The organism is Enterobacter quasiroggenkampii (assembly GCF_043972695.1).
Classification (GTDB): Bacteria; Pseudomonadota; Gammaproteobacteria; order Enterobacterales; family Enterobacteriaceae; genus Enterobacter; species Enterobacter quasiroggenkampii.
On record NZ_CP143745.1, the window covers coordinates 399,632 to 457,302 of the forward strand.

General features: G+C 55.8%; 45 protein-coding genes, 6 tRNA genes, 3 rRNA genes and 1 riboswitch (2 of these 55 running past the window's edge). Of the genes, 13 read left to right on the forward strand and 41 right to left on the reverse strand.

What is annotated here, in order from left to right:
* The 15 genes from V1572_RS01985 to trxA all read right to left on the reverse strand — a co-directional run.
* Positions 1-45 (reverse strand) — tRNA-His (locus V1572_RS01985); it reaches 31 nt to the left of the window's first position.
* Positions 46-112: 67 nt separating this feature from the next.
* Positions 113-189: transfer RNA gene (locus tag V1572_RS01990), tRNA-Arg, on the reverse strand.
* A 102-nt stretch (positions 190-291) separates the two neighbouring features.
* Positions 292-1,677, reverse strand: a complete 1,386-nt coding sequence (gene thrP, locus V1572_RS01995; protein ID WP_045330294.1) for a bifunctional threonine/serine APC transporter ThrP — start codon at positions 1,675-1,677, stop codon at positions 292-294.
* A 197-nt stretch (positions 1,678-1,874) separates the two neighbouring features.
* Positions 1,875-2,615, reverse strand: coding sequence for a lipopolysaccharide N-acetylmannosaminouronosyltransferase (gene wecG / locus V1572_RS02000; protein ID WP_343666890.1), 741 nt, complete (start codon positions 2,613-2,615; stop codon positions 1,875-1,877).
* A 12-nt stretch (positions 2,616-2,627) separates the two neighbouring features.
* Positions 2,628-3,980 (reverse strand): ECA oligosaccharide polymerase, encoded by a 1,353-nt coding sequence (wzyE, locus tag V1572_RS02005; protein WP_048226907.1) that lies wholly within the window; start codon positions 3,978-3,980, stop codon positions 2,628-2,630.
* Complete coding sequence (locus V1572_RS02010; protein ID WP_063622984.1) at positions 3,977-5,056, reverse strand: TDP-N-acetylfucosamine:lipid II N-acetylfucosaminyltransferase; 1,080 nt, start codon at positions 5,054-5,056, stop codon at positions 3,977-3,979. The genes wzyE and V1572_RS02010 overlap by 4 nt, the downstream gene beginning before the upstream one ends.
* Positions 5,053-6,303 carry a lipid III flippase WzxE gene (gene wzxE / locus V1572_RS02015; protein WP_167215625.1) on the reverse strand — a complete coding sequence of 417 codons (1,251 nt, stop codon included), beginning with the start codon at positions 6,301-6,303 and terminating at the stop codon, positions 5,053-5,055. The genes V1572_RS02010 and wzxE overlap by 4 nt, the downstream gene beginning before the upstream one ends.
* Position 6,304: 1 nt before the next feature.
* Complete coding sequence (gene rffA, locus V1572_RS02020) at positions 6,305-7,435, reverse strand: dTDP-4-amino-4,6-dideoxygalactose transaminase (RefSeq protein ID WP_262797387.1); 1,131 nt, start codon at positions 7,433-7,435, stop codon at positions 6,305-6,307.
* A 4-nt stretch (positions 7,436-7,439) separates the two neighbouring features.
* Positions 7,440-8,117 carry a dTDP-4-amino-4,6-dideoxy-D-galactose acyltransferase gene (rffC, locus tag V1572_RS02025; protein ID WP_126535097.1) on the reverse strand — a complete coding sequence of 226 codons (678 nt, stop codon included), beginning with the start codon at positions 8,115-8,117 and terminating at the stop codon, positions 7,440-7,442.
* A complete protein-coding gene (gene wecC / locus V1572_RS02030) occupies positions 8,114-9,376 on the reverse strand; it encodes a UDP-N-acetyl-D-mannosamine dehydrogenase (RefSeq protein WP_048226917.1) in 1,263 nt (420 codons plus the stop codon). Before wecC ends, rffC begins: the two co-directional genes overlap by 4 nt.
* The gene (wecB, locus tag V1572_RS02035) at positions 9,373-10,503 is read right to left on the reverse strand and encodes a non-hydrolyzing UDP-N-acetylglucosamine 2-epimerase (protein ID WP_262797383.1); all 1,131 of its coding nucleotides are present in this window, start codon (positions 10,501-10,503) and stop codon (positions 9,373-9,375) included. The genes wecC and wecB overlap by 4 nt, the downstream gene beginning before the upstream one ends.
* 56 nt (positions 10,504-10,559) lie before the next feature.
* A complete protein-coding gene (gene wzzE, locus V1572_RS02040; RefSeq protein WP_045909242.1) occupies positions 10,560-11,606 on the reverse strand; it encodes an ECA polysaccharide chain length modulation protein in 1,047 nt (348 codons plus the stop codon).
* 13 nt (positions 11,607-11,619) lie between these two features.
* Positions 11,620-12,723, reverse strand: a complete 1,104-nt coding sequence (wecA, locus tag V1572_RS02045) for a UDP-N-acetylglucosamine--undecaprenyl-phosphate N-acetylglucosaminephosphotransferase (RefSeq protein WP_045909243.1) — start codon at positions 12,721-12,723, stop codon at positions 11,620-11,622.
* A gap of 238 nt (positions 12,724-12,961) precedes the next feature.
* Positions 12,962-14,221, reverse strand: a complete 1,260-nt coding sequence (rho, locus tag V1572_RS02050) for a transcription termination factor Rho (protein ID WP_008501566.1) — start codon at positions 14,219-14,221, stop codon at positions 12,962-12,964.
* A gap of 345 nt (positions 14,222-14,566) precedes the next feature.
* Positions 14,567-14,896 carry a thioredoxin TrxA gene (gene trxA / locus V1572_RS02055; RefSeq protein WP_006179218.1) on the reverse strand — a complete coding sequence of 110 codons (330 nt, stop codon included), beginning with the start codon at positions 14,894-14,896 and terminating at the stop codon, positions 14,567-14,569.
* 144 nt (positions 14,897-15,040) lie between these two features.
* On the opposite strand from trxA, the gene rhlB reads away from it, so the two are divergent.
* A complete protein-coding gene (gene rhlB, locus V1572_RS02060) occupies positions 15,041-16,309 on the forward strand; it encodes an ATP-dependent RNA helicase RhlB (protein ID WP_395299662.1) in 1,269 nt (422 codons plus the stop codon).
* 6 nt (positions 16,310-16,315) lie between these two features.
* Positions 16,316-17,800, forward strand: coding sequence for a guanosine-5'-triphosphate,3'-diphosphate diphosphatase (gene gppA / locus V1572_RS02065; RefSeq protein WP_032654053.1), 1,485 nt, complete (start codon positions 16,316-16,318; stop codon positions 17,798-17,800).
* A 51-nt stretch (positions 17,801-17,851) separates the two neighbouring features.
* Here gppA and rep read toward each other — a convergent pair whose 3' ends face one another.
* Positions 17,852-19,876, reverse strand: coding sequence for a DNA helicase Rep (rep, locus tag V1572_RS02070; RefSeq protein WP_008501569.1), 2,025 nt, complete (start codon positions 19,874-19,876; stop codon positions 17,852-17,854).
* 85 nt (positions 19,877-19,961) lie between these two features.
* On the opposite strand from rep, the gene ppiC reads away from it, so the two are divergent.
* Positions 19,962-20,243, forward strand: coding sequence for a peptidylprolyl isomerase PpiC (ppiC, locus tag V1572_RS02075; protein ID WP_008501570.1), 282 nt, complete (start codon positions 19,962-19,964; stop codon positions 20,241-20,243).
* An 86-nt stretch (positions 20,244-20,329) separates the two neighbouring features.
* On the opposite strand, the gene ilvC is transcribed toward ppiC, so the two are convergent.
* Positions 20,330-21,805 (reverse strand): ketol-acid reductoisomerase, encoded by a 1,476-nt coding sequence (gene ilvC / locus V1572_RS02080; protein WP_008501571.1) that lies wholly within the window; start codon positions 21,803-21,805, stop codon positions 20,330-20,332.
* Positions 21,806-21,957: 152 nt separating this feature from the next.
* On the opposite strand from ilvC, the gene ilvY reads away from it, so the two are divergent.
* Positions 21,958-22,848, forward strand: coding sequence for an HTH-type transcriptional activator IlvY (gene ilvY / locus V1572_RS02085; RefSeq protein WP_277718185.1), 891 nt, complete (start codon positions 21,958-21,960; stop codon positions 22,846-22,848).
* 45 nt (positions 22,849-22,893) lie between these two features.
* Here the strand turns inward: ilvY and ilvA are convergent, their stop codons facing one another.
* The 7 genes from ilvA to ilvL form a co-directional block, all read right to left on the reverse strand.
* A complete protein-coding gene (gene ilvA / locus V1572_RS02090) occupies positions 22,894-24,438 on the reverse strand; it encodes a threonine ammonia-lyase, biosynthetic (RefSeq protein WP_045909247.1) in 1,545 nt (514 codons plus the stop codon).
* Positions 24,439-24,440: 2 nt separating this feature from the next.
* Entirely contained in the window at positions 24,441-26,291 is a 1,851-nt protein-coding gene (ilvD, locus tag V1572_RS02095) for a dihydroxy-acid dehydratase (RefSeq protein WP_045909248.1), read from the reverse strand.
* Positions 26,292-26,351: 60 nt separating this feature from the next.
* Positions 26,352-27,281: a branched-chain-amino-acid transaminase gene (ilvE, locus tag V1572_RS02100; RefSeq protein WP_023309654.1), complete on the reverse strand. Its 930-nt coding sequence runs from the start codon at positions 27,279-27,281 to the stop codon at positions 26,352-26,354.
* A gap of 18 nt (positions 27,282-27,299) precedes the next feature.
* Positions 27,300-27,563 (reverse strand): acetolactate synthase 2 small subunit, encoded by a 264-nt coding sequence (gene ilvM, locus V1572_RS02105; protein WP_006179206.1) that lies wholly within the window; start codon positions 27,561-27,563, stop codon positions 27,300-27,302.
* Positions 27,560-29,206: an acetolactate synthase 2 catalytic subunit gene (gene ilvG / locus V1572_RS02110; RefSeq protein WP_262805978.1), complete on the reverse strand. Its 1,647-nt coding sequence runs from the start codon at positions 29,204-29,206 to the stop codon at positions 27,560-27,562. Before ilvG ends, ilvM begins: the two co-directional genes overlap by 4 nt.
* Before the next feature lie 2 nt (positions 29,207-29,208).
* On the reverse strand, positions 29,209-29,259 hold the full coding sequence (ilvX, locus tag V1572_RS02115) for a peptide IlvX (protein WP_166792073.1): 51 nt from the start codon (positions 29,257-29,259) through the stop codon (positions 29,209-29,211).
* Positions 29,260-29,345: 86 nt separating this feature from the next.
* Entirely contained in the window at positions 29,346-29,444 is a 99-nt protein-coding gene (gene ilvL / locus V1572_RS02120; protein WP_001311244.1) for an ilv operon leader peptide, read from the reverse strand.
* Positions 29,445-29,784: 340 nt separating this feature from the next.
* Here ilvL and V1572_RS02125 point away from each other — a divergent pair, with 340 nt between their 5' ends.
* Positions 29,785-31,305: a YifB family Mg chelatase-like AAA ATPase gene (locus V1572_RS02125; RefSeq protein WP_262802648.1), complete on the forward strand. Its 1,521-nt coding sequence runs from the start codon at positions 29,785-29,787 to the stop codon at positions 31,303-31,305.
* Positions 31,306-31,335: 30 nt separating this feature from the next.
* Here the strand turns inward: V1572_RS02125 and V1572_RS02130 are convergent, their stop codons facing one another.
* On the reverse strand, positions 31,336-31,674 hold the full coding sequence (locus V1572_RS02130) for a DUF413 domain-containing protein (protein WP_008501577.1): 339 nt from the start codon (positions 31,672-31,674) through the stop codon (positions 31,336-31,338).
* A 118-nt stretch (positions 31,675-31,792) separates the two neighbouring features.
* On the opposite strand from V1572_RS02130, the gene hdfR reads away from it, so the two are divergent.
* Positions 31,793-32,614 carry an HTH-type transcriptional regulator HdfR gene (hdfR, locus tag V1572_RS02135; protein WP_032675646.1) on the forward strand — a complete coding sequence of 274 codons (822 nt, stop codon included), beginning with the start codon at positions 31,793-31,795 and terminating at the stop codon, positions 32,612-32,614.
* A 99-nt stretch (positions 32,615-32,713) separates the two neighbouring features.
* On the opposite strand, the gene V1572_RS02140 is transcribed toward hdfR, so the two are convergent.
* The 9 genes from V1572_RS02140 to btuB form a co-directional block, all read right to left on the reverse strand.
* Positions 32,714-32,789: transfer RNA gene (locus V1572_RS02140), tRNA-Trp, on the reverse strand.
* 53 nt (positions 32,790-32,842) lie between these two features.
* A tRNA-Asp gene (locus V1572_RS02145) sits at positions 32,843-32,919 on the reverse strand.
* A 56-nt stretch (positions 32,920-32,975) separates the two neighbouring features.
* Positions 32,976-33,091, reverse strand: a 5S ribosomal RNA gene (gene rrf, locus V1572_RS02150).
* A 70-nt stretch (positions 33,092-33,161) separates the two neighbouring features.
* A 23S ribosomal RNA gene (locus tag V1572_RS02155) occupies positions 33,162-36,065 on the reverse strand.
* Positions 36,066-36,236: 171 nt separating this feature from the next.
* A tRNA-Ala gene (locus V1572_RS02160) sits at positions 36,237-36,312 on the reverse strand.
* Between the two features lie 43 nt (positions 36,313-36,355).
* A tRNA-Ile gene (locus V1572_RS02165) sits at positions 36,356-36,432 on the reverse strand.
* 70 nt (positions 36,433-36,502) lie between these two features.
* Positions 36,503-38,044: ribosomal RNA gene (locus V1572_RS02170) — 16S ribosomal RNA — on the reverse strand.
* Together the 16S, 23S and 5S rRNA genes with 4 tRNA genes alongside form the textbook arrangement of a ribosomal RNA operon.
* Before the next feature lie 383 nt (positions 38,045-38,427).
* Entirely contained in the window at positions 38,428-39,279 is an 852-nt protein-coding gene (murI, locus tag V1572_RS02175) for a glutamate racemase (RefSeq protein WP_048028420.1), read from the reverse strand.
* Entirely contained in the window at positions 39,224-41,071 is a 1,848-nt protein-coding gene (btuB, locus tag V1572_RS02180; RefSeq protein ID WP_395299663.1) for a TonB-dependent vitamin B12 receptor BtuB, read from the reverse strand. Before btuB ends, murI begins: the two co-directional genes overlap by 56 nt.
* 65 nt (positions 41,072-41,136) lie before the next feature.
* Positions 41,137-41,313: riboswitch (cobalamin riboswitch) on the reverse strand.
* A 104-nt stretch (positions 41,314-41,417) separates the two neighbouring features.
* Here btuB and trmA point away from each other — a divergent pair.
* Entirely contained in the window at positions 41,418-42,518 is a 1,101-nt protein-coding gene (trmA, locus tag V1572_RS02185) for a tRNA (uridine(54)-C5)-methyltransferase TrmA (protein WP_023333837.1), read from the forward strand.
* Positions 42,519-42,606: 88 nt separating this feature from the next.
* Here the strand turns inward: trmA and V1572_RS02190 are convergent, their stop codons facing one another.
* Together V1572_RS02190 and fabR are read right to left on the reverse strand one after the other, a co-directional pair.
* The gene (locus V1572_RS02190; protein ID WP_008501783.1) at positions 42,607-42,966 is read right to left on the reverse strand and encodes a YijD family membrane protein; all 360 of its coding nucleotides are present in this window, start codon (positions 42,964-42,966) and stop codon (positions 42,607-42,609) included.
* 9 nt (positions 42,967-42,975) lie between these two features.
* The gene (fabR, locus tag V1572_RS02195; protein ID WP_008501784.1) at positions 42,976-43,614 is read right to left on the reverse strand and encodes an HTH-type transcriptional repressor FabR; all 639 of its coding nucleotides are present in this window, start codon (positions 43,612-43,614) and stop codon (positions 42,976-42,978) included.
* Between the two features lie 196 nt (positions 43,615-43,810).
* On the opposite strand from fabR, the gene sthA reads away from it, so the two are divergent.
* The gene (sthA, locus tag V1572_RS02200) at positions 43,811-45,211 is read left to right on the forward strand and encodes a Si-specific NAD(P)(+) transhydrogenase (protein ID WP_008501785.1); all 1,401 of its coding nucleotides are present in this window, start codon (positions 43,811-43,813) and stop codon (positions 45,209-45,211) included.
* On the opposite strand, the gene oxyR is transcribed toward sthA, so the two are convergent.
* The 4 genes from oxyR to argC all read right to left on the reverse strand — a co-directional run bounded on the left by oxyR (position 45,185) and on the right by argC (position 49,644).
* A complete protein-coding gene (gene oxyR / locus V1572_RS02205; RefSeq protein WP_044597477.1) occupies positions 45,185-46,111 on the reverse strand; it encodes a DNA-binding transcriptional regulator OxyR in 927 nt (308 codons plus the stop codon). The genes sthA and oxyR overlap by 27 nt on opposite strands.
* A 294-nt stretch (positions 46,112-46,405) precedes the next feature.
* A complete protein-coding gene (argH, locus tag V1572_RS02210; RefSeq protein WP_395299664.1) occupies positions 46,406-47,779 on the reverse strand; it encodes an argininosuccinate lyase in 1,374 nt (457 codons plus the stop codon).
* Positions 47,780-47,856: 77 nt separating this feature from the next.
* Positions 47,857-48,633, reverse strand: a complete 777-nt coding sequence (argB, locus tag V1572_RS02215; RefSeq protein WP_086374972.1) for an acetylglutamate kinase — start codon at positions 48,631-48,633, stop codon at positions 47,857-47,859.
* Positions 48,634-48,639: 6 nt separating this feature from the next.
* Positions 48,640-49,644, reverse strand: coding sequence for an N-acetyl-gamma-glutamyl-phosphate reductase (argC, locus tag V1572_RS02220; RefSeq protein ID WP_395299665.1), 1,005 nt, complete (start codon positions 49,642-49,644; stop codon positions 48,640-48,642).
* A gap of 88 nt (positions 49,645-49,732) precedes the next feature.
* On the opposite strand from argC, the gene argE reads away from it, so the two are divergent.
* The 5 genes from argE to V1572_RS02245 all read left to right on the forward strand — a co-directional run bounded on the left by argE (position 49,733) and on the right by V1572_RS02245 (position 56,575).
* Positions 49,733-50,884 (forward strand): acetylornithine deacetylase, encoded by a 1,152-nt coding sequence (argE, locus tag V1572_RS02225; protein ID WP_196353157.1) that lies wholly within the window; start codon positions 49,733-49,735, stop codon positions 50,882-50,884.
* 273 nt (positions 50,885-51,157) lie between these two features.
* Positions 51,158-53,809 carry a phosphoenolpyruvate carboxylase gene (gene ppc / locus V1572_RS02230; RefSeq protein ID WP_045909126.1) on the forward strand — a complete coding sequence of 884 codons (2,652 nt, stop codon included), beginning with the start codon at positions 51,158-51,160 and terminating at the stop codon, positions 53,807-53,809.
* A 94-nt stretch (positions 53,810-53,903) separates the two neighbouring features.
* Positions 53,904-54,668 carry a helix-turn-helix transcriptional regulator gene (locus V1572_RS02235; RefSeq protein ID WP_262823553.1) on the forward strand — a complete coding sequence of 255 codons (765 nt, stop codon included), beginning with the start codon at positions 53,904-53,906 and terminating at the stop codon, positions 54,666-54,668.
* 128 nt (positions 54,669-54,796) lie between these two features.
* Positions 54,797-55,459 carry a fructose-6-phosphate aldolase gene (gene fsa / locus V1572_RS02240; protein WP_395299666.1) on the forward strand — a complete coding sequence of 221 codons (663 nt, stop codon included), beginning with the start codon at positions 54,797-54,799 and terminating at the stop codon, positions 55,457-55,459.
* Between the two features lie 12 nt (positions 55,460-55,471).
* Positions 55,472-56,575, forward strand: coding sequence for a glycerol dehydrogenase (locus V1572_RS02245; protein ID WP_262811233.1), 1,104 nt, complete (start codon positions 55,472-55,474; stop codon positions 56,573-56,575).
* Positions 56,576-56,667: 92 nt separating this feature from the next.
* Here the strand turns inward: V1572_RS02245 and katG are convergent, their stop codons facing one another.
* A protein-coding gene (katG, locus tag V1572_RS02250; RefSeq protein WP_395299667.1) for a catalase/peroxidase HPI crosses the window boundary here: on the reverse strand, positions 56,668-57,671 show its 3' end. 1,177 nt of this gene lie beyond the right edge of the window; only the last 1,004 of its 2,181 coding nucleotides appear in the window; the start codon falls outside the window, past its right edge — the gene reads right to left on this strand; its stop codon occupies positions 56,668-56,670.

Below are 57,671 nucleotides of genomic sequence, written 5' to 3' on the forward strand. Positions count from 1 at the left end.
AACTGGAATCACAATCCAGGGCTCTACCAACTGAGCTATAGCCACCACTGTATTCTTTCACGCGGTACTGACTACTTCTCAGACCACCGCAGCTCTAGCGCCGGGACTAAAATGGCGCGCCCGACAGGATTCGAACCTGAGACCTCTGCCTCCGGAGGGCAGCGCTCTATCCAGCTGAGCTACGGGCGCTTAGCGCCGTTGCGGGGCTGGATATTACGTACCTCCGTCCCCGCTGTCTAGTGCTTTTTTGAAAAAAATGCGCGTTTGGTTATGGTTTGCACATTTTGCCGCTTATTCCTCCACTTTCTGCGTGGTGGCACGGCGACCCAGGCCAAAAAGCTTATAGGCAGCCGTCACGGCGGCCAGGAAGATCACCCCGACAAACAGCGACATGCGGGTATCTTCATTAAAGTACATTCCGATTAATACGCAAATCAGGAACGCCATCGTCAAATAGTTCGCATAGGGGAACAGAATTGAACGGAACGGATGGCTTTCAATCGCCTTTTTATGCGCATGACGGAAACGCAGCTGGCTGATGAGGATAACAAACCACGGCACCATGCCCGGAAGGACGCTGGCGCTGTAGACGTAAACGAACACCCGCTGCGGATTAGGAATGATGTAATTCAGGCAAGATCCAATCAGCAGGATTGCAATGGAGACCGCCACGCCCGCCACCGGCACCCCGGCACGTGAAACTTTACTCATTGCCGCAGGCAGTTGGTTATTCTTCGAGAGCGCATAGAGCATACGCCCACAGCTGTACATCCCGCTGTTACAGCCTGACAGCGCGGCCGTCAGGACCACAAAGTTGATGATGCCCGCCGCCGCCGTGATACCAATTTTGGCGAAGGTTAAAACAAACGGGCTGCCCGTCGAGCCTATTTCGTTCCACGGGAAGATGGTCACGATAACGAAGATAGCGCCCACATAGAAAATCAGGATGCGCCAAAGCACTTTGCCCACCGCGCTACGCAGCGTGACCTGTGGATTTTTCGCTTCACCGGCGGTAATACCGATCAGCTCTACGCCCTGGTACGACGCCACAACGATACACAGCGCCGTCAGGAAGCCCTTCCAGCCGCCGGCGAAGAAGCCGCCGTTTTCGGTCAGATTGCCGAAGCCAATCGCGTGTCCGCCGTTGCCAAAGCCGAAGAAAATCACGCCCAGGCCGACGACAATCATTACGATAATCGTGGTGACTTTAATCATCGCGAACCAGAACTCAATTTCACCGTACAGGCGCACGGCAGCCAGGTTTGCCAGCGCCACCAGCCCCACGGCAATGAGCGCGGGTATCCACTGGACCATGTCCGGGAACCAGAACTGGACGTAGACCCCTATCGCGGTGATCTCTGAGATGCCCACCGCCATCCACATAAACCAGTATGACCAGGCCGTCAGGTAGCCGAAGAACGGGCTCATATAACGATGCGCGTAAACGGCGAAAGAGCCGGTTACCGGCTCCAGGAAGAGCATTTCGCCCATGGAACGCATGATGAAGAAAACAAACAGCCCGGCGATAATGTACGCCAGTAATACGGAAGGGCCTGCCCACTTGAGCGTGCTTGCGGAGCCCATAAACAGGCCCACGCCGATAGTGCCGCCCAGCGCTATCAGTTCAATATGACGAGCTTCCAGCCCACGCTGCAGCTCCGGTTTTTTCTCTGCCATAGATCCTCGATTGTGTTTGCTGTTTCCCGGCTTAAGACCGGATATTGTTTTTTAGGGGGACTAAAATACGGTGCGAATGGTTTCTTAAAATCTGCCAAATGGCAAACGATGCATTAAAAAAATGAATGCATTGCACAGATTATCAGCAGTTTTGCAGGCGAGTTGCAGCGCGAATAGCATATCGCGCTACATTTTGATTACATTTTTCCGGTGTAATGCCAGACGAGGTAGCGAAGCAGACGGATCTGTCGTTTAATGCGTGTCGGTTGCGATAGCAGACGATACAGCCACTCCAGCCCAAGATATTGCCAGACCGTTGGCGCACGCTTAACGTGGCCGGTAAAGACGTCGTACGTACCCCCTACGCCCATGTAGAGGGCATCCGGGCAGACCAGGCGGCAGTCACGCATCAGGATCTCCTGGCGCGGGGACCCCATCGCCACGGTGACAATCTTTGCCCCACTGTCACGAACGCGCTCAAACAGCGTCTGCCGACCTTCCGGTTTGAAGTAACCATCCTGGCTGCCGACAATATTAACATTCCATTGACGACGCAGTTTCTCCTCCGTCTGGGCCAGTATCTCCGGCTTTCCGCCAATCAGGAACACGGGCGTACCCTGCGCGCCTGCGCGGGCCATAAGCTGCTCCCAGAGATCGGCCCCCGCGACACGGGAAACATTAGCGTCAGGATACTTTTTACGGATAGAGCGGACCACGCTGATCCCGTCCGCGTATTTAAATTCGGCCGCTTCAATCAGGCTTTTGACTTCCGCGTTATCCTCAACCGCCAGCATTTTTTCCGCGTTGATGGCCACCAGCGTACCGGATTTCATCTGGCCGTCGGCGAACAGAAAGTCCAGCGCGTGCTGCATGTCGCGCCAGCCAATAAGCTGCAGGCCACGTAGCGCATAGCGCGGTGCAGAAATTCTATCAGTCATTACTATCCTTACTCAGACTTGCGACAGCGTTGTGCTGCCCTGCCGCTCGCGCTTGTGCACAAGCCCGGCGCTGTCAAACAGCCAGTACAACAGTTTGGCCAGTAACAGGCAGACGCCGAAAACAACCATGAAGAACACTACGCGCGAAACGAACGAGTCCAGCCCTTCGCGCGCCAGAACGATCATATTGAAAATGGCACCAAAGCAGAAACTGTGCAAAATGGCCGCTTTATAGCGGTTGGTCTCTTCGTTGCCACGCACGTAAAGCCAGTCGAACCACTTGATAATCAGCCCCACGGCAACCGCCCCGGGCAGAATGAACCACGCCCCGCCCATCACCACCAGGGAACCGATCAGCGTGGGTGAAATTGCCAGACCGGAATGGTTGTTCAGCACTTCCCAGGTAAAATAGTTCGCGGTATTGAGCACCACACCAGGGCGATCCGGCCATAGCCAGGAAGGGATAAAGACGTAGAAGTCGCGAACAATCGGCGCCAGCCCCTGGAAATCAATCTTGTCGTAGTTTTGCAGCAGTAATGCCAGGTTTTCCCACGGCGAGAACGTATCGCGCGTGAGGTAGAGGAACGTATAAAACGCCTCATCACCCGCCACGTTCATTCCGTACCGCTTCAGCGCCAGCCAGAACATCCCCACAATGCCAAACACGCCTGCCGCAACCAGCATCCACAGCGAGATCCAGCCGCGGATGATGCCGATAAACAGGAAGATGGCGAAGGCGATGATAATGTTCGCGCGCGTGCCGCCCACAATCATGTAGGTCAGGATGCCAAACGCGACGGTACTGACCAGGAAGAACAGCCACGCTTTGCTGTCCTGGCGCAGGAAGAAGATCACCAGCATCGCCGGGATGAAGAAGTAGAAGAAACGCTTAAGCGCCACGCCCGAAACCTCGGCCGAAAAAATCTGGCTGTAGGAGTGGAGCTTAAACAGCAGGAAGCCGTTATGCATGAAGAAGATGCCGACGCTGACCAGGGCGATGGTCATCAGCATCACCCATGTCAGGTGGGTTTCCACCCTATTCATGTTAAAGAGCGCCCGACGCGGGGCAGCTGTCTGCGCTGAACGCAGACGCGTTTTATAGGTGACGTAGTAGACCGCATAGAAGCAGGTCGCCGCCAGAAGCGCCTGGAGCAGAATATCCGGCGGCGCGACGCTCACGTCAAAACGGAAGACCAGAATGCTGGTGAGCGGGAAGCCGAAAAAGAACGTCAGCAGGAACAGTAACGAGAAGAAGACGTTAAAGTTGAAGCGCACCCGGCGGAATTCAAACCAGGTGAGCGTGGCGATAAACAGGGCGCTCAGAAGCCAGACAACCAGTAAGCCGCTGAATTGCAACTGACTCATGCTTTGTCTCCTGAAGCGATACGCAGCGCGCGGTGCCACGGCGTGAGGTAATTCGGGCTGAAAAAATCGATGCTGTTTTTATCCACCAGCGTGAGCTGACGTTGAGCTTCACGTACCACCTCGACGTTCAGCGTGTCTGAGGTAAACAGCACCGGAATATGCTGCTCGGCCATGTCCTGCCAGAACGGGTTGTCGCGGTTGAGCACGCACGGTACCCCCGCCTGAATCAGCAGACACAGTGTGCCAATTCCCTGCTGTCGGGCAAAGATGAAATAGCCGAGATCGCATTTTCTCAGCAGTGCGAGATATTCCTCAAATTCCAGCTTATCGCTGAGGATGTGCAGATTTTCTGCGCTAAACAGCGCCAGTCCCTGCTGGCGAACCTCGTCAATGTAGGCGTTATTGTTGGCGGGATAGCCCATCGGCACCACCACGTTCACCGTGTCGCCAAACTGCTGATGCACCGCCCTGAGCGCCGCGACATGTTCGTTACTGCGATCGCCGGAATTCCCCACCAGGATCGTCAGCTTGCCTTCACGCACCGCGTCATTGGCCATGGCGTTCAGCGCCGGATCCATGCGGGTGGGGAAATAAAGCAACTCGCCGCGCACGTTGGGGTGCTGTTTAGCAAAATAGTTGAGATCGCCGCGGGTAGCAAAAACGCAGCCCACGCGCCCCTGCGCCATGCGGCGCAATGGATAGAAAAGACGGAATTTCCAGCCGCGGGAGACTTCATAAAGATCGGCTCCCCAGATATGCCAGCTGCACTGGGAGGGTTTAATCCCTCCGCTGAGAAGCGCCAGCCACAGGCCGGTGTTAAACTGCCCGTGGAAGAAGAATCGTTGCTCGCGGTCGGCTTTCGCCCTGGCAACGACCGCCTTTGCCAGCGTTGCCTTATCTGGCCAGAAGCGAATCGTCAGCGCCGGAAATGCCTCGCTCAGGCCCTTATCCTGACCTGCAACCATAAACTCACGCGCATCAGGATCCCCCGATGCCAGCTCGTCGTTGAAGAACCGCAAAACGGTCTGGTTATGGTGTGGGATATCCGATCCCAGGATGTGAATCAGTGCAGTCATGCGCGTTTACGCCACAATAAAAATACACCGCAACAGGCGGCGAAATAAACGATATAGGTTGCCATGTAGGCCTGAGCCGCCCCCAGCGCGCCGTGCGCGGGTATCAGCCAGTGCGAGAACGAGGTCAGTAATGCAAACTGGCTAATTTCCGCCAGGATATACAGCCGCAGGGAGGCTTTTGCTATCACCAGATAGCCGAAAACGTAAGCCCCCACTTTCAGTACATCACCCACCAGTTGCCAGGCAAAGAGATCGCGCATGGCGATGAACTTCGCCGAAAACAGCAGCCAGATGGCGACATCGCGCAATAGCCAGACGGTAAAGCTGGCAGCCGCAACCGCCGGCAATACAAAGCGCAGCGACCGGAAAATCTCACGCGTAATATCCTGTCTGGAGGTCAAACGCGATAAGGTTGGCAGCAAATAAACGCTAAAGGAAGCCGTAATAAACTGGAGATAGGCGTCGGAAATACTGCTCACGCCCTGCCAGATCCCCACTTCATCCCAGCTATAATGCGCCGCCAGCAGGTTACGCATCATCACGTAGGCCACCGGCAGCGTGACGGAGGTGATGAGCGCCATTAGGGTAAATTTACCCAGCTGGCTGGCAAGCAGCGTGTCCCATTGCGGTTTGAGGTAGCTCAGGGGGATGACGCCCCGACGCATCAGCATAAAAGCCGCAGGCACAACCACCAGCGCCGGAACCAGCGCCAGCCCCAGCAGTGCGCCTTCGTAGCCCCCCAGGCGATAGCAGAAATAATAGGCAATCACGCCGATAACGCTGCCCAGGATTAACGCAATCGCGTTTCCGGCCGCATCACGAAACCCTTTCATCAGCGCCAGCAGCAGGTTAGCCCAGGCAATCCCCATCTGAACCAATGCGACCAGACGCACCAGCCCCTGATAGTGGGTGTGACCGAATAATCCCTGGCTGATGGGCGCCGCCGCCAGCAGAAAGATAATCGCCATCAGGGTCGAAAAACCCGTGACCATCGCCGAGGAGGTGCCCACGACCCTGCGAAGCTGGGCCGCATCATCATGATACTGCGCAACGTATTTGGTCACGCCGTTGAAGATACCGGCACCGGCCAGCACCCCAAGGACGGTGACAAGCTGGCGGAAATTACCCGCCAGCCCCACGCCAGAGGGGCCAAATGAGACAGCCAGCAGCTTGACGACCAGCAGCCCGGCGCCAATTTTTACAAGCGTGGACGCGGCGGTCCACACCGATGCTTTTGCCAGAGACATATCAGCCGAAATAGCTCAGAAGGGTATTAATCACCGTACGCTGGTTAACTGGCGCGAGGTTGTAGAACAGTGGCAGACGAAGCAACCGCTCACTTTCTTTGGTGGTGTAACGGTCCTCACCCGCGAACGTTCCAAACGCTTCGCCCGCCGGGCTGGAGTGCAGCGGAATATAGTGGAACACCGCCAAAATTTCGGCTTCTTTCAGCCAGGCGATAAGCTCGCTCCGGTCGTCGTTATCGCGCAGCTTGATGTAGAACATGTGCGCGTTGTGGACGCAATCTGCCGGGATAGTCGGCAGCTCAATACGCCCGGCTTTGGCCAGAGGCTCAAGCGCATCGTAATAGGTTTGCCACAGGGAGAGGCGCTGCAGGTTGATGCGATCCGCGGCTTCCAGCTGCGCCCACAGGTACGCGGCCTGCAGATCCGCCATCAGATAGCTGGAGCCAATATCGCGCCAGGTGTATTTGTCGACCTGGCCGCGGAAGAACTGGCTGCGGTTGGTGCCTTTTTCGCGGATCACCTCCGCACGCTCCACGAGCGCCCGGTCGTTAATCAGCGTCGCGCCACCTTCTCCGCCTGCCGTGTAGTTTTTGGTTTCGTGGAAGCTAAAGCAGCCGATATGGCCGATGGTGCCCAGCGCGCGTCCCTTGTAGGTCGACATCACGCCCTGGGCGGCATCTTCCACCACGAACAGGTTATGTTTTTTGGCGATGGCCATGATGGTGTCCATTTCACAGGCCACGCCCGCGTAGTGAACCGGCACGATCGCGCGCGTTTTGTCGGTGATCGCCGCTTCAATCAGCGTCTCATCAATGTTCATGGTATCCGGGCGGATATCCACAAAGACGATTTTCGCCCCGCGCAGGACAAACGCGTTCGCCGTGGAAACGAAGGTGTAGCTCGGCATGATCACTTCATCGCCGGGCTGGATATCCAGCAGCAGCGCCGCCATTTCCAGCGATGCCGTACAGGACGGGGTCAGCAGCACTTTGGCGCTGCGAAAACGCTGTTCCATCCACTGCTGACAGCGACGGGTAAAACCGCCGTCACCGCAGAGTTTGCCGCTGCCCATGGCAGACTGCATATAGTCGAGTTCCGTTCCGACGACGGGTGGTGCGTTAAATGGAATCATCTTGTCACCTGTATAACCAGTAGGCGGTGGCGTCGATGTTGGCACCACTCGCAATATAACGTTTAAGCGCGGCGGTGTTGCCCACCTGGGTCGCCACCCGCAGCGTCTCAACCTGCTGCTGCTGCGCCCAGTGCAGCGCCGCCTGCATGAGCTTCTCACCCATGCCACGCCCGGCTAATAAGCCAATACGCGCCTCGCGCGCGTTGAGCTTGCGAAGCGAGACGAACCCCTGGAGTTGACCGTCCCCTGCGCGGAAAACCAGGCAGACGTGGTCGAAGGTGCCTTTAACCGCATTCTCTATCCACTGGGCATAGAAACGTCCGCTATCGTCAGGAGCATACCAGGGCGTACGAAAGCGACTCTGCGCAAACGCCTGAGCCGCCATCTGACGCAGCACGGGAATATCCTGCTCGGTTGCCATTTCCGCACCGGGCGCATCGTGCCGGGTGAGGGTTATGGAAAGGTCTGCCTCACCTTCAACCAGCTGAAAGCCGCGTTGCTGGAGCGCGTCAAGCAGGTCGGTACGGTCCGCCGGGATCTTCGCCTGAATCCGTTGCCAGGCGTTCAAATCTGATTCAGCCAGTACCGGCGCATCATCGCGCAGGCGCACAATGGCCGACGGCAGGCCGAAAAAGGCACTCTCCCACTGCAGGGGCTCAAGTACCCCGTTCAGGCTGTTCAACGCCAGACGCCTTTGGTATCAACCACATACTGCTGACGCACCGCATCACCAGGCGTCGCTTTAAACGCTTTATGATCCACCAGCAGCACCAGTACGTCCGCCGTCGCCAGCGCCTCATCCAGCGCTGTCAGCGTGCAATGCCCCGCCAGTTTTGCCGGCAGTTCATGAATATTCGGCTCAACCACCAGCGTTTCACCCTTGTGCCATTCGGCAATCATCTGAGCAATTTCCATCGCCGGGCTTTCACGCAGGTCGTCAATATTCGGTTTGAAGGCCAGACCAAAGCAGGCAATTTTCAGCTCGCTGGCGCGCTTACCGCTCTCTGCCAGACAATCCGCTACCGTGGTTTTGACCTGATTGAGCACCCAGTGAGGTTTGCTGTCATTGACTTCACGCGCGGTGCGAATCAGGCGCGCCTGCGCTGGGTTCTGCGCCACAATAAACCACGGATCGACGGCGATACAGTGTCCACCCACACCCGGGCCTGGCTGGAGAATGTTGACGCGCGGATGGCGATTCGCCAGGCTAATCAACTCCCAAACGTTAATTCCTTGATCGGCGCAGATCAGCGACAGTTCGTTCGCAAAGGCGATATTGACGTCGCGGAAGCTGTTTTCCGTCAGCTTACACATCTCGGCGGTGCGGGAGTTGGTCACCACGCATTCGCCTTCCAGGAAAATCTTGTACAGCGCGCTGGCGCGTTCGGAACAGACGGGCGTCATACCGCCAATGACGCGGTCGTTTTTAATCAGTTCGACCATGACCTGGCCCGGGAGTACGCGCTCCGGGCAGTAGGCGATATTGATATCTGCCTGCTCCCCCGCCTGTTGCGGGAAGCTTAAATCAGGGCGCGCATCGGCCAGCCACTGCGCCATCTGCTCGGTAGCGCCGACGGGAGAGGTCGATTCCAGAATCACCAGCGCCCCTTTCTTCAGCACAGGGGCAATGGACTTCGCCGCCGCCTCGACGTAGACCATGTCGGGCTCATGGTCGCCTTTAAAGGGCGTTGGAACGGCAATCAGGTAGGCATCCGCTTCAACGGGCGTCGTGCTGGCACGCAGGAAGCCGCCCTCCACCGCCTCTTTCACTACACGATCCAGATCGGGCTCGACAATATGAATTTCGCCACGGTTAATGGTTTCCACCGCGCGGGCGTTGATATCCACACCGACAACCTGTTTCTGACGAGAGGCAAACGCCGCCGCGGTGGGCAAGCCAATGTAGCCAAGACCAATGACAGAGATGGTAGTAAAACTCATAGCGATACCCGATTGTTTTTAAGTGCATGCAAAATACGGCCACAAGCCTGCCCGTCTCCATACGGATTATGGGCCCGGCTCATCGCCTGATACGTTTCATCGTCATGCAGAAGGCGCGAGACCTCTTCGACGATGAGCTGCGCGTTGGTGCCAACCAGACGCACCGTCCCGGCTTTCACCGCTTCCGGACGTTCGGTGGTTTCACGCATCACCAGCACCGGCTTGCCAAGAGAAGGCGCTTCTTCCTGAATGCCGCCGGAATCGGTAAGGATCAGCCAGGCATGGTTCATCAGCCAGACAAACGGCAGGTAGTCCTGCGGTTCAATCAAAAGGACATTTTCCACATGACCCAGGATGCGGTTAACCGGTTCGCTGACGTTAGGATTGAGATGGACCGGATAGACAATCTGCACATCGTCGTTCTGCGCGGCGATTTCAGCCAGCGCGTGACAGATTTGCTCAAAGCCCCGGCCAAAGCTTTCGCGTCGGTGGCCCGTCACCAGTATGGTTTTTTTACCGTTGTGCAGGAAGGGATAGCGGGCAGCGAGTTCTTTCTTAAGATCGTCGTTTGCGAGGACGCGGTCACGTACCCAAATTAACGCATCGATGACCGTATTGCCGGTCACAAAGATTTTGTTATCAGCGATATTTTCACGCAGCAGGTTCTGACGCGAGTTTTCCGTTGGCGCAAAGTGGTACATCGCCAGGTGGCCCGTTAGCGTGCGGTTGGCTTCCTCCGGCCACGGCGAATACAGATTGCCGGTACGCAGACCCGCCTCGACATGCCCCACGGGAATACGTTGATAAAACGCGGCCAGGCTGGTCGCCACGGTCGTGGTGGTATCTCCGTGTACCAGCACCACGTCAGGCTTGAATGACTCCAGGATCGGCTTGAGATCTTGCAGTATGCGACAGGTTATCTCCGTCAAGCCTTGCCCCGGTTTCATAATATTAAGGTCGTAATCCGGGACGATGGAAAAGAGCGTTAAAACCTGATCGAGCATCTCACGGTGCTGGGCCGTGACGCAGACTTTCGCTTCAATATCAGGATCGCTGGCCAGGGCATGAACCAGAGGTGCCATCTTAATGGCCTCCGGCCTGGTGCCAAATACGGTTAGTACTTTCACATCGATTCTCTTCGATTAGGCGATGAAGGCCGCAGCCTTCATCGTAGACGGCATTCTTAGTTTGTGCGACGACGCGTTAACGCCACGCCAGCGCCCGCCAGTGCACCGACAATCCCCCACATGATCATCAGGAATGCACGACGCGGACTGTCGCGTTTTACAGGTTCTTCAGGCGTTCGCAAATAACGATAGGTCTGAAAACGCGGGTCCAGAGAGGGACCGACATTAAGCGTATTGAGCATCGCGCGATTTTGATCGTAATCGAGGTCAACATCAGGACCGACGGCCTGGAGATTTTCCAGGCGTGCCTGCAGCATAGGGCGACCAAGAAGGAACATTTCAGAGTCAGGCAGTTCATCAGCCGGCACGTCCGTCTCACTACGAGAAATATTGTGCTGTTCCGCAATTTTCAGCGCCTGCTCAATGTTGTGTACACGGCGAGTAAAAATCGCTTTAGCCACCTCTTCCTGACGTTTCACCTGGGCTTTCATCTGGATGGTACGGGCCGCCCAGGCGCCTTTAAGCTCTTCGTTAAGATGGCTTGCGGCACGCTGGCTGGCAAACGCGACGTATTGACGCAGCAGGTTGTTGGCATCCGGCGCGGTTTCTGCAATCAGCTTGACGCTGTCATTCACGTTACGCAGCGCGTCGCCCGGCATAAACTGAATATTGTTAATCAGATCGTCCAGCAGGGCGGCATCGGCTTTGGTGTTATCAACCCGACGCTGCTTGTAGTAATCCGTCTGGGACCAGAAGTCGCGACGCGTATCCCACGAAGCCAGTTGCATCACAAACTCTTTGTAGGCCTCATCCATAACGGAAACCTGATCTGGCGTGGCAAGGTTGGCTTTGATATCCAGGTTTCGCAGGAATTGCTGCTGGGAATAGTATCCCCCAAGCATGTTAACCGTTGGTTTGTCCGTGATTGCCGTGGCGCTCCATTCCTGTTTTGCAAAGAACGTATAGGCCAGCGCTAACAGTGCAAATCCCAGCGCGATCCCCGCAATCCAAAGTTTGCCTGCCCATAACACGCGAAACAAACCCCGAATATCCAGTTCATTCTCTGTTACCACTGATTTCGCTCCCGCCAACGGTTGAGTCATCATAGTCCCGGTTTTACTTAGTTAATGTTGTGTTTTTGCCACTGTTACGACGCATCCTGCGTTTAATACGTTTAATGAACCGCGCCACTTTCCATGCGCGCTTAATGCAGTAGCCGTACAGGAAAAATGCTAGCAAGAATAATACCAACATGACCCATTCTGGCACAAAATGAGCATACTCCGCGGCAACACCCACTCCCGCAAGGATAGCAGCCGCTACGGTTATCAAAACAAATGCCTGTCTGGAGGTGAATCCAGCTCGCATGATCAAATGATGAATATGCTGTCGGTCGGCTGAGAAGGGACTCATCCCTTTGCGCAAGCGGCGATACATTATCGCAACCATATCCATTAACGGGATAGCGATAATCCACAACGCGGTAACAGGGCTGATAGGATGGACTTGTCCCTGAGTCGTTTCCAGTAAAATCCAGATGACGGTAAACCCAATGAGTGTACTGCCCGCATCACCCATAAAGACTTTATAGCGGCGCCCCAGCGCACCGAGGTTTAACAGGATATAAGGCAGGATGGCGGCAATCATGGCGAAGCACCACATAGCAAGACTATATTGTCCGTCAAACCACAAAATAAAACCGATCGCGGCAAATGAGACGCAGGAGAGTCCCCCCAGCAAGCCATCAATACCATCGACCATGTTGAATGCGTTTATAGCCACCCATACGGCGAAAAGCGTCAGAAAATAGCCGAACGGGCCGAGCACCATCTCCCACGAGCCAAAAATATAGCCCAGGCTACTCAAGTAGAGTTTTGCTGAGACCATCATGGCAATGCCAACTGCCGCCTGCACAAAGGCGCGAATTTTAACGCTGATGTCATAACGATCGTCAAGCGCGCCGACGATAACCAGTACCGTTGAACACATCAGGTATAATTTGACATGTGGGACATAGTAGTTAGCAATTGCGAAGGCATAGCAAATACCCGCAAATACTGAGATACCACCCACCAGGGGGATCATACCCTGATGACGTTTCCGGAAGTTGGGTTTATCCACTAACCCCACGTATTTCGCCACCTTACGCGCAATAAACAGAAAACAGGTGGTGAATAAAAAAATACTGGTTAGATCAGTAAACGTATCGAATAGGTTCACAATGGATTCTCAACAAATGTTAGTCTCGGAAGTATAACCATGAAGGCTCATAGCCCGAAGGTAAAAGTAAACCTCTTGTGACCTCATTTGTATATTATTCAAGCTATTAATGTTTTTACTCTACGAATCGTCTTATTGTTACACCTACACGTCAAAATTGGGAGTAGGTGGTACTAGCGTATAGTCCATAAAAGAAAAACGCCACGTAAAAACGTGGCGTTCGCTGGCTTTATTTGCGTTACGAGCGTTTCATCATGTCGAAGAAATCGTCGTTGGTTTTGGTCATCGCCAGTTTGTTAATGAGGAACTCCATCGCGTCGATTTCACCCATTGGATGGATGATTTTGCGCAGGATCCACATTTTCTGCAGCTCTTCCTGAGTGGTGAGCAGCTCTTCTTTACGGGTACCGGAACGGTTGTAGTCGATAGCCGGGAAGACGCGTTTTTCAGCGATCTTACGAGAGAGGTGCAGTTCCATGTTGCCTGTACCTTTAAACTCTTCGTAAATCACTTCGTCCATTTTGGAACCGGTATCGATCAGCGCCGTCGCGATGATGGTCAGGCTGCCGCCCTCTTCCACGTTACGTGCAGCACCGAAGAAGCGTTTCGGACGATGCAGGGCGTTAGCATCCACACCACCGGTCAGCACTTTACCAGACGCTGGCACCACGGTGTTGTAGGCACGCGCGAGACGGGTGATGGAGTCGAGCAGGATGATCACGTCTTTCTTGTGCTCAACCAGGCGTTTTGCCTTCTCGATAACCATTTCCGCAACCTGAACGTGGCGAGATGCTGGCTCATCGAAGGTTGAAGCAACCACTTCACCTTTAACCAGACGCTGCATCTCGGTCACTTCTTCCGGACGTTCGTCAATCAGCAGCACCATCAGCACACAGTCTGGGTGGTTATAGGCGATGCTCTGCGCGATGTTCTGCAGCAGCATGGTTTTACCCGCTTTTGGCGGCGCCACAATCAGACCACGCTGGCCGCGACCAATAGGTGATGCCAGATCCAGAACACGCGCGGTTAAGTCTTCGGTCGAACCGTTACCACGTTCCATACGCAGGCGAGAGTTCGCGTGCAGCGGCGTTAAGTTCTCAAAGAGGATCTTATTACGCGAGTTTTCAGGTTTGTCGAAGTTAACTTCATTGACTTTCAACAGCGCAAAGTAGCGTTCACCCTCTTTAGGAGGACGAATCTTACCTGAAATGGTGTCACCAGTGCGGAGGTTGAAACGGCGGATTTGGCTGGGGGATACGTAGATGTCGTCAGGGCCGGCGAGGTAGGAGCTGTCTGCAGAGCGGAGGAAACCAAATCCGTCTTGCAATATCTCCAGCACACCGTCGCCAAAGATATCTTCGCCACTCTTAGCGTGCTGCTTCAGGATGGCGAAAATGATGTCCTGCTTGCGCATACGAGCCTGGTTTTCCAGCCCCATATTTTCGCCGAGAGTGATCAGCTCAGAAACCGGCGTATTCTTTAATTCGGTAAGATTCATAATGGTGTGGGTTCTTAAACTCGGGGTGATTCTCGAACTTAATGTTGTGAATGGTATGGCAGGGTCATCCATGCCTGTTTAGCGGCCATCAACTCATGTCTGTTCGCTGTCTGGTCACAGGGAAAGAACGCAGAACTGAAACGACAAGACGGATTGAGTGACAAGCCCGGAATTTAGCCACTTCACGCACTGGATATGTCAACAGCGGGAAGTATCGGGTAAAACAAGATTCAAACAACAAGATATGTTTAAAACGAAGTCATAGCTAACTTAGCACGACTTCAGCCGGGCGTCCAGAGTTCCAGATCATTTAGCCGGGAGCTCTGAACGCGCAGCGGAGAAACCTTACGCCAGGTTAGCGTCCAGGAACTCTTTCAGTTGACCTTTAGACAGCGCGCCCACTTTGGTCGCCGCCACTTCGCCGTTTTTGAACAGCAGCAGGGTCGGAATGCCACGGATACCGTATTTTGGTGCGGTGCCCGGGTTCTGGTCGATGTTCAGCTTGGCAACGGTCAGTTTGCCCTGATATTCGTCGGCGATCTCATCCAGAATCGGGGCGATCATTTTGCAAGGACCACACCATTCAGCCCAGAAATCGACGAGGATCAGCCCGTCAGCCTTAAGTACGTCCGTGTCAAAACTGTCGTCAGTCAGGTGAATAATTTTATCGCTCATATATAACTCCACAGGAATAAGCCTGGTACGTTGGTTTTGTCTCCACCAACGACGTGTTGATGTCGCATTAACCAACTAAAGGTTGACTTTATTTCACCGGATACGCTTTCGTAAAGCAATAGTAAGCTGATATTCTACCACACTATGAGCAAAACACATTTAACAGAACAGAAGTTTTCCGACTTCGCGCTGCACCCGAAGGTGATTGAAGCCCTTGAAAATAAAGGGTTTCATAACTGCACGCCCATTCAGGCCCTCGCGCTGCCGCTGACGCTGGCCGGTCGCGATGTTGCCGGGCAGGCGCAAACCGGTACCGGCAAAACGATGGCGTTTTTAACGTCAACGTTTCATTATTTACTTTCTCACCCAGCGATTGCAGACCGCAAAGTTAACCAGCCGCGCGCGCTAATTATGGCCCCGACGCGAGAACTGGCGGTACAGATCCACGCAGACGCTGAACCCCTGGCGCAGGCTACCGGCCTGAAGCTGGGCCTGGCCTATGGCGGCGACGGCTACGATAAACAGCTGAAAGTACTGGAAAGCGGTGTGGATATCCTGATCGGTACCACCGGCCGTCTTATCGATTACGCCAAACAGAACCACATTAACCTCGGTGCCATCCAGGTTGTGGTGCTCGATGAAGCTGACCGTATGTACGATCTGGGCTTCATTAAAGACATCCGCTGGCTGTTCCGTCGTATGCCTCCGGCTACCCAGCGCCTGAATATGCTGTTCTCTGCAACCCTCTCCTACCGTGTGCGCGAACTGGCGTTCGAACAGATGAATAACGCCGAGTACGTGGAAGTGGAACCGGAGCAGAAAACGGGTCACCGCATTAAAGAAGAGCTCTTCTATCCTTCGAATGAAGAGAAGATGCGCCTGCTGCAAACGCTGATTGAAGAAGAGTGGCCAGATCGCGCCATTATCTTCGCGAACACCAAACACCGCTGTGAAGACATCTGGGGCCATCTGGCTGCAGACGGCCACCGTGTTGGCCTGTTAACCGGCGATGTCGTGCAGAAAAAACGCCTGCGAATTCTTGAAGAGTTCACCCGTGGCGATCTCGATATTCTGGTCGCCACCGACGTGGCTGCACGTGGTTTACACATTCCAGCCGTAACGCACGTCTTTAACTACGATCTGCCAGACGACTGTGAAGACTACGTACACCGTATCGGTCGTACCGGTCGTGCGGGCGCAAGCGGTCATTCAATTAGCCTTGCGTGTGAAGAGTATGCGCTGAATCTTCCGGCCATTGAGACCTACATCGGTCACTCTATTCCGCAGAGCAAATACAATCCGGAAGCGCTGTTAAGCGAACTGCCGCCGCCTAAGCGGCTAACCCGCCCACGCTCCGGCAATGGACCGCGTCGTTCAGGCGGCGCACCGCGTAATCGTCGTCGTTCAGGTTAAGAAAATATGCTCAGCTCCACCTCGCTTTATGCAGCAATCGATCTCGGTTCGAATAGTTTTCATATGCTGGTTGTGCGCGAGGTGGCAGGAAGCATACAAACGCTGACGCGCATTAAGCGCAAGGTCCGCCTCGCGGCGGGCCTGAGCAGCGACAATCACCTCTCACCTGAAGCCATGGAACGTGGCTGGCAGTGTCTGCGACTCTTTGCCGAGCGTCTGCAGGATATCCCGCATGCCCAAATCACCGTCGTCGCCACCGCGACACTCCGCCTGGCGGTTAACGCCGTGGATTTTATTGCCAGAGCGCAGGAAATTCTCGGTTGCCCGGTTCAGGTTATCAGCGGTGAAGAAGAAGCTCGCCTGATTTATCAGGGGGTTGCACATACCACAGGGGGTGACGATCGCCGCCTGGTGGTGGATATCGGCGGTGCCAGTACCGAGCTGGTGACCGGCACCGGCGCGCAGGCAACCTCGCTGTTCAGCCTGTCGATGGGCTGCGTGACCTGGCTTGAGCGCTACTTTACCGATCGTAATCTGGGTAAAGAGAACTTCGACGAGGCAGAAAATGCGGCGCGCGAGGTGTTACGTCCGGTGATGGACGAGCTGCGCTATCACGGCTGGAAAGTCTGCGTGGGTGCGTCGGGCACCGTTCAGGCCCTGCAGGAAATCATGATGGCGCAGGGAATGGACGAGCGGATTACGCTTGCCAAGCTTCAGCAGCTAAAACAGCGCGCCATTCAGTGTGGACGCCTTGAAGAGCTGGAAATTGAAGGCCTGACGCTCGAACGCGCGCTGGTTTTCCCGAGCGGGCTGGCTATTCTGATCGCTATTTTCACCGAACTGAACATCCAGTGTATGACCCTGGCCGGCGGCGCGCTGCGTGAAGGTCTGGTCTACGGGATGCTGCATCTGTCAGTCGATCAGGACATCCGCAGCCGTACCCTGCGCAACGTGCAGCGTCGTTTTCTGGTTGATATCGATCAGGCAGGACGCGTATCGCAGCTGGCGTCACGCTTCGCCGATCAGGTCGCTAACGTCTGGGATCTTGAACCACTGAGCCGCGATTTACTGCTGAGCGCCTGTGCGCTCCATGAAGTGGGGCTGAGTATTGATTTTAAGCAGGCTCCTGCTCATGCAGCGTATCTGGTGCGCAACCTGGATTTACCGGGCTATACACCCGCACAGAAAAAATTACTGGCAACGCTGCTGCTGAACCAGACCAATGCCGTCGATCTCTCGTCTTTGCATCAGCAAAACGCCGTACCGCCGCGCGTGGCCGAACATCTGTGCCGCCTGCTGCGTCTGGCGATTCTGTTTGCCAGCCGCCGTCGCGATGATTTGCTGCCTGCGATCGGCCTGGTGGCTGATGACGAAAAACTGTCGCTGACGCTGCCGGAAAACTGGATTGAACGTCACCCGCTTGGGGCAGAGATGATCGATCAGGAGTGCCAGTGGCAGAGCTATGTGCACTGGGTGCTGGAAGTGAAGTAATACGCTGAACATTGCCGGGTGGCGGCTTCGCCTTACCCGGCCTACTCATCCTTATCCTTTCTCTTTGGCTTTTGCCAGCATGGCGCGAATGTTCGCCACGTTAGCCTGCCCCTTGTGCATCCGCTCTTCCGCAGTAATTACTTTGCGTTCCTGCTCCCAGATCAGGTCATCCTGCGGCAGTTCCAGCAGGAAACGGCTCGGCTCCGGGCGGACAAGTTCGCCATACTGACGGCGCTCTTTACACAGTGTGAACGTCAGCTCTTTCTGCGCGCGGGTGATCCCCACGTAGGCCAGGCGGCGCTCCTCGTCGACGTTGTCTTCATCAATGCTGCTCTGATGCGGTAACAACCCCTCTTCCATACCAACCAGATAGACATACGGGAACTCCAGACCTTTTGATGCGTGCAGCGTCATCAGCTGTACCTGATCGGCCTCTTCTTCGCTCTCGCCACGCTCCATCATGTCGCGCAGGGTAAAGCGGGTGACGACCTGCGTCAGGGTCATCGGCTCGTCGATTTCAGAGCCCTCCAGCATTTCGGTCATCCAGCTGAAGAGCTGGTTAACGTTCTTCATGCGCATCTCAGCGGCTTTCGGGCTGGCCGAGGTTTCGTACAGCCAGGACTCATAGTCGATGCCGTGAATGAGATCGCGCACCGCCGCCACCGGCTCGCGCTCCGCGAGACGCTGCACTTCGCCGAGCCAGTGGGTGAATCGCGTTAACGAATCATAGCCGCGACCGGTTAACGTCTGGCTTAGCCCCATGTCGAAGCTGGCGGTAAACAGGCTTTTGTTACGCGTCATCGCCCACTCGCCGAGTTTTTGCAGCGTCGCCGGGCCAATCTCGCGTTTTGGCGTATTCACAATACGCAGAAACGCGCTGTCGTCATCCGGGTTAGTGAGCACGCGCAGATAGGCCAGCAGGTCTTTGATCTCTGGCCGTGAGAAGAACGAGGTCCCGCCCGAGATTTTGTACGGAATGCGGTTCTGCATCAGCATCTTTTCAAAGACGCGCGACTGGTGATTCCCGCGATAGAGGATCGCGTAATCCTTATATTCGGTTTTATTGACGAAGTGATGGGCGATCAGTTCACCGGTGACGCGCTCCGCTTCATGCTCTTCGTTGTTGGCGCTGAGCACTTTCAGCTCCGTCCCGTAGCCCAGCTCGGAGAAGAGACGCTTCTCAAACACGTGCGGGTTATTGGCAATCAGGATGTTTGCGGCCTTCAGGATACGCCCGGAGGAGCGGTAGTTTTGCTCCAGCTTAATCACCTGCAGTGCCGGAAAATCTTTGCTCAGCAGCACCAGGTTTTGCGGACGCGCGCCGCGCCAGGAGTAAATTGACTGGTCATCATCGCCGACCACGGTGAAACGCGCGCGCTGCCCCACCAGCAGCTTCACCAGCTCGTACTGGCTGGTGTTGGTGTCCTGATACTCATCCACCAGCAGGTAACGGATTTTGTTCTGCCAGCGCTCGCGAACCTCTTCATTACGCTGCAGCAGCAGCGTCGGCAGCAGGATCAGGTCGTCGAAGTCCAGCACGTTGCACGCTTTCATGTGCGCGTCGTACAGACCATAGCAGTGGGCAAAGATGCGATCCCGTTCGCCTTTGGCGATCGCCGCGGCCTGGGCCGGGGTCATCAGATCGTTTTTCCAGTTCGAGATCGTCGAGATCAGCTGCTGCAACAGCACCTTGTCATCTTCGATCAGCCCCTCGGTGAGCTCTTTGAGCAACGCCACCTGATCGGTGTCATCAAAGAGGGAGAAGTTGGACTTCATGCCCAGCGCCGCATACTCGCGCTTGATGATATCCAGCCCCAGCGTGTGGAAGGTAGAGATCATCAGGCCCCGGGCCTCTTTGCGCCCCAGCGTCTGGCCGACACGCTCTTTCATCTCACGCGCCGCTTTATTGGTAAACGTCACCGCCGCAATGTGCCGGGCCTGATAGCCACAGCCGCGGATAAGGTGCGCAATCTTGTTGGTGATCACGCGGGTTTTACCGGATCCAGCCCCCGCCAGCACCAGACACGGTCCGGTGACAAATTCGACGGCTTGTTGTTGTCCGGGGTTTAAACGCATAAATGATCACTCAATGAAAGTCAGGAGGGGAGAATAACAGCGTGGTAGTATAGCGAGCCTAATCCATACCACTCAAGGCACGATCATGGCAAAAACAGCAGCAGCACTGCATATTCTTGTTAAAGAAGAGAAACTGGCTCTGGATCTTCTGGAGCAGATCAAAAACGGCGCCGACTTCGGCAAACTGGCGAAGAAGCACTCTATCTGTCCGTCAGGCAAACGCGGCGGCGATCTGGGTGAATTCCGCCAGGGTCAGATGGTACCGGCGTTCGATAAAGTGGTCTTCTCCTGCCCGGTGCTGGAGCCAACCGGCCCGCTGCACACGCAGTTCGGCTACCACGTGATTAAAGTGCTGTATCGCAAATAAAAAAGCCGGGTGGCGGCTACGCCTTACCCGGCCTACATCTTACGGTTTTGTAGGTCGGGTAAGCGAAGCGCCACCCGACAAAGTTGTTAACCCGCTACCGCGATACGCTTCATATCGGTCATGTAGCCACGCAGTTTGTGGCCCACTTTCTCGATCTGGTGGCTGCGAATCGCTTCGTTCACATCGCGCAGCTGCGCGTTGTCCACGGCACCTTCTGCAATCGCTTTACCCAGATCGCCCGGCTGCAGAGTGGTCATAAACTCTTTCAGCAGCGGTACGCAGGCGTAAGAGAACAGGTAGTTACCGTATTCTGCGGTATCAGAGATCACCACGTTCATTTCGTACAGACGCTTACGAGCGATGGTGTTCGCAATCAGCGGCAGCTCGTGCAGTGATTCGTAGTACGCAGACTCTTCGATGATGCCGGAGTCCACCATGGTTTCGAACGCCAGCTCAACGCCAGCTTTCACCATCGCGATCATCAGGACGCCTTTATCGAAGTACTCCTGCTCGCCGATTTTACCTTCATACTGTGGCGCGGTTTCGAACGCGGTTTTACCGGTCTCTTCACGCCAGGTCAGCAGTTTCTTATCGTCGTTCGCCCAGTCCGCCATCATGCCGGAAGAGAACTCGCCGGAGATGATGTCGTCCATATGTTTCTGGAACAGCGGCGCCATAATGGTTTTCAGCTGTTCAGACAGCGCGTAAGCACGCAGTTTTGCCGGGTTGGACAGACGGTCCATCATCAGCGTAATACCGCCCTGCTTCAGCGCTTCGGTGATGGTTTCCCAGCCGAACTGAATCAGTTTTTCCGCGTATGCCGGGTCGGTACCCTCTTCCACCAGCTTATCGAAGCACAGCAGAGAACCGGCCTGCAGCATGCCGCACAGGATGGTCTGCTCGCCCATCAGGTCAGATTTCACTTCGGCAACGAAGGAAGATTCCAGCACGCCCGCACGGTGGCCGCCGGTCGCCGCTGCCCATGCTTTGGCAATCGCCATACCTTCGCCTTTCGGATCGTTTTCCGGGTGTACCGCGATCAGGGTCGGCACGCCGAAACCACGCTTGTACTCTTCACGTACTTCGGTACCCGGGCACTTCGGTGCCACCATCACCACGGTGATGTCTTTACGGATCTGCTCGCCTACTTCAACGATGTTAAAGCCGTGGGAGTAACCCAGCGCGGCACCGTCTTTCATCAGCGGCTGTACGGAACGCACTACGTCAGAGTGCTGCTTGTCCGGCGTCAGGTTAACCACCAGATCCGCCTGCGGGATCAGCTCTTCGTAGGTACCCACTTTGAAGCCGTTTTCGGTCGCTTTACGCCATGAAGCGCGCTTCTCGGCAATCGCTTCTTTGCGCAGTGCGTAGGAGATATCCAGACCGGAGTCACGCATGTTCAGGCCCTGGTTCAGACCCTGTGCGCCACAGCCGACGATGACCACTTTTTTACCCTGAAGGTAGCTTGCGCCATCGGCAAATTCGTCGCGCGCCATGAAGCGGCATTTGCCCAGCTGCGCCAGCTGCTGGCGCAAGTTCAGTGTATTAAAGTAGTTAGCCATGGGTGATACCTCGTGATGTTGTGTGTCTTATTGTTCGGTTCGCGTTTCAGCGAGAATGTACCCACATTACAACAGGAAATTTATTGCGGAAATTGATATATTCACAACGTCACATTGCAATTTTTGCAATGTAAAAAGAGGGAGTGAAATCGGTGGATTTACGCGATCTGAAAATGTTTCTTCACCTGGCGGAAAGCCGTCATTTTGGCCGCAGCGCGCGGGCGATGCACGTTAGCCCCTCCACGCTTTCACGCCAGATCCAGCGCCTTGAGGAAGACCTTGGCCAGCCGATGTTCGTGCGCGATAACCGCACCGTCACCCTCACGGAAGCGGGCGAAGAGCTGCGCATTTTTGCCCAGCAGACGCTGTTACAGTACCAGCAACTGCGGCACTCTATCGATCAGCAGGGGCCGTCACTCTCCGGTGAACTGCATATTTTTTGCTCCGTGACCGCCGCCTATAGCCATCTGCCGCCTATCCTTGACCGCTTCCGCGCGGCGCATCCGTCAGTTGAAATTAAGCTCACTACCGGTGACGCCGCCGACGCAATGGAAAAAGTGGTGACGGGCGAAGCGGATCTCGCCATTGCCGGGAAGCCGGAAACCCTGCCGGGCGCGGTAGCGTTCTCGATGCTGGAGAATCTGGCGGTGGTGCTGATTGCCCCGGCGCTGCCCTGCCCGGTGCGTAACCAGGTGTCGGTGGAAAAACCGGACTGGTCGACGGTGCCGTTTATCATGGCCGATCAGGGGCCGGTGCGACGTCGCATTGAGCTGTGGTTCCGCCGCCAGAAAATCAGCAACCCGTCGATTTACGCCACCGTCAGCGGTCATGAGGCGATGGTGTCGATGGTGGCGCTCGGCTGCGGCGTGGCGCTGCTGCCGGAAGTGGTGCTGGAAAACAGCCCGGAACCGGTGCGCAATCGCGTGATGATTCTGGAACGCAGCGACGAGAAGACGCCGTTTGAGCTTGGCGTATGCGCACAAAAAAAGCGGCTGCATGAGCCGCTTATTGATGCGTTCTGGACGATATTGCCGAACCACTGAACCCGGGTGGCGCTACGCTTACCCGGCCTACGCGCAGCTCTACCACTAGCCTGCCAGGAAGAAGCGGAACGCCGGGTTATGGGTTTCGTCGTGACACTCATAGCCCAGCTCGTTCAGCCGCGTTTCGAAATCCGGCTCGTGCTCGCCCAGTTCAAACGCCGCCAGCACGCGCCCGTAGTCGGTGCCGTGGCTGCGGTAGTGGAACAGAGAGATGTTCCAGTGCGTGCCCAGCGTGTGCAGGAACTTGAGCAGCGCGCCCGGCGATTCCGGGAATTCAAAGCTGAACAGGCGTTCTTTGAGCGGCTTCGAAGGACGGCCACCGACCATGTAACGCACGTGCAGCTTCGCCATCTCATCGTCGGAGAGATCGACCACGCTATAGCCGCCCTCATGCAGCAGGTTGAGGATCTCTTTGCGCTCCTCCACGCCACGGCTCAGACGCACGCCGACAAAAATGCAGGCATCTTTGGCATCGGCAAAACGGTAGTTAAATTCCGTCACCGAACGACCGCCCAGCAGCTGACAGAACTTCAGGAAGCTGCCCTTCTCTTCCGGAATGGTCACCGCCAGCAGCGCTTCACGCTGTTCGCCCAGCTCGCAGCGCTCGGACACGTAGCGAAGACCGTGGAAGTTCACATTGGCACCGGAAAGCACGTGCGCCAGACGCTCGCCGCGAATATTGTGCTGTGCGATGTATTTTTTCATGCCCGCCAGCGCCAGCGCGCCGGACGGTTCCGCCACCGCACGCACGTCTTCGAACAGATCTTTCATCGCCGCGCAGATGGCATCGCTGTCCACCGTGACGATATCGTCGAGATATTCCCGGCACAGGCGGAACGTTTCGTCGCCAATACGCTTCACCGCCACGCCCTCGGCAAACAGCCCGACGCGCGGCAGGTCGACCGGATGCCCGGCCTCCAGCGCCGCTTTCAGGCAGGCGGAGTCTTCCGCTTCCACGGCAATGACTTTGATCTGCGGCATCAGCTGTTTGATCAGCACCGCCACGCCTGCGGCTAAACCGCCGCCGCCCACCGGGACAAAGACGCGGTCGAGATGGGCATCCTGCTGCAGCAGTTCAAGCGCCAGCGTCCCCTGCCCGGCAATCACCATCGGGTGGTCGAACGGCGGCACCCAGGTGAACCCCTGCTGCTGCGCCAGCTCAATCGCTTTGGCTTTGGCTTCGTCAAAGTTGGCCCCGTGGAGTAAGACTTCGCCGCCGAAACCGCGCACCGCGTCGACCTTGATGTCTGCGGTAGCAACCGGCATCACAATCAGCGCTTTCAGACCCAGGCGAGCAGACGAGAACGCCACGCCTTGCGCATGGTTACCTGCCGAAGCGGTAATCACGCCGCGCGCTTTTTGCTCGTCGGTCAGCCCGGCCATCATCGCGTAGGCGCCGCGTAGCTTAAAGCTGTGCACCGGCTGGCGGTCTTCGCGCTTCACCAGGATAACGTTGTCGAGGCGCGAAGAGAGTTTTTCCATTTTCTGCAGGGGGGTGACCTGCACGGCTTCATAGACCGGCGCGCGCAGCACCGCTCTCAGGTACTCCGCCCCCTCAGGGGCGGCGGATAAGGGTTGCGACTCGGCCATCGTTAGCCCCCAAGTTTCGATTTATCGCGCACCGCGCCTTTATCTGCACTGGTGGCAAGGCTCGCGTAGGCGCGCAGGGCGAAGGAGACTTCACGCTGACGGTCTTTCGGCGTCCAGGCTTTGTCGCCGCGCGCTTCCTGCGCTTCACGACGGGCCGCGATCTCCTGATCGCTCAGCTTGAGCTGAATGCCGCGATTCGGAATGTCGATTTCGATCAGGTCACCATCTTCGATGATGGCGATGTTGCCGCCGCTTGCCGCTTCCGGCGAAACGTGACCGATGGAGAGACCAGAGGTCCCGCCGGAGAAACGCCCGTCGGTGATCAGCGCGCAGGCTTTACCGAGGCCCATCGATTTCAGGAAAGTGGTTGGGTAGAGCATCTCCTGCATACCCGGGCCGCCTTTTGGCCCTTCATAACGGATGACCACCACGTCGCCTTCCACCACTTTACCGCCCAGGATGGCGTCTACCGCTTCATCCTGGCTTTCGTACACTTTCGCCGGACCGGTGAATTTCAGGATGCTGTCGTCCACGCCAGCGGTCTTCACGATGCAGCCATTTTCCGCAAAGTTACCGTACAGCACGGCCAGGCCACCGTCTTTGCTGTAGGCATGTTCCAGCGAGCGGATGCAGCCTTCGGCGCGGTCATCGTCCAGGGTGTCCCAGCGGCAATCCTGCGAGAATGCCTGCGTGGTACGAATACCGGCAGGACCGGCGCGGAACATTTTTTTCACCGCGTCGTCTTTAGTCAGCATCACGTCGTACTGGTCCAGCGATTCCGGCAGCGTCAGGCCGAGCACGTTTTTCACGTCACGGTTCAGCAGCCCGGCGCGATCCAGCTCGCCGAGGATACCGATGACGCCACCGGCACGGTGCACGTCTTCCATGTGGTACTTCTGCGTACTTGGCGCGACCTTACACAGCTGCGGCACTTTACGGGAGAGCTTGTCGATGTCGCTCATGGTGAAGTCGATTTCGGCTTCCTGCGCGGCGGCCAGCAGGTGCAGAACGGTGTTGGTGGAACCGCCCATGGCGATATCCAGGGTCATGGCGTTCTCGAATGCCGCTTTACTGGCGATGCTGCGCGGCAGCGCGCTGGCGTCGTCCTGCTCGTAGTAGCGTTTGGTCAGCTCAACGATACGTTTACCGGCATTGAGGAACAGCTGCTTACGATCGGCATGGGTCGCCAGCAGCGAGCCGTTGCCCGGCTGAGACAGACCCAGCGCTTCGGTCAGACAGTTCATGGAGTTAGCCGTGAACATACCGGAACAGGAGCCGCAGGTCGGACACGCGGAGCGTTCCACCTGATCGCTCTGCTCGTCAGAAACCTTCGGATCCGCACCCTGAATCATCGCATCGACTAGGTCGAGCTTGATGATTTTGTCGGAGAGCTTGGTTTTCCCCGCTTCCATTGGGCCACCGGAGACGAAGATCACCGGAATGTTCAGACGCAGGGAGGCCATCAGCATCCCCGGGGTGATTTTGTCGCAGTTGGAGATACAGACCATCGCATCGGCGCAGTGGGCGTTAACCATGTACTCCACCGAGTCGGCGATCAGCTCGCGCGACGGCAGTGAATAGAGCATGCCCCCGTGGCCCATCGCGATACCGTCATCCACCGCAATGGTGTTGAACTCTTTCGCCACGCCGCCGGAGGCCTCGATTTGCTCGGCAACCAGCTTACCCAGATCGCGCAGGTGCACATGGCCCGGTACGAACTGGGTGAAGGAGTTCACCACGGCGATAATTGGCTTGCCGAAATCGGCGTCGGTCATTCCGGTGGCGCGCCACAGTGCGCGGGCACCCGCCATGTTACGGCCGTGGGTGGTGGTGGCTGAACGATACTTAGGCATGCTTTATTTACTCCCGTCTGACTATGTAATGGGACGGTGCGTGCCGTCCCAAATTTATATTTAGTGATTAACCTGATCCAACCAGCCGTATTTATCTTCTGTTTCGCCGGTGAAGAGGCCAAAGAACGCTTGCTGAATGCGTTTGGTGACCGGGCCACAGCGGCCTTCGCCCACCTGGATACCGTCTACGCTGCGTACCGGCGTGATTTCAGCCGCGGTACCGGACATAAATACTTCATCGGCCAGGTAGAGGGATTCGCGGGACAGCACCTGCTCGCGCACTTCGATACCGAGGTCTTTCGCCAGCTTGATGATGGCGTCACGGGTGATACCCGGCAGCGCGGACGAGGTGAACGGCGGCGTAAACAGAATGCCGTCTTTCACTTCAAACAGGTTTTCACCTGCGCCTTCGGAGATGTAGCCATTTACATCGAGCGCGATACCTTCCTGGTAGCCGTGACGGCGTGCTTCGCTGCCGACCAGCAGGGAAGAAAGGTAGTTACCGCCTGCTTTCGCGGCGGTCGGGATGGTGTTTGGTGCAACGCGGTTCCAGGAAGAGACCATTGCGTCGATCCCCTGTTCCAGGGCTTCTGCACCCAGATAAGCCCCCCACGGGAACGCGGCAATGATCACATCCGTGGTATAGCCAGCGGGCGGGTTCACGCCCATACCGACGTCGCCCACAAACACCAGCGGACGAATATAGGCGCTGGTCAGGTTGTTCTTACGGATCACGTCGCGACAGGCTTCCATCAGCTCATCCACGCTCTGAGATACCGGGAAACGATAAATTTTGGCTGAGTCATGCAGACGCTGCATGTGTTCGCGATGGCGGAACACCACTGGCCCTTTGTGAGAATCGTAGCAGCGGATGCCTTCAAACACGGAGGTACCATAATGCAGTGCGTGGGACATCACGTGGACCTTCGCGTCCTCCCAGCGAACCATCTCACCGTTGAACCAAATGTAATCAGCTTTTTTTGTCGTCATTTTTTCGTCCTGTCACGCTTAAGCGCGGATTTGTTGTGATGTGGTTGTGCTCTGGCAGATGGCAACATGGGCAACGTCTACCAGCTTTGATAACTGACTAAACAGTAAGTCGACCGACCGCGGGCTGGCAACGGTTAATTCGATACTGATATTTTGGGCGTCAGTGGCCGTCTCCATATTCATAGAGCAAATCTGAAAACCACGATGACGCACCACACGCAAAACGCGTTCTAAGGTTTCCGGGTTGAAGCGAGCCTGTACGGCGACCTGATGCTGCATCATGATAATTTCTCCATCATTTGTGAGTTACTGGCACCAGGCGGTACCAGCGGCCAGACGTTCTCGAGTTCGTCGATTGAGACATGAAGCAGGTAAGGCCCCTCGCTGTTCAGCATGGTGTCGAGCGCCGCTTCAACCTGATCTTTACGGGTGATGTGCTGACCAGGGATGCCAAAAGCGCTGGCCAGCGTGAGGAAATCGGGGTTATCGGTAAGGGTCGTTTCGCTGTAACGCTCCTGGAAGAACAGCTGTTGCCACTGGCGAACCATCCCTAAACGCTGGTTGTCGAGCAAGACGATTTTCAGCGGTAACTGCTTGCGCTTAACGGTGCCGAGCTCCTGAACGTTCATCATGAAGGAGCCGTCACCGGAGATACAGATTACGGTATCGTTCGGGCGGGCAACCTGTGCGCCAACGGCGGCTGGCAGACCGAAGCCCATCGTCCCTAACCCGCTGGACGTGATGAAGTTCTCCGGACGGGTGTAGGTCATATGCTGGGCTGACCACATCTGATGCTGGCCGACATCGGTCGTCACCACGCTGTTTGCCGGTTTACGGTCGGACAACTGCTTCAACAGCAGCGGCGCGTAGATGGCCTCGCCCGGATGATCGTAACGCCAGGCGTGTTCAGCGCGCATATCGGCGGTGTGCTGACGCCATGCGTTGATATCCAGCGGCTGCTGCAATGCCGGTAACAGCGCGTTGAGATCGCCCTGCAGCGCGACGTGCGCCTGACGCAGCTTGTTCATCTCCGCCGGGTCGATGTCCATATGGATCACTTTGGCGTTCGGCGCGAAGGTATTCAGCTTGCCGGTAACGCGGTCGTCAAAACGGGCACCGACGGCGATGAGCAGATCGCACGCCTGCACCGCCAGGTTTGCCGCTTTAGTGCCGTGCATCCCGAGCATGCCCAGATAGTACGGGTAGTCTGCATCTACCGCACCCAACCCTTTCAGCGTGCAGGTGGCAGGCATTTGCGTTACCGCAATAAATTCACGCAGGGCGGGAACGGCCTGCGCCATGCCTACGCCACCGCCCACGTACAGCATCGGCTGTTTTGCCTGCGCCAGCATCTGACGCGCCTCTTCAACTGCCGCATGCGGAAACGCGTCGTCGCTTCCAACGGTGGAGAAGTGCGGCTCCAGTACGCCGAGTGCGACCTGGATATCTTTCGGGATATCCACCAGAACCGGGCCAGGGCGGCCAGAGCTGGCTACCTCGAATGCTTCAGCCATGACGCGTGGCAGCTCTTCCAGTGACTGAACGAGGAAACTGTGTTTGGTGCAGGCCAGCGATAAACCCAGTACATCGACCTCCTGAAAAGCGTCGGTACCGATGAACGGAGACGCCACCTGCCCGGTGATGGCGACAACGGGAACAGAATCCAGCAGCGCGTCAGCCAGGCCGGTGATCAGGTTAGTTGCGCCAGGGCCTGACGTCGCCATACACACGCCGGTTTTACCGGTCGCGCGGGCGTAGCCAATGGCCGCCATCACTGCGCCCTGCTCGTGTCGGCACAAGAGATGTTCCACGCCGCCGTCATACAGTGCATCGTAAATCGGCATAATTGCGCCACCCGGATAACCGAATACTGTCTCGACTCCCTGCGCGCGCAACGCATGTACTACCCACTGTGCCCCATTCATAGTTAGTTCCCCGTCATAAATCGGGAGAAACAGAATTTTGTGCTAGTCGTCATTCTCTGCTCCTCATCTGCGTTTTTTAGTCATAAAAAAACCCCCGGACCTTTCGGTGCGGGGGTCTTAGTTCGTTAAGGCTTGATTTCTAAGCCTTTCCTCGTCCAAGTGCAGCCCCGCACGGTGGGATAATAATCACCACCACGCTAATCACGACCAGGCTAATCACTCGTAGAAGGGCTGTCATTTTCAGTTCTTTTTGCATCTTGTTCGAAGGAATACCTAAAGAGTTATCACAGTTTTCAAATTAAACACAAGATTTATTTATGACGGATTTGGTTAGCCCGCGAATCATATTTCTTAAAAGCGTTGTTTTATATACGGAAATTAGAAAATGAATATTTTTCATTTTTTTACTGTGGTGCTAACCGTCAAAACAGGATTTTTTCGTTCTGCGAGGAGCTTTCCACGATTATGAAATTGTTGCAATGCGCCATTAAAATACCTGAACATGCGGCGTAAATTCACGAAATTGCAGTAAACAAACATAACGAGCACTGGCATAGTCACACCAGGAGGTAGTGCAAATGTCACTGTCAGTTGTTTATACGCGTGCGGCCCTCGGGGTAAAGGCACCGCTTGTTTCCGTAGAGGTGCATTTGAGTAATGGACTGCCCGGACTCACGCTTGTCGGGTTACCTGAAACGACGGTTAAAGAAGCCAGGGATCGCGTCCGTAGCGCAATAATAAATAGCGGTTATACCTTCCCTGCGAAGAAGATCACCATCAACCTTGCTCCCGCCGACCTGCCTAAAGAAGGGGGACGATACGATTTACCTATCGCAATTGCCCTTCTCGCGGCTTCTGAGCAGCTTAATACGACAAGGCTAGGCTCGTATGAGTTCGTGGGTGAACTCGCGCTCACAGGCGCGCTGAGAGGCGTTCCCGGCGCGATATCGGGAGCGCTGGAGGCCATACGATCAGGCCGGCAAATCATTGTGGCCAATGAAAACGCATCAGAAGTGAGTCTTATCGCGGAAAAAGGATGCCTCATCGCGGGACATTTACAGGAAGTTTGTGCCTGGCTGGAAGGACGGCATGAACTGTCCGAACCGGAGGAGTGTGACGAGGTTATAGCCGACGTCCCGGAGGATCTCAGCGAGATTATGGGGCAGGAGCAAGGGAAGCGGGCGCTGGAGATTACGGCCGCAGGTGGACACAATCTTCTGTTGATTGGCCCGCCAGGTACGGGGAAAACGATGCTGGCGAGCAGGCTGAGTGGGTTACTTCCACCGCTCAATAACCATGAAGCGCTGGAAAGCGCTGCCATCTATAGCCTCATCAGTTCTGCATCGTTGCAAAAACAGTGGCGCCGTCGTCCTTTTCGTTCCCCGCATCATAGCGCTTCACTGACGGCGATGGTCGGCGGCGGGTCTATCCCCGGCCCGGGAGAGATCTCACTGGCGCACAATGGCATTCTGTTTCTCGATGAGCTGCCCGAGTTTGAGCGCCGCGTGCTGGATGCGCTGAGAGAACCTATTGAATCTGGCGAAATACATATCTCGCGCACTCGGGCCAAAATAAGCTATCCCGCGCAGTTTCAACTGGTCGCTGCGATGAATCCCAGCCCGACGGGCCACTACCAGGGCAACCATAACCGCTGTACGCCGGAGCAGACGCTGCGCTATCTGGGAAAGTTATCCGGTCCGTTCCTCGACCGTTTCGATTTATCTCTCGAAATCCCGCTTCCTCCTCCGGGCCTCCTCAGGCAGACGGGCATCACGGGTGAAAGCTCTGCGAAGGTACGCGAGCGGGTGATCGCCGCCCAGGCACGACAGTACACTCGCCAGAACAGGCTAAACGCGCGGCTGGATAATGCCGGGATCCGGCAGTTTTGTGCCCTTAACAGTGAGGATGCGGTATGGCTGGAGGAGACGTTGACGCGCTTTGGGCTATCTATACGTGCGTGGCAGCGTTTGCTAAAAGTGGCCAGAACCATTGCTGACGTGGAGGGATGTACTGACATTGAGAGGAAACACTTGCAGGAGGCGCTGAGCTATCGCGCTATCGATCGTTTGCTGCTGCATCTGCAGAAGTTGCTAGCATAAAAAAAGGGGCCGTAGCCCCTTCTTATCATCTTAGTCATCAGACTCGGTGTAGTCTTCTGCACCTTCCATCTGCGGCTTACCGCCAGACAGCGTATGGAAGCGCTTTGGACGCTTAATGCGTGCCATATACTTGATCCACACACGTTCCGCTTCAGACTGCGGCTCACGCTCACCACGGCAAACAGAAACAAACTGTTTTTCGTCTTCGGTTGCAGGTTCACGCTTACCCAGATCCAGCTCGTTAAAGGCATAACCATGGCGCTCAAGCAGTTGAGCTTCTTTGATGGTGAAATCGCCGTGACGAGAGAACCCGCGCGGATAATGTTTATTGTCGAAAAAACGATTAGTCGTCGTAAAGCTTTCCGCCATCCTACACGCTCCTAATTCTTTGGCCGAGCTATTTATGGCGCGGAGTATTAGTTACGCTTGACAGAGTGTAAAACAAAACATTTAAATCATAACGACAAATAATTTTGCGGAGAAAGATGTGGATACGGAATTGCTTAAAACTTTCCTTGAAGTGAGCAGAACACGCCACTTTGGGCGAGCAGCGGAAGCCCTTTACCTGACGCAGTCAGCAGTCAGTTTTCGTATTCGACAGCTGGAAAATCAACTGGGTGTGAATCTTTTTACCCGCCATCGCAACAATATTCGCCTCACGCCCGCCGGTGAAAAACTGCTGCCGTACGCAGAAACGCTGATGAATACCTGGCAGGCGGCACGCAAAGAGGTTGCACATACTTCGAGGCATAATGAGTTCTCGATAGGGGCCAGCGCTTCCCTGTGGGAATGTATGCTAAGTCAGTGGCTTACCCGGCTTTATCAATCTCATAGCCACCTGCAATTTGAAGCCAGGATTGCGCAACGGCAGTCGCTGGTTAAGCAACTTCATGAGCGTCAGCTTGATCTTCTGATCACAACCGAAGCCCCCAAGATGGACGAATTTAGCAGCCAGATCGTCGGTCAGTTTGGCCTGGCGCTGTATGCCTCTGAACCGTCGATGATGAAGGCAGACCTGACCTATTTGCGCCTCGAATGGGGGCCAGATTTTCAGCAGCATGAGACGGGATTGATTGCACCTGATGATGTTCCACAGTTAACGACCAGCTCTGCGGAGATCGCCTGTCAGCAACTGCCCTTGCTGAGAGGTTGTACCTGGTTACCTGTTCGCTGGGCAGACACTAAAGCGGGGCTGCATACGGTGTTGGATTCCACCACGCTTACCAGACCGCTGTATGCGATTTGGCTGCAAAACAGTGATAAGCAGTCACAGATAAAAGATCTGTTAAAAATCAATGTAATGGATTGATACATCAGCCAGCAGGAATGCTGGCTGAATAGTAAGAAGAGGCGTTTTTACAGGATTACGGGCAAAAAAAAATCCTTTGCCGAAGCAAAGGATTATATATGGCAGGGGCGGAGAGACTCGAACTCGCGACACCCGGTTTTGGAGACCGGTGCTCTACCAACTGAGCTACGCCCCTAAAGTTTTTTGCCATTAAGCCTGCCAGTAAGGCAGGCTTAATGTCTTAATAAGTGGCGGAACGGACGGGACTCGAACCCGCGACCCCCTGCGTGACAGGCAGGTATTCTAACCGACTGAACTACCGCTCCACCGAAGACTGCTTGTAACCACCGGATTAATGCACCGGCTTACTACTTAATTTGATGCCTGGCAGTTCCCTACTCTCACATGGGGAGACCCCACACTACCATCGGCGCTACGGCGTTTCACTTCTGAGTTCGGCATGGGGTCAGGTGGGACCACCGCGCTAAAGCCGCCAGGCAAATTCTGTTTAATCTGTATCAGGCTGAAAATCGTGTCTGTCTCGTCGCCAAAACATCTTCGGCGTTGTAAGGTTAAGCCTCACGGTTCATTAGTATCGGTTAGCTCAACGCATCGCTGCGCTTACACACCCGACCTATCAACGTCGTCGTCTTCAACGTTCCTTCAGGAGACTTAAAGTCTCAGGGAGAACTCATCTCGGGGCAAGTTTCGTGCTTAGATGCTTTCAGCACTTATCTTTTCCGCATTTAGCTACCGGGCAGTGCCATTGGCATGACAACCCGAACACCAGTGATGCGTCCACTCCGGTCCTCTCGTACTAGGAGCAGCCCCCCTCAATTCTCCAGCGCCCACGGCAGATAGGGACCGAACTGTCTCACGACGTTCTAAACCCAGCTCGCGTACCACTTTAAATGGCGAACAGCCATACCCTTGGGACCTACTTCAGCCCCAGGATGTGATGAGCCGACATCGAGGTGCCAAACACCGCCGTCGATATGAACTCTTGGGCGGTATCAGCCTGTTATCCCCGGAGTACCTTTTATCCGTTGAGCGATGGCCCTTCCATTCAGAACCACCGGATCACTATGACCTGCTTTCGCACCTGCTCGAGCCGTCACTCTCGCAGTCAAGCTAGCTTATGCCATTGCACTAACCTCCTGATGTCCGACCAGGATTAGCTAACCTTCGTGCTCCTCCGTTACTCTTTGGGAGGAGACCGCCCCAGTCAAACTACCCACCAGACACTGTCCGCAACCCGGATTACGGGTCTACGTTAGAACACCAGCCATTAAAGGGTGGTATTTCAAGGACGGCTCCACGCAGACTGGCGTCCACGCTTCAAAGCCTCCCACCTATCCTACACATCAAGGACCAGTGTTCAGTGTCAAGCTATAGTAAAGGTTCACGGGGTCTTTCCGTCTTGCCGCGGGTACACTGCATCTTCACAGCGAGTTCAATTTCACTGAGTCTCGGGTGGAGACAGCCTGGCCATCATTACGCCATTCGTGCAGGTCGGAACTTACCCGACAAGGAATTTCGCTACCTTAGGACCGTTATAGTTACGGCCGCCGTTTACCGGGGCTTCGATCAAGAGCTTCGCGTTGCCGCTAACCCCATCAATTAACCTTCCGGCACCGGGCAGGCGTCACACCGTATACGTCCACTTTCGTGTTTGCACAGTGCTGTGTTTTTAATAAACAGTTGCAGCCAGCTGGTATCTTCGACTGATTTCAGCTCCACCCGCAGGGGCTTCACCTACATATCAGCGTGCCTTCTCCCGAAGTTACGGCACCATTTTGCCTAGTTCCTTCACCCGAGTTCTCTCAAGCGCCTTGGTATTCTCTACCTGACCACCTGTGTCGGTTTGGGGTACGATTTCGTGTTACCTGATGCTTAGAGGCTTTTCCTGGAAGCAGGGCATTTGTTACTTCAGCACCGTAGTGCCTCGTCATCACACCTCAGCGTTAAAAGGTACCGGATTTACCTGGAACCTCCGCCTACATGCTTAAACCGGGACAACCGTCGCCCGGCTAACATAGCCTTCTCCGTCCCCCCTTCGCAGTAACACCAAGTACAGGAATATTAACCTGTTTCCCATCGACTACGCCTTTCGGCCTCGCCTTAGGGGTCGACTCACCCTGCCCCGATTAACGTTGGACAGGAACCCTTGGTCTTCCGGCGAGCGGGCTTTTCACCCGCTTTATCGTTACTTATGTCAGCATTCGCACTTCTGATACCTCCAGCATGCCTCACAGCACACCTTCAACGGCTTACAGAACGCTCCCCTACCCAACAACACATAGTGTCGCTGCCGCAGCTTCGGTGCATGGTTTAGCCCCGTTACATCTTCCGCGCAGGCCGACTCGACCAGTGAGCTATTACGCTTTCTTTAAATGATGGCTGCTTCTAAGCCAACATCCTGGCTGTCTGTGCCTTCCCACATCGTTTCCCACTTAACCATGACTTTGGGACCTTAGCTGGCGGTCTGGGTTGTTTCCCTCTTCACGACGGACGTTAGCACCCGCCGTGTGTCTCCCGTGATAACATTCTTCGGTATTCGTAGTTTGCATCGGGTTGGTAAGCCGGGATGGCCCCCTAGCCGAAACAGTGCTCTACCCCCGAAGATGAGTTCACGAGGCGCTACCTAAATAGCTTTCGGGGAGAACCAGCTATCTCCCGGTTTGATTGGCCTTTCACCCCCAGCCACAAGTCATCCGCTAATTTTTCAACATTAGTCGGTTCGGTCCTCCAGTTAGTGTTACCCAACCTTCAACCTGCCCATGGCTAGATCACCGGGTTTCGGGTCTATACCCTGCAACTTAACGCCCAGTTAAGACTCGGTTTCCCTTCGGCTCCCCTATACGGTTAACCTTGCTACAGAATATAAGTCGCTGACCCATTATACAAAAGGTACGCAGTCACACCACGAAGGTGCTCCCACTGCTTGTACGTACACGGTTTCAGGTTCTTTTTCACTCCCCTCGCCGGGGTTCTTTTCGCCTTTCCCTCACGGTACTGGTTCACTATCGGTCAGTCAGGAGTATTTAGCCTTGGAGGATGGTCCCCCCATATTCAGACAGGATACCACGTGTCCCGCCCTACTCTTCGAGTTCACAACCTGTGTGTTTTCGTGTACGGGACTGTCACCCTGTACCGTGCGACTTTCCAGACGCTTCCACTAACACACAAGCTGATTCAGACTCTGGGCTGCTCCCCGTTCGCTCGCCGCTACTGGGGGAATCTCGGTTGATTTCTTTTCCTCGGGGTACTTAGATGTTTCAGTTCCCCCGGTTCGCCTCGTTAACCTATGTATTCAGTTAACGATAGTGCAACGAATTGCACTGGGTTTCCCCATTCGGACATCGCCGGGTCAAAGGTTCATATCACCTCGCCGGCGCTTTTCGCAGATTAGCACGTCCTTCATCGCCTCTGACTGCCAGGGCATCCACCGTGTACGCTTAGTCGCTTAACCTCACAACCCGAAGATGTTTCACTTCTGATTGCGAAAATTTGAGAGACTCGAACACACCATTAAAGATGTGTCGTTTCAATTTTCAGCTTGATCCAGATTTTTAAAGAGCAAAACTTCGCAGTGCACCTTTTCAGGTTCACTCTGAAGTTTTCTTGGGTTCGCAGTAAAAGATGGTGGAGCTATGCGGGATCGAACCGCAGACCTCCTGCGTGCAAAGCAGGCGCTCTCCCAGCTGAGCTATAGCCCCATCGTTTTGCAATCTCTGTACCGCTCATCCTTTAAAAGGAGTTTGGTAGGCCTGAGTGGACTTGAACCACCGACCTCACCCTTATCAGGGGTGCGCTCTAACCACCTGAGCTACAAGCCTGCAGAGATTTTTACTGCTGTTTTTTCATCAGACAATCTGTGTGAGCACTACAAAGGCAGGTTCTTTAAGGTAAGGAGGTGATCCAACCGCAGGTTCCCCTACGGTTACCTTGTTACGACTTCACCCCAGTCATGAATCACAAAGTGGTAAGCGCCCTCCCGAAGGTTAAGCTACCTACTTCTTTTGCAACCCACTCCCATGGTGTGACGGGCGGTGTGTACAAGGCCCGGGAACGTATTCACCGTAGCATTCTGATCTACGATTACTAGCGATTCCGACTTCATGGAGTCGAGTTGCAGACTCCAATCCGGACTACGACGCACTTTATGAGGTCCGCTTGCTCTCGCGAGGTCGCTTCTCTTTGTATGCGCCATTGTAGCACGTGTGTAGCCCTACTCGTAAGGGCCATGATGACTTGACGTCATCCCCACCTTCCTCCAGTTTATCACTGGCAGTCTCCTTTGAGTTCCCGGCCTAACCGCTGGCAACAAAGGATAAGGGTTGCGCTCGTTGCGGGACTTAACCCAACATTTCACAACACGAGCTGACGACAGCCATGCAGCACCTGTCTCAGAGTTCCCGAAGGCACCAATCCATCTCTGGAAAGTTCTCTGGATGTCAAGAGTAGGTAAGGTTCTTCGCGTTGCATCGAATTAAACCACATGCTCCACCGCTTGTGCGGGCCCCCGTCAATTCATTTGAGTTTTAACCTTGCGGCCGTACTCCCCAGGCGGTCGACTTAACGCGTTAGCTCCGGAAGCCACGCCTCAAGGGCACAACCTCCAAGTCGACATCGTTTACGGCGTGGACTACCAGGGTATCTAATCCTGTTTGCTCCCCACGCTTTCGCACCTGAGCGTCAGTCTTTGTCCAGGGGGCCGCCTTCGCCACCGGTATTCCTCCAGATCTCTACGCATTTCACCGCTACACCTGGAATTCTACCCCCCTCTACAAGACTCTAGCCTGCCAGTTTCGAATGCAGTTCCCAGGTTGAGCCCGGGGATTTCACATCCGACTTGACAGACCGCCTGCGTGCGCTTTACGCCCAGTAATTCCGATTAACGCTTGCACCCTCCGTATTACCGCGGCTGCTGGCACGGAGTTAGCCGGTGCTTCTTCTGCGGGTAACGTCAATTGCTGAGGTTATTAACCTCAACACCTTCCTCCCCGCTGAAAGTACTTTACAACCCGAAGGCCTTCTTCATACACGCGGCATGGCTGCATCAGGCTTGCGCCCATTGTGCAATATTCCCCACTGCTGCCTCCCGTAGGAGTCTGGACCGTGTCTCAGTTCCAGTGTGGCTGGTCATCCTCTCAGACCAGCTAGGGATCGTCGCCTAGGTGAGCCGTTACCCCACCTACTAGCTAATCCCATCTGGGCACATCTGATGGCAAGAGGCCCGAAGGTCCCCCTCTTTGGTCTTGCGACGTTATGCGGTATTAGCTACCGTTTCCAGTAGTTATCCCCCTCCATCAGGCAGTTTCCCAGACATTACTCACCCGTCCGCCGCTCGCCGGCAAAGTAGCAAGCTACTTTCCGCTGCCGCTCGACTTGCATGTGTTAGGCCTGCCGCCAGCGTTCAATCTGAGCCATGATCAAACTCTTCAATTTAAGTTTGATGCTCGTGAATTAAACTTCGTAATGAATTACGTATGTTCACTCAGAGACTTGGTATTCATTTATTGTCCGAAGACATTAAGAATCCATGTCACTTTGAGTGCCCACACAGATTGTCTGATAAATTGTTAAAGAGCAGTTGCAACGCGGCGTTAAGCTCACCGTTGCGAGGTCCCGTATATTACGTTTTCCTCATTCAGAGTCAAGTGATTATTTTCGCTTTTCTCTGTTGGCGTTCATCTCTGAACCCCGCTAACCCGGCGGCCTGTAAGCCGTTGTTCCGTGTCAGTGGAGGCGCATTATAGGGAGTTCTCAGACGTTGACAACCCCTCTTTTAAAAAAAACTTTCAACCGTCTCTTTTTTGCTCAAAACCGTGCTATAGCGCCAGTTTTTCGAGCGTTTCAAAGCCATAACGGCGTAAAACGGGTAAAAGTTGTTCAGTTTCTTTTGTTAACGCCATACAAAACGCGATATTCGCATCGGTAGATTTCGCATCCGGGGCTTCATGCTCCAGCAACCATGCCGTACGACGGGCAATAGCCGCTCCGGAATCCACCAGGCGCGTCCCCTCCGGCAGTACCTCTAATAGCTCTTCCTGGAGTAGCGGGAAGTGGGTACAGCCCAGCACAACGGTATCCGGGGGTTCGGGCATCCTCAGCCACGGACGAAGAATACGACGCAGCTCGTCGAGTGATACCGACTTGCCATGCAGCTTCGCTTCCGCCATCTCCACCAGCTCAGCCGAACCGAGCATCGCAATCTGGCATTCATTAGCGAAACGGTCGATCAGCTCGCGGGTATAAGGACGCTTTACCGTGCCTCGCGTGGCCAGCAAGCCCACAATGCCGTTCGCTGTCAGACGCGCGGCAGGCTTTATTGCAGGAACGACGCCCACAACCGGGAACTGGAATTTTTCACGCAGGGCGGGAAGAGAAACGGTGCTCGCCGTGTTACACGCGATGACAGCCAGCGCAAGGGGATAGCGCTTTTGTACCGCAGTGACGATTTCCACCACGCGCTCGACAATAAAATCTTCGCTCTTTTCCCCGTACGGGAAAGCGACGTTATCGAAGGCGTAGATGTAATGGAGATCCGGCAGGAGATGCCGAATCTCATCATAGACCGAAAGCCCACCGACGCCGGAATCAAACACCAGCACGGTGGGACGCGGATTAGAAGGTGTAGCTGCCAGACAAGGTGTATTCCCGTCCTGCAGTTTGGTAGCCATAAACTGTCTCGTAATCTTTATCGAACAGGTTGGCTATTTTACCACGAACTGTAAGGTGTGAGGTGACAGGATACGAAACTGCGACATCCCACAGGCTTACACCGCCCATTTTTACTTTCTCAGACGGGTAAGTACCAAAGTCAGTGTCGTAACGCGTACCGAGATAGTGATAAGTCAGGCTCCAGTCGAAATCATAGATCTGCGTGTCGAGCTGATATTTCACCTGCTGCTTAGCACGACGGTCCAGAAGTTCGTTGGTTGCAGCATTGCGGGCATCCACGTAGTCGTAGCCAACGGTGTGCGTCAATGGCCCCGTGTCAAACGATGCTGTCGCTTCCACACCTTTAATGCGCGCTTTACCGACGTTGTAATATTGCTGGAGATTATTATCGAAGTCGATGAGATTATCAACGTCATTACGGTAGCCGGATACGCGCCAGCTCACGCCTGCCGTCAGGCCTTCAAACGCACCTTCCCACTGTTTGCTCTCTTCTGGATCAAGATGGTCATTGCCATAGAAACCATAGAGTTGACCCAGATTCGGTGCTTTATAGGCCGTACCATAAGAAGCAACGAAGCGGTAACCCTCCACGAACTCCCAGGCCGCACTGCTTTGCCAGGTGCCATGACGACCGAACTGAGAGTTGTCATCGCTGCGAACCGCCCCTTCCAGGGTGAAGTCACCAAACTGCTGCAGCCCGGTCAGGTAGACGCCGGTGTTACGCAGGTCGTAGCCGTTGGTCACGTAGTTTGTACCCGGCTCGGTGCTCTGCTTCTGCCAGTCAACGCCCGCGCCAATGTTCCCTTGGCCAACATCAACGGAGTTGAGCCACTGGACATTGTACTGCTTGATTTCATCCAGCGTGGCTGTCGAATCGTAGCGGCCTAAATTCGGGTCGTAGTTATAGTCCTTGCTGTGGCTATAGCTGGTGAGCAGCTGTGAATGGAAGATGTCATCATTGAAGCGCAATCCTGCATCCCAGGTCTGACTATAAAGCTGGCGGGTATCGACCAGTACGTCAGGGGTAAATGAGCTGTAGTAACCGTCGTAGGCAGTACGGTTGCTGTAGCCAAAGCCGCGAACAAAACCGCTCCACTGGTCTGAGAATGCGTGATCCAGTGCGCCGTAGAGCGTTTTATTCATAAAGCCGTCGCGATCGGTCTGGGCAAGGCCACCATTGTTGCCATCCGCAACCACATCAAACCCTTTGGTATAGGTGTAATCACCCGCAAGCGTGACGCGCGTGCTGTCGCCCAGTGTTTGCTGAGTACTGCCACCATAATTCTGGTAGCCGTGCGAGCCTACGCCAGCATTCAGCGTGGTACCGTCCGTCGCGCGAGTGGTAATAATGTTTACGACGCCGCCGATCGCGTCCGAGCCGTATACCGCCGAACGCGGTCCACGAACATATTCGATTCGCTGTACCAGGGAGATTGGGAACTGGCTGAGATCGGACGACCCCGTGACGCCCGCCTGGTTCAGGCGGATCCCGTCAACAAGGATCAGGACGTGGCTGGAGTTGGTGCCACGGATAAAGAGAGAAGAGAGTTGCCCCATCCCGCCATTTTGCGCCGTATCCACGCCGGGCAGGCGACGCATAACATCCAGGAGCGAGGTTGACTGCCAACGATCAATATCGGCACGCGTAACAACCGTGTTTGCAGCCAGAATAGTTTTTTCAGGTTGTTCAAAACGATTTGCCGTCACCACCAACGAGTCTGCGCTATCCTGCGCCCAGCCCGAAAATGCCGTGACGGACAACGCCGTCAACAGCGATACTTTTTTAATCATTGTTAAAGCATCCACAATATAAGAAGGATGCCGCAGGCCTCATCGATAGCACGCGATGATGAAACCAAATGCGACGTGATCCCGGCAGGTCTTCGGGCTAGGTGGCTATATAAGGATGAAGACTTCCCATTTTCACAGTGTCTACAACGCTCATCCCGCCAGTCTTTACCGCTGCGCGTCAGCTCCAGATTTACACTGGATTCCCTTTTCACTCTCAGGAGACCGGAAACAGAATGCTACAATTAGACACGTATGGATGTCCAGACAGCTATTGGCCATTAAATCTGGACATCCCCTGAACAATCCCTACAATCGCCGCGTAATTCTTTATCACTCAGGACGCATCATGACCCCAGAACACCTCCCGACAGAACAGTACGACGCGCAGCTGGCAGAGAAAGTTGTCCGCCTGCAAAGTATGATGACGCCTTTCAACGCGCCCGTTCCCGAGGTGTTCCGCTCTCCTGTCAGCCACTACCGCATGCGTGCCGAGTTTCGCATCTGGCATGACGGTGACGACCTGTACCACATCATTTTCGATCAGCAGACGAAGTCCCGTATCCGCGTGGACAGCTTCCCGGCAGCGAGTGAGCTCATTAACCAATTAATGACGCTGATAATGGACGGCGTGCGTAACAACCCGGTACTGCGTAACAAGCTTTTCCAGATTGACTACCTGACCACGCAAAGCAATCAGGCGATTGTCTCCCTGCTGTACCACAAAGCCCTGAACGACGAGTGGCGCGAGCAGGCGGAAGCGCTGCGCGATGCGCTGCGTGCGCAGAACATCAACGTTCACCTGATTGGCCGCGCGACAAAAACCAAAATCATGCTGGATCAGGACTACATCGACGAGCGTCTGCCGGTGGCGGGTAAAGAGATGGTGTATCGTCAGGTCGAGAACAGCTTCACCCAGCCGAACGCTGCAATGAACGTGCAGATGCTGGAGTGGGCGCTGAAGGCGACGGAAGGATCAACGGGCGATCTGCTTGAGCTCTACTGCGGTAACGGCAACTTCTCGCTGGCGCTGGCGCGTAACTTCGATCGCGTCCTGGCAACGGAAATCGCCAAACCGTCGGTTGCCGCCGCGCAGTACAACATTGCCGCCAACCATATCGACAACGTGCAGATCATTCGTATGGCCGCAGAAGAGTTCACGCAGGCGATGAACGGCGTTCGCCAGTTTAACCGTCTGGAAGGCATCGATCTGAAGAGCTACCAGTGTGAGACAATTTTTGTCGACCCGCCGCGCAGTGGCCTGGACAGCGAAACCGAGAAGATGGTGCAGGCGTACCCGCGTATTTTGTACATCTCCTGTAATCCGGAGACGCTGTGCAAGAACCTGGAAACGTTAGGCCAGACGCACAAGGTTGAACGTCTGGCGCTGTTCGATCAGTTCCCGTATACGCACCATATGGAGTGCGGTGTACTGCTCACGGCGAAGTAATGTGGCCTTGTAGGGCAGGTAAGCGAAGCGCCACCTGCCAAAAAGCCGGATGGCGCTTCGCTTATCCGGCCTACAATGACAAAAACCTTTATTCCGGTAACTGGCTTTTACGGCTACGCATGCGCGAGCCAATCCAGAACACCAGCGCCACAGACAGTACCGCAGGGAAGAAGTTAGAGCCGATATCCGGATACTCCGCGCGCACCACCGTGCTGTACAACAATACGCCCAGAATAAAGCAGGCGGCGGCCAGCCCCGGTAACCCCACCGGCATGGTGCGGTTCAGGTAGCGTTGATGCAGGCAGTACACCGTCAGCACCAGCGCAATCAGCGGGAAAATCGAAAACGGCACGATGGAGCTAAAAATAGCGGCGAACGTACCATTAATGGATAAGCCAGCGATCAATGCCAGCAACAGCGTCCCTTTATCCTGACCTGACTGTTTCATTACTCACCTTCACTCTTCGGTTTGATGTGCCAGTTTCTCTTGTTCACGGCGATACCAGTAGTACGCGCCTTTGGAGATCATCCTGAGCTGCAATACCAGTCGCTCTTCAAGCTGCTTGCGTTGTTCAATGCTGACATCCAGCGCTTCGGCACCTGCGCTGAAAACAATCGTCACCATCGCCTCGGCCTGTGCTTCGGTAAACGCACGCGGCATATGGTTTTCGAGTTCAAGATAGTCGGCAAGTTCCGCGATGAAGTGCTGAATTTCGCGCGCGACGGCGGCACGAAACGCCGCCGACGTGCCCGAACGCTCGCGCAGAAGCAGACGAAACGCGTTGGGGTTATTGCCGATAAATTCCATAAAGGTCGACACGGAGGTACGGATCACGCTGCCCCCTTTGGCGATACGCTGACGCGCCTGGCGCATCAGCTGGCGCAGCATCAAACCGCTCTCGTCGACCATGGTCAGGCCCAGTTCATCCACATCACGGAAGTGACGATAGAAGGACGTTGGCGCAATCCCGGCCTCGCGTGCGACTTCGCGCAGGCTCAAACTGGCAAAACTTCGCTCAGCACTCAGTTGACTGAATGCGGCTTCCACCAGCGAACGCCGGGTTTTCTCTTTTTGTTGTGCTCTTACGCCCATCACGATAGTTGAATCCTTCCAAAGGCCTGATGGCACTATACCAGAGAATAAAATTAATCTGTTTGCCTGGCTTTGTGAATGATTGTTTACGTGCGGTTTGTGCTCCACTGCCGGAAAAAAGCACAACGATAATTGGGTTACTCTGGCAATGATGTTATGATTCTGTTGCTTTTATGTATAAGAACAGGTAAGCCTTGCCATGCCACATTCCTACGATTACGACGCAATAGTTATTGGTTCCGGCCCCGGCGGCGAAGGCGCTGCTATGGGTCTGGTGAAACAGGGAGCCAGAGTAGCGGTCATTGAGCGCTACCATAATGTCGGCGGCGGTTGCACCCACTGGGGCACCATCCCTTCGAAAGCCCTCCGCCACGCCGTTAGCCGCATTATCGAATTTAACCAGAACCCTCTTTACAGCGACCACTCCCGACTTCTTCGTTCCTCCTTTGCCGACATCCTGAACCACGCGGATACCGTCATTAACCAGCAGACGCGCATGCGTCAGGGGTTTTATGAGCGTAACCACTGTGAAATTTTGCAGGGCAACGCGCATTTTGTGGATGAACACACCCTGGCACTCGAATGCCACGACGGGTCGGTTGAAACCATCACCGCTGAAAAATTTGTGATTGCCTGCGGTTCACGCCCATACCATCCGGCCGACGTGGACTTCTCGCACCCGCGCGTCTACGACAGCGACTCGATTCTGAGCCTGCACCATGAACCCCGCCACGTCATTATCTATGGCGCAGGGGTCATTGGTTGCGAATATGCGTCGATCTTCCGCGGAATGGACGTCAAAGTTGACCTGATCAACACTCGCGACCGCCTGCTGGCCTTCCTCGATCAGGAGATGTCGGACTCCCTCTCCTACCACTTCTGGAACAGCGGCGTGGTCATTCGCCACAACGAAGAGTACGAGAAGATCGAAGGCTGCGACGACGGGGTGATCATGCACCTCAAGTCCGGCAAGAAGCTGAAAGCGGACTGCCTCCTGTACGCCAACGGCCGTACCGGCAACACCGATTCCCTGCAGCTGGAAAATATAGGGCTTGAAACCGACAGCCGCGGTCAGTTGAAGGTCAACAGCATGTATCAGACCGCCCTGCCGCACGTTTACGCGGTCGGCGACGTCATTGGCTATCCAAGCCTGGCCTCAGCCGCTTACGACCAGGGACGCATTGCGGCTCAGGCGCTGGTGAAAGGCGAAGCGACGGCGCATCTGATTGAAGATATCCCGACGGGCATCTACACCATCCCGGAAATCAGTTCCGTAGGGAAAACCGAGCAGCAGCTGACGTCAATGAAGGTGCCTTACGAGGTGGGTCGTGCGCAGTTTAAACATCTGGCGCGGGCGCAAATCGTGGGGATGAGCGTGGGTACACTGAAAATTCTGTTCCATCGCGAGACGAAAGAGATCCTCGGGATTCACTGCTTTGGTGAACGCGCCGCGGAAATCATTCATATCGGCCAAGCCATCATGGAGCAGAAAGGTGGTGGTAACACCATTGAGTACTTCGTTAACACCACCTTTAACTACCCGACCATGGCGGAAGCCTACCGGGTAGCGGCACTAAACGGCCTGAACCGCCTGTTTTAACGCGCTGTCAAAATGGCCATCCATCGCACCACGGATGGCCTCTGCCAGCTGCTCATAGCGGCTACGCAGCGGTGACCCAGGGCGATAGACCAGGCCAATCGTACGACGCGGCTCTGGTTTAATGCACGGCAAGTAGACCACGCCATCACGTTTACGCTCGTGCGGTACCGCCAGCGCAGGCAGCAGCGTAATACCGCTTCCCGCCGCGACCATATTACGCAGCGTTTCCAGGCTGGTTGCGCGGAAATGGGTATCCTCATCCGCACCCGCTTCGAAGCAGAAGCCCATCGCCTGGTCGCGCAGGCAGTGGCCATCTTCCAGCATCAGCAGCTTTTCACCCGCCAGATCGGCCATCGGCACGCGATCGCGGTTCGCCCACGGGTGATCTTCATAGATCGCCAGCATCATCGGCTCATCGAACAGCGGCACTTCAATAAAGGCTTCACTCTCTTTTACCAGTGCCAGAATGGCGCAGTCGAGCTTGCCGCTGTCCAGCTGTGCCAACAGCTGATGGGTTTGCGCTTCGTGCAGGTACATTTCGAGTTTCGGGAACGTCTGGTGCAGCATCGGAATGATGTGCGGTAACAGGTACGGGCCAACGGTTGGGATCAGGCCAATATGCAGCGGGCCGGACATGGCCTCCCCCTGCTGGCTTGCCATTTCCTTGAGCACTTTGACCTCGCGCAGCACGGTGCGCGCCTGATCCACCAGCAGAAGACCTGCCTGTGTGAACAGAACCTTACGACTGGTGCGCTCCAGCAGCATCACGCCCAACTCGTCTTCCAGCTTGCGGATCTGGCCGCTCAGCGTGGGCTGGCTGACGTGGCAGGAATCTGCCGCGCGGCGAAAGTGACGATGCTCGGCTAACGCTACCAGGTATTCAAGATCACGAATATTCATTATTTATCCTCCGTCGCCACGATAGTTCATGGCGATAGATAGCATAGCAACGAACGATTATCCCTATCAAGAATTCTGTTGAATAATACACCACATAGACGAGGCGGCACGTGTTTGACCCTTGACGTCCCCGCACCGTCAGCGAGTTTCTCTCAAAACTCGAACAACTAAAGCCAACGTGAACTTTTGCGGACCCCGTGGTCCGCTTTTTTTTGCGTAAAAAAGCCCAACTCAGGGTTGGGCTGGGGTTTTGTAGGTCGGGTAAGGCGAAGCCGCCACCCGACGTTTCAGGCATCAAATCAGTCGGTTTTTCGCATCCGCAATCGCCTGCGCCACCTGCTTAGGCGACACGCCGCCTTTCGCCGCACGCTTATCCAGGCAGGACTGCAGCGCCAGTATTGGATACACATCATCCCCGATAACCGCGCTGAATTTCTGTAGATCGGCCAGCGCCAGATCTTCCAGCGGTTTACCCTGACGAATGGCTTCCACTACCGCTTCACCGACAATATGGTGCGCTTCACGGAACGGTACGCCCTTCGCCACCAGGTAATCCGCCAGCTCGGTCGCGTTCGCATAGCCCTGCTGCGCCGCTTCCTGACAGCGCGGACGCTTCACCTGAATGCCATCCAGCACCAGCGCGCCCATATGCAGACAGTCCAGCCAGGTGTCGAGCGCGTCGAACAGCCCTTCTTTGTCTTCCTGCATATCTTTGTTGTACGCCAGCGGCAGCCCTTTCAGGGTCATCATCATGCCGGTCAGTGCGCCCTGCACGCGGCCACATTTCCCGCGGATCAGCTCCAGCGCGTCCGGGTTTTTCTTCTGCGGCATCAGCGAAGAGCCGGACGTCACACGGTCAGACAGCTCGACGAAGCCCGCTTCGCCGGAGTTAAAGAAGATCAGATCTTCGGCAAAGCGCGACAGGTGCACCATACCGATAGACGCGTTAGAGAGCAGTTCCAGCACGTGGTCACGATCGGAGACGCTATCCAGGCTGTTACGGGTAGCGGAGGCAAAGCCCAGCCAGCCTGCCAGCTGTTCACGGTCGATTCCGTAAGCGGTACCCGCCAGCGCGCCGCTGCCCAGCGGGCTGACGTCCAGACGCTTCAGGGTATCCTGCAGACGGCTTTCGTCACGCGCCAGCATCTCTACATAGGCCAGACACCAGTGCGCAAAGGTCACCGGCTGCGCGCGCTGCAGGTGGGTATAGCCCGGCATCACCGCGTCCTGATTATTCTGTGCGGTCTCCACCAGCGCGGTCTGCAGCTGACGGTTAGCCGCCAGCAGTTCGCCAACGGTATCCTTACACCACAGCTTCAGATCGGTGGCGACCTGGTCGTTACGGCTCCGGCCGGTATGCAGCTTTTTACCCAGCTGGCCGACCTTGTCGATCAGTTTACCTTCCACCCAGCTGTGAATATCTTCGGCATCGCTTTGCAGAATTTGCTGCGGATCCAGACGCACTTCTTCCAGCAGATTGTTGAGCGCCTCTTCCAGCTGCAGCTGTTCCTCTGGGGTCAGCACGCCCACCGTCACCAGCGCTTTGGACCAGGCCACAGAGCCGACAATATCCTGTTCGGCCAGGCGGTAGTCGAAGCGCAAAGAGTCGTTGAACTGTTTGAACCGCTGATCCGCTGCCTGTGTAAAACGCCCACCCCAAAGTGCCATAACATGCTTCCTTAATATCTTTGAATTTCATTGCCCGGTGGCGCTGCGCTTACCGGGCCTACAAAACATTAAATCGATTACGCTAAAATACGCGTGCCAATCGGCGTGCCGTTAAACAGCGCCGGGAGCTGCTCCGCGTGACGCCAGGAGGCGATATCTACCGGGCGACCCAGCGTGCGTGCCGCATCCAGCGCGGCGTTCACTTTGACGATCATGCCGTCGGTGATGATGCCCTGCGCAATCAGCTGCTCGGCTTTCTCTGCCGTCATTTCTGCGATGCGCTGGCCTTTTCCGTCCAGAATGCCGCTCACGTCGGAGAGCAGGATCAGGTCCGCACCCAGCGTTGCCGCCAGTGCGGTTGCCGCCTGGTCAGCGTTAACGTTCATCAGCTCACCCTCTTCGGTCACGCCGATAGAGCTCACCACCGGCAGGAAACCGCCTTCCAGCAGCGTGTTAATCAGCTTAGGCGAACCCGGCTGCGCCAGTCCAACATGACCAAGCGCTTCGTCGAGCTGGGTCACTTTTACGCTGTCGCCATCGCCCAGATAGAGGCCAACGGAGGCAATGTGGTGTTTCTTCGCCCAGGACAGCAGGGTTTTGTTCGCCGTACCCGCCAGCGCACCGGTGATAATGTCAATCTGATCCGCAGGCGTCACGCGCAGGCCGTTTTTCTTGATCACCGGCAGGTTGAGCCCTTTCATCAGCTCATCCACCACGCAGCCGCCGCCGTGCACAATCACCAGTGGACGTTGGTGTGATTCGCGATAGTTCACCAGCGCGGTAAACAGACGCTCCAGCGCTTCTTCGCTGTCCAGCAGTACACCACCGAGTTTGATAATTAATGGGTTCATCATCACACCTTAAATAAGAGCCTGCGTTTCAGGGAAACCGAAACGAATATTTGCACACTGCATTGCCTGTGCGGCAGCGCCTTTCAGTAAGTTATCTTCTGCGGCCACCACGATGAGATGCTCACCCTGAACGGCAAAGCCGATATCGCAGAACGGCAGACCGACCACGTTTTTCAGCGCCGGCACGCCTTTGTCGTACAGACGTACCAGCGGTTTATCCGCGTACGCCTGCGTGAAGACCTCGCTCACCTGCTCTTTGGTCACGCCCGGTTTCAGGCGACAGGTAATGGTTTCGAGGATCCCACGCGGGAAGCTGCCCAGGTGCGGGGTGAAAATGACGTCCGCGCCCAGATGCGTCGTGATTTCAGGGTGATGACGATGATTAAACACGCCATACGGCTGAAGGCTCACTTCGCAGAAGCTGTTAGAGATCGCCGCCTTGCGTCCTGCACCGCTCACGCCGCTGGTGGCGTTGATCACCGGCCACTGGTTCAGATCCAGCAGACCCGCGTCGATCAGCGGCTTCAGGGCAAGCTGCGCCGCCGTCGGGTAGCAGCCCGGAACGGCAATCAGATCCGCTTCTTTCAGTTTATCTGCGCTCCACTCCGCCAGGCCGTACACCGCTTTTTCAAGCAGATCAGGGTGCTGATGGGTGAAACCGTAATATTTTTCGTAGAACGCGCCGTCGTTAACGCGGAACGCGCCGGAGAGGTCGAAGACCGCGCAGCCAGCCGCCAGGAACTGCGGCGCCAGGTCGTGGCTGACCTCGTGTGCGGTGGCTAAAAACACCACGTCGACGCCGTCAGTAAACTCGCTGATGTCAGACATGGGCTGCAGCGGCAGATCGACCAGGCCCTTAAGCTGCGGATGCAAATCGGAAATTAACTTTCCTGCATCATTGCTTTGCGCTGACACGGTCAAAGCGGTTATGGTCATATGTGGATGGCGATTCACGTAGCTTACAAGCTCTGCGCCCGCATAACCGCTAGCGCCTACAATCAGCGTATTCAACATCGGGTTCCTTTATGCTCAACGTTAATGTATTTTTATTCACATTTATTGCATGAATATTGATACTATCACGACCTAAGGTGTGTCAACAATGAAAATGAACTTACCGCCATTTATCGAGATCTACCGCGCCCTGATTGCCACACCGTCCATCAGCGCAACGGAAGAAGCGCTGGATCAGAGCAATGAGTCTTTAATCAATCTGCTGGCGGGTTGGTTTAGCGATCTTGGGTTTAACGTTGAGGTTCAGCCCGTCCCCGGCACTCGCCACAAATTTAACCTGCTCGCCAGTACCGGAACCGGTGCGGGCGGCCTGCTGCTGGCCGGTCATACCGACACCGTGCCGTTCGACGATGGCCGCTGGACGCGCGATCCGTTCACCCTGACCGAGCACGACAACAAGCTCTACGGTCTGGGCACCGCCGACATGAAAGGCTTCTTCGCCTTTATCCTCGACGCGCTGCGTGACGTGGACGTGACGAAGCTGAAAAAACCGCTCTACATTCTGGCGACCGCTGATGAAGAGACCAGCATGGCGGGCGCGCGCTACTTCTCTGAAAACACGTCGATTCGCCCGGATTGCGCGATCATCGGCGAACCGACGTCTCTTCAGCCGATTCGCGCGCATAAAGGCCATATCTCTACCGCCGTGCGCGTGCTCGGCCAGTCCGGCCACTCCAGCGATCCGGCGCGCGGCGTGAACGCCATTGAGCTGATGCATGATGCCATCGGCCGCATCATGGCCCTGCGTGACGATCTGAAAGCACGCTATCACTACGACGCGTTCACCGTGCCGTACCCGACGCTGAACCTCGGCAGCCTGCACGGCGGCGATGCCTCCAACCGCATCTGCGCCTGCTGCGAACTGCACATGGATATTCGCCCGCTGCCGGGCATGACCCTGAGCGATCTAGACGGCCTGCTGAATGAGGCGCTGGCCCCGGTGAGCGAACGCTGGCCGGGTCGCCTGACGGTCTCCGAACTGCATCCGCCCATCCCGGGTTACGAATGCCCGCCGGACCATCAGCTGGTCGATGTGGTAGAAAAGCTGCTCGGCCAGAAAACCGACGTGGTGAACTACTGCACCGAAGCGCCGTTTATTCAGACGCTTTGCCCGACGCTGGTTCTTGGCCCAGGCTCCATCAACCAGGCGCACCAGCCAGATGAATATCTGGAAACCCGCTTTATCAAACCCACCCGCGAACTGATTACCCAGGTTGTGCATCACTTCTGCTGGCATTAAAAACTGCCCCTCACCCTGCCCTCTCCCCTTTGGGGAGAGGGCAGGGTGAGGGGAGTAAATCCCGCGATCTTCGTCACATTTCCATAAGCATCTCTTATCTGACGCAATGCGAATTAAATTTCGTAAATTGCCCACATTTATTCGTTTGCTGAACCGTTTTCGCAGCAATTGACGACGGGGGTTTTACGTGGCTTTATAAAGGGAGATGACAAAATAATGTCCAAAAGATTTTCACATGGGCATAAACAAAAATGATGGGGTGACTGGGTTTTTATGAACGAACAATATTCCGCGTTGCGTAGTAATGTCAGTATGCTCGGCAAAGTGCTTGGAGATACCATCAAAGATGCGTTGGGGGAAAACATCCTCGACCGCGTTGAAACCATCCGCAAGCTGTCTAAATCTTCCCGTTCCGGTAACGAGGCCAGTCGTCAGGAGCTGCTCACCACCTTGCAGAACCTCTCTAATGATGAGCTGCTGCCCGTTGCGCGCGCCTTCAGCCAGTTCCTGAACCTGGCCAACACCGCTGAGCAATACCACAGCATTTCGCCAAACGGCGAAGCGGCCAGCAACCCGGAAGTCATTGCCCGCACCCTTCGTAAACTGAAAGACCAGCCCGACCTCAACGAAGCCACCATCAAAAAAGCGGTGGAGTCGCTTTCGCTGGAGCTGGTACTGACCGCTCACCCAACCGAGATTACCCGTCGCACCCTGATCCACAAAATGGTGGAAGTGAACAACTGCCTGAAGCAGCTGGATAACAAAGACATTGCCGACTATGAACGCAACCAGCTGATGCGCCGTCTGCGCCAGCTGATTGCCCAGTCCTGGCACACCGATGAAATTCGTAAGCATCGCCCAAGCCCGGTCGACGAAGCCAAATGGGGCTTTGCGGTGGTGGAAAACAGCCTGTGGGAAGGGGTACCAAACTACCTGCGCGAGCTGAACGAACAACTGGAAGCGAACCTGGGCTACCGTCTGCCGGTTGATTTCGTGCCGGTTCGCTTCACCTCCTGGATGGGCGGCGACCGCGACGGCAACCCGAACGTTACCGCGGAAATCACCCGCCACGTCCTGCTGCTGAGCCGCTGGAAAGCGACCGACCTGTTCCTGAAAGACATTCAGGTGCTGATCTCCGAGCTGTCGATGGTTGAAGCGACGCCGGAACTGCGCGCGCTGGCCGGCGAAGAAGGCGCCAGCGAGCCGTACCGTTTCCTGATGAAAAAGCTGCGTGGTCAGCTGATGGCCACTCAGGCCTGGCTGGAAGCGCGCCTGAAAGGCCAGCGCCTGCCAAAACCAGAAGGCCTGCTCAGCCAGAACGAACAGCTCTGGGAGCCGCTTTACGCCTGTTATAAATCGCTGCAGGCCTGCGGGATGGGCATCATCGCCAACGGCGAACTGCTCGACACCCTGCGTCGCGTGAAGTGTTTTGGCGTGCCGCTGGTGCGTATCGACGTGCGTCAGGAAAGTACCCGTCATACCGAAGCGCTGGGCGAGCTGACCCGCTATCTCGGCATCGGTGACTATGAAAGCTGGTCCGAAGCCGACAAGCAGGCGTTCCTGATCCGCGAGCTGAACTCCAAGCGCCCTCTGCTGCCGCGCAACTGGGAACCAAGCAACGATACCCGCGAAGTGCTCAACACCTGTAAAGCGATCGTGGACGCACCGAAAGGATCGGTCGCTGCCTATGTGATCTCCATGGCGAAAACCCCATCCGACGTGCTGGGCGTTCACCTCCTGCTGAAAGAAGCGGGAATCGACTACGCCCTGCCGGTCGCCCCGCTGTTTGAAACTCTCGACGACCTGAACAACGCCAACGACGTGATGAGCCAGCTGCTGAACATCGACTGGTATCGCGGCTTTATTCAGGGCAAACAGATGGTCATGATCGGCTATTCCGACTCCGCGAAAGATGCGGGCGTGATGGCGGCATCCTGGGCGCAGTATCAGGCGCAGGATGCACTGATCAAAACCTGCGAAAAAGCCGGTATCGAGCTGACCCTGTTCCACGGACGCGGTGGCTCAATTGGCCGTGGCGGCGCGCCAGCGCACGCGGCGCTGCTGTCACAGCCGCCGGGAAGCCTGAAAGGCGGCCTGCGCGTGACCGAGCAGGGTGAGATGATCCGCTTCAAGTACGGCCTGCCGGAAGTGACCATCAGCAGCCTGTCGCTTTATACCAGCGCGATCCTGGAAGCCAACCTGCTGCCACCGCCGGAGCCGAAAGCCTCCTGGTGCCACATCATGGACGAGCTGTCGGCTATCTCCTGCGATCTGTACCGCGGCTACGTGCGTGAAAACAAAGATTTCGTGCCTTACTTCCGTTCAGCCACGCCTGAACAGGAGCTGGGTAAACTGCCGCTGGGCTCACGTCCTGCAAAACGTCGCCCGACCGGCGGCGTAGAGTCTCTGCGTGCAATCCCGTGGATCTTTGCCTGGACGCAGAACCGTCTGATGCTGCCCGCCTGGCTGGGTGCCGGTGCCGCACTGCAAAAAGTGGTGGAAGACGGTAAACAGAGCGAACTGGAGACCATGTGTCGCGACTGGCCGTTCTTCTCTACCCGTCTGGGAATGCTGGAGATGGTCTTCTCGAAAGCTGACCTCTGGCTGGCGGAATACTACGATCAGCGCCTGGTGAAGCCAGAGCTGTGGGCGCTGGGTAAAGAACTGCGCGAACTGCTGGAAGGCGACATCAAAGTGGTGCTGGATATCGCCAACGACTCACACCTGATGGCGGACCTGCCGTGGATTGCCGAGTCTATCCAGCTGCGTAATATCTACACCGACCCGCTGAACGTCCTGCAGGCAGAGCTGCTGCACCGTTCGCGTCTGGCGGAAGAGGAAGGGAAAGAGCCGGATCCACGCGTTGAACAGGCGCTGATGGTGACGATTGCGGGCGTTGCGGCAGGTATGCGTAACACCGGCTAATGCTTTACGCCCGGCGGCGCTGCGCTTGCACGGGCCTACGATAAGTAGGCCGGGTAAGCGTTAGCGCCACCCGGCAAATTTCGGTAGTCTCCTTATGCATTCCGATATCACCCAGATTTTGACTGACCTGGTGAACCGCACGTTACCGCTGGGTCAGATTCGTTTTTCAGCGCTGGCTGAACACCATCCCCGAACCTCTCCCTGCCTCGGCATTACCCTTGGCGCTCCCTGCGAGGCGTTTTTTTCTTTTTTTGGACAAATCACGCATCCTGCGCCTCACGTCCTGAGCATACATTTCGGTAAGCAGCAGCTTACAATCGAGCTACAGCGTGACAATGTGCTCTTACAACAACTCCAGGTTGCCCGACGTGGCCCGCGAACGGGAGCTTTTCTTCTGCAAACGCTCACCGAATTACAGATGCAGCCTGAGGAACAAGACACAGCAAAGCTGGTAGTTTTAAGCCTGCTCAGCCACTGCCGGGATCTGCTTGGAAGCGAAATTCACACCGACAGCCGCAGCAGGGCGCTGTTCGAAGCCGTTCGGAGCTATATCGAAGAAAATTATGCCTCTTTGTTAACTCGCGAATCCGTGGCACAGGCGTTCTACATCTCCCCAAACTACCTTTCCCATCTATTCCAGAAAGTCGGCAGCGTCGGATTCAATGAATATTTAACAAAAACGCGCCTGGAACATGCGCGTCAGCTGCTGAAAGGCTACGATCTCAAAATTAAAGATATCGCCACACGCTGCGGATTTACGGACAGCAACTACTTTTGCCGTCTCTTTCGCAAGCACACCGAACGTTCCCCTTCCGAATATCGACGCCAGTACCACAGCCAGCTGATCGCCAAAAAGTAGCATTGTGATCGCTCTCTCACTTCTCTAAGGACATTACATTTGTCCAGTATTTGGCAAAATTGACCTGTATTCGCCGCGCCTGGGTGCGCCGTATCCTTTATTCAACCTTTCTGACTTAAGGAAAAATAATGGAACTGTACCTGGATACCGCCAACGTGGCGGAAGTAGAACGCCTGGCGCGCATCTTTCCCATCGCGGGCGTCACCACCAACCCGAGCATCATTGCCGCCAGCCGTGAATCCATCTGGGACGTGCTGCCGCGCCTGCAACAAGCCATCGGGCCGGAAGGCACGCTGTTTGCTCAAACCATGAGCCGCGATGCCGAAGGCATGGTGGCGGAAGCCAAACGTCTGAGTAACGCCATTCCGGGCATTGTGGTGAAAATCCCGGTGACGGCTCAGGGGCTTATCGCAATTAAAGCGTTGAAAAAACAGGGGATAACCACACTGGGCACCGCCGTTTACAGCGCGGCGCAGGGCCTGCTCGCCGCACTCGCAGGGGCGAAATATGTCGCGCCGTATGTAAACCGCGTCGACGCGCAGGGCGGTGACGGCATTCGCATGGTTCAGGAACTGCAGTCCCTGCTGGAACTGCACGCGCCGGAAAGCAAGGTGCTGGCCGCCAGCTTCAAAACGCCGCGTCAGGCGCTGGACTGCCTGTTGGCAGGATGTGAAGCAATCACGCTTCCCTTAGACGTAGCGCAACACATGCTCGGCACACCGGCGGTAGAGTCAGCCATAGAGAAGTTCGAGCAGGACTGGAAAAACGCGTTTGGTAACCTCAACCTCTAAGGGAGAACTGTTATGGACCGTATCATTCAATCGCCGGGGAAATATATCCAGGGCGCTGACGTACTGACCCGTCTCGGCGACTATCTGAAACCGCTGGCCAACCGCTGGCTGGTCGTTGGCGATAAGTTTGTGCTGGGTTTTGCCGAAGAGACCCTGCAACAAAGTTTTAAAAAAGCTGAACTGCATGCCGAAATCGCGCCGTTTGGCGGCGAGTGTTCACAAAATGAAATCGATCGGCTGAAAAGACTGGCCGACAGCGCCGACTGCCTGGCGGTGCTGGGTATTGGGGGCGGTAAAACGCTGGATACCGCCAAAGCGCTGGCCCACTTTATGAACGTGCCGGTCGCCATTGCGCCGACTATTGCCTCCACCGACGCGCCGTGCAGCGCCCTTTCCGTTATTTACACCGACAGCGGCGAGTTCGATCGCTACCTGATGCTGCCGCACAACCCGAACATGGTCATTGTGGATACGAAAGTGGTAGCAGGTGCGCCTGCACGTCTGCTGGCCGCCGGGATTGGCGACGCGCTGGCGACCTGGTTTGAAGCACGCGCCTGCTCGCGCAGCGGTGCGACCACCATGGCCGGGGGTAAATGCACCCAGGCAGCACTGGCGCTCGCGGAGCTGTGCTACAACACGCTGGTTGAAGAGGGTGAAAAAGCGATGCTGGCGGCGGAGCAGCATGTGGTGACGCCTGCGCTGGAACGCATTATCGAAGCCAACACCTATCTCAGCGGCGTCGGCTTTGAAAGCGGCGGGCTGGCGGCGGCACACGCTATTCATAACGGTATGACGGCAGTGCCGGACGCGCATCACTTCTATCATGGGGAGAAAGTGGCGTTTGGTACCCTGACGCAGCTGGTGCTGGAAAATGCGCCGGTAGAAGAAATTGAAACCGTCGCGGCGCTTTGCCACAGCGTTGGGCTGCCAATCACGCTGGCACAGCTGAACATCAAAGAGGATATTCCGGCCAAAATGCGTCTGATTGCCGAAGCGTCCTGTGCGGAAGGAGAAACCATCCACAACATGCCCGGCGGCGTCACGCCGGATCAGGTCTATGCGGCACTGCTGGTGGCCGACCAGTATGGACAGCGATTCCTGCAGGAGTGGGAGTAATAAAAAAAGCCGGGTGGCGCTGCGCTTACCCGGCCTACATGGCACTTTAATTTCCAGGCCGGGTAAGGCGTAGTCGCCACCCGGCACAAGGGTTACTTCACGTCAAACCGATCCAAATCCATTACCTTCGCCCATGCGGCAACGAAGTCGCGAACGAACTTCTCATGCGCATCATCGCTGGCATAAACCTCTGCCAGCGCGCGCAGGACGGCGTTAGAACCGAAGACCAGATCGGCGCGGGTGGCGGTATATTTCACTTCACCGCTGGCGCGATCGCTTCCGGCAAACAGCTCATTGGATTCGTCGGTCGCCTTCCACTGGGTGTTCATATCCAGCAGATTCACGAAGAAATCAGTGCTCAGCACGCCCTCACGGTTGGTGAACACGCCGTTCTTGCTGCCATCAAAGTTGGCACCCAGCACGCGCAGGCCACCAATCAGCACCGTCAGCTCCGGCGCGGTCAGCGTCAGCTGCTGGGCTTTATCAACCAGCAGCGACTCCGTGGTGGACACATCCACCTGCGCACGGTAGTTGCGGAAGCCATCGGCAATCGGTTCGAGCAGGTTAAACATCTCGATATCCGTCTGATCCTGACGCGCATCCATGCGGCCCGGCGTGAACGGCACGGTGACGTACACGCCCGCCGCTTTTGCGGCCTGCTCAACGCCTACCACGCCCGCCAGGACGATGATATCGGCCAGAGAGGCTTTGTTGGTGGTGCGCTGGATAGCTTCGAGCGCCGGTAACGCGCGAACCGCCGCGGCGTTCACATCCCAGTCACGCTGAGGCGCCAGCGCCAGACGCGCGCCGTTGGCACCGCCACGTTTATCGCCGCCGCGGAAGGTCGATGCCGACGCCCAGGCCACAGAAACCAGCTCGCTGACAGACAGACCGGACGCCGCAATTTCCGCCTTCAGGCTTTCAATGTCTTCTTTGGTCGGATTGAACACCGCCTGCGGCAGCGGGTCCTGCCAAATCAGATCTTCTTTCGGCACTTCCGGGCCAAGGTAACGCGATTTTGGCCCCATATCACGGTGGGTCAGTTTGAACCACGCGCGCGCGAAGGCTTCGTTGAAGGCCTGCGGATCGTTCAGGA

Excerpts from the sequence above, each read along its gene's own strand:
- thrP (WP_045330294.1), bottom strand. The coding sequence starts at position 1,677 with ATGGCAGAGAAAAAACCGGAGCTGCAGCGTGGGCTGGAAGCTCGTCAT.
- wecG (WP_343666890.1), bottom strand. The coding sequence starts at position 2,615 with ATGACTGATAGAATTTCTGCACCGCGCTATGCGCTACGTGGCCTGCAG.
- wzyE (WP_048226907.1), bottom strand. The coding sequence starts at position 3,980 with ATGAGTCAGTTGCAATTCAGCGGCTTACTGGTTGTCTGGCTTCTGAGC.
- V1572_RS02010 (WP_063622984.1), bottom strand. The coding sequence starts at position 5,056 with ATGACTGCACTGATTCACATCCTGGGATCGGATATCCCACACCATAAC.
- wzxE (WP_167215625.1), bottom strand. The coding sequence starts at position 6,303 with ATGTCTCTGGCAAAAGCATCGGTGTGGACCGCCGCGTCCACGCTTGTA.
- rffA (WP_262797387.1), bottom strand. The coding sequence starts at position 7,435 with ATGATTCCATTTAACGCACCACCCGTCGTCGGAACGGAACTCGACTAT.
- wecC (WP_048226917.1), bottom strand. The coding sequence starts at position 9,376 with ATGAGTTTTACTACCATCTCTGTCATTGGTCTTGGCTACATTGGCTTG.
- wzzE (WP_045909242.1), bottom strand. The coding sequence starts at position 11,606 with ATGACTCAACCGTTGGCGGGAGCGAAATCAGTGGTAACAGAGAATGAA.
- rho (WP_008501566.1), bottom strand. The coding sequence starts at position 14,221 with ATGAATCTTACCGAATTAAAGAATACGCCGGTTTCTGAGCTGATCACT.
- trxA (WP_006179218.1), bottom strand. The coding sequence starts at position 14,896 with ATGAGCGATAAAATTATTCACCTGACTGACGACAGTTTTGACACGGAC.
- rhlB (WP_395299662.1), top strand. The coding sequence starts at position 15,041 with ATGAGCAAAACACATTTAACAGAACAGAAGTTTTCCGACTTCGCGCTG.
- gppA (WP_032654053.1), top strand. The coding sequence starts at position 16,316 with ATGCTCAGCTCCACCTCGCTTTATGCAGCAATCGATCTCGGTTCGAAT.
- rep (WP_008501569.1), bottom strand. The coding sequence starts at position 19,876 with ATGCGTTTAAACCCCGGACAACAACAAGCCGTCGAATTTGTCACCGGA.
- ppiC (WP_008501570.1), top strand. The coding sequence starts at position 19,962 with ATGGCAAAAACAGCAGCAGCACTGCATATTCTTGTTAAAGAAGAGAAA.
- ilvC (WP_008501571.1), bottom strand. The coding sequence starts at position 21,805 with ATGGCTAACTACTTTAATACACTGAACTTGCGCCAGCAGCTGGCGCAG.
- ilvA (WP_045909247.1), bottom strand. The coding sequence starts at position 24,438 with ATGGCCGAGTCGCAACCCTTATCCGCCGCCCCTGAGGGGGCGGAGTAC.
- ilvD (WP_045909248.1), bottom strand. The coding sequence starts at position 26,291 with ATGCCTAAGTATCGTTCAGCCACCACCACCCACGGCCGTAACATGGCG.
- ilvE (WP_023309654.1), bottom strand. The coding sequence starts at position 27,281 with ATGACGACAAAAAAAGCTGATTACATTTGGTTCAACGGTGAGATGGTT.
- ilvM (WP_006179206.1), bottom strand. The coding sequence starts at position 27,563 with ATGATGCAGCATCAGGTCGCCGTACAGGCTCGCTTCAACCCGGAAACC.
- ilvG (WP_262805978.1), bottom strand. The coding sequence starts at position 29,206 with ATGAATGGGGCACAGTGGGTAGTACATGCGTTGCGCGCGCAGGGAGTC.
- ilvL (WP_001311244.1), bottom strand. The coding sequence starts at position 29,444 with ATGACAGCCCTTCTACGAGTGATTAGCCTGGTCGTGATTAGCGTGGTG.
- V1572_RS02125 (WP_262802648.1), top strand. The coding sequence starts at position 29,785 with ATGTCACTGTCAGTTGTTTATACGCGTGCGGCCCTCGGGGTAAAGGCA.
- V1572_RS02130 (WP_008501577.1), bottom strand. The coding sequence starts at position 31,674 with ATGGCGGAAAGCTTTACGACGACTAATCGTTTTTTCGACAATAAACAT.
- murI (WP_048028420.1), bottom strand. The coding sequence starts at position 39,279 with ATGGCTACCAAACTGCAGGACGGGAATACACCTTGTCTGGCAGCTACA.
- btuB (WP_395299663.1), bottom strand. The coding sequence starts at position 41,071 with ATGATTAAAAAAGTATCGCTGTTGACGGCGTTGTCCGTCACGGCATTT.
- trmA (WP_023333837.1), top strand. The coding sequence starts at position 41,418 with ATGACCCCAGAACACCTCCCGACAGAACAGTACGACGCGCAGCTGGCA.
- V1572_RS02190 (WP_008501783.1), bottom strand. The coding sequence starts at position 42,966 with ATGAAACAGTCAGGTCAGGATAAAGGGACGCTGTTGCTGGCATTGATC.
- sthA (WP_008501785.1), top strand. The coding sequence starts at position 43,811 with ATGCCACATTCCTACGATTACGACGCAATAGTTATTGGTTCCGGCCCC.
- oxyR (WP_044597477.1), bottom strand. The coding sequence starts at position 46,111 with ATGAATATTCGTGATCTTGAATACCTGGTAGCGTTAGCCGAGCATCGT.
- argH (WP_395299664.1), bottom strand. The coding sequence starts at position 47,779 with ATGGCACTTTGGGGTGGGCGTTTTACACAGGCAGCGGATCAGCGGTTC.
- argB (WP_086374972.1), bottom strand. The coding sequence starts at position 48,633 with ATGATGAACCCATTAATTATCAAACTCGGTGGTGTACTGCTGGACAGC.
- argC (WP_395299665.1), bottom strand. The coding sequence starts at position 49,644 with ATGTTGAATACGCTGATTGTAGGCGCTAGCGGTTATGCGGGCGCAGAG.
- argE (WP_196353157.1), top strand. The coding sequence starts at position 49,733 with ATGAAAATGAACTTACCGCCATTTATCGAGATCTACCGCGCCCTGATT.
- ppc (WP_045909126.1), top strand. The coding sequence starts at position 51,158 with ATGAACGAACAATATTCCGCGTTGCGTAGTAATGTCAGTATGCTCGGC.
- V1572_RS02235 (WP_262823553.1), top strand. The coding sequence starts at position 53,904 with ATGCATTCCGATATCACCCAGATTTTGACTGACCTGGTGAACCGCACG.
- fsa (WP_395299666.1), top strand. The coding sequence starts at position 54,797 with ATGGAACTGTACCTGGATACCGCCAACGTGGCGGAAGTAGAACGCCTG.
- V1572_RS02245 (WP_262811233.1), top strand. The coding sequence starts at position 55,472 with ATGGACCGTATCATTCAATCGCCGGGGAAATATATCCAGGGCGCTGAC.